The following is a 45,848-nucleotide window of genomic DNA, read 5'->3' as shown; positions in this document are numbered from 1 at the left end:
AACCCGGAAGCTAAGCCCTCCAGCGCCGATGGTACTGCACTCGGGAGGGTGTGGGAGAGTAGGACACCGCCGGACAACCTTTCCATTCAGGGCCACCCCGCACGGGGTGGCCCTGAATGCATTCCACCCCCGGAAACCACCAGGACCCCCGCAGACCCCAGCGCCGACAACGACGATCGCGAGGCAGGCAGGCCGGAGCCTCAGATCGCAAGAGAGGCGCGTCAGCTGAGGGTCGAGGCCCTGAACGGAACTGTCGGGAACCGAGAGCAGGCCGGCGGACTGGCCGAGGCGCACTGGCCGCTGGACGAGGCCGAAACGCCGCACCATTGACCCGGACTCGTCCGCACCGGCGAACGAGCTGCCGGGAACGCGGCCCGGGTAGCCGCGGGTCGGGGCCATCGAACCGAAGGAGAGGGTGGCTCGGCGTCAGTCGCGCGTCTGGACTCCTTCGCGGATCTTCCGCAACAGCTCGCCGGCCTCGTCCCGAAGGGGAGGGTGGCTCGGCGTCAGTCGCGCGTCTGGACTCCTTCGCGGATCTTCCGCAACAGCTCGCCGGCCTCGTCGACCGGGCGCCCGGGGAACATCGCCATCACCACGCTGCCGTGGTCGGCCCAGCCGCAGATGGCGAAGTCGCCGCCCTCGCCGCTGGTGCTGCCGCACTTCATCACGCCACCCAGCCGGCCCGCCGGCACCTCGCGCAGCCCGGTCACCCGGCCCGTCTCGTCGGCCATCAGGCCGAAGAGGCTGTCCAGGTCCCGCTCCGGCTGCCAGAGCAGGGTGGTGCCGCCGAAGATGAGCACCGACCGTCGCTCGTCGGCCGGGTCGCGGTAGACGGTGCCGAAGCTGCGGTCCAACTCGATGTCGGCGGCGAAGCCGCTGCGCAGGTAGTCGGCGGTGCTGCGGGCGCGCTCGCTGTCGTCCCGGGTCAGTCCGGCCACCCGGTCCGGCGAGGCCAGGTCGGTGTCCTTCTGCTGCGCCACCCGCCAGCCCGCCGTGCCCAGCGCGCCGGCGCCGGCCAGCCCGGCGACGAGCAGGGCCGCGAGCAGCACCCGCCGGCGGCGCGACCGGGGCGGCTGCTCGGCGGTCGCCTGCGGGTCCCGGTTGCTCAGCTGGATGGGCTCCTCGGTCAGGTCGACGGGCTCGGACCCGTCGTCGACCGGGCGCTCGGTGAGATGTGCGTCGGACATAGCCGACACCGTACGCGAAGCACCGGTGGCGCACGTCAGGTCCGCGGAAGCGCTCCGTAGACTTTCAGGGTGACCGAGAGACTGGATGCCCGACGCCCCGACGCCCCGACCCTGCCCGGCCAGTACCAGCCGGGTGAGGTAGAGCAGCGACGGTACGAGCAGTGGGTAGCCGCCGGGCACTTCCGGGCGTCGGCGGAGAGCGACAAGCCGCCCTTCACCATCGTCATCCCGCCGCCGAACGTCACCGGCTCGCTGCACATGGGCCACGCGTTCGAGCACACCCTGATGGACGCCCTCACCCGGCGCAAGCGCATGCAGGGCTACGAGGCGCTCTGGCTGCCCGGGATGGACCACGCCGGCATCGCCACGCAGAACCTGGTGGAACGACAGCTCGCCACCGAGGGGCTGTCCCGGCACGACCTGGGCCGGGAGAAGTTCGTCGAGCGGGTCTGGCAGTGGAAGGCCGAGTCCGGCGGCGCCATCCTCGGCCAGATGCGCCGCCTCGGCGACGCCGTCGACTGGGACCGCGAGCGCTTCACCATGGACGAGGGCCTGTCCCGGGCCGTGCAGACCATGTTCAAGAAGCTCTTCGACGACGGGCTGATCTACCGGGCGAACCGGATCATCAACTGGTGCCCGCGTTGCCTCACCGCCCTCTCCGACATCGAGGTGGAGCACACCGACGACGAGGGCGAGCTGATCTCGATCCGCTACAGCGACGAGGTCGTGGTGGCCACCACCCGGGCGGAGACGATGCTCGGCGACACCGCGGTCGCGGTGCACCCGGAGGACGAGCGGTACCGGCACCTGATCGGCACCGAGGTGGCGCTGCCGCTCACCGACCGGCGGATCCCGATCGTCGCGGACGAGCACGTCGACCCGAGCTTCGGCACCGGCATGGTCAAGGTGACCCCGGCGCACGACCCGAACGACTTCGAGATCGGCCAGCGGCACGACCTGCCGGCCCTGACGATCATGGACGAGCGGGGCATCATCACCGCGCCCGGCCCGTTCGAGGGGCTGGACCGGTACGAGGCCCGCCCGGCGATCGTCGCCGCGCTGCGCGAGCAGGGCCTGATCGTCGCCGAGAAGCGGCCGTACCTGCACGCGGTGGGGCACTGCTCGCGGTGCAAGACCACGGTGGAGCCGCGGCTGTCCCTGCAGTGGTTCGTGAACACCGCACCGCTCGCCCAGGCCGCCGGTGACGCGGTCCGCGACGGCCGGGTGAAGATCGAGCCGGCCGAGCTGGCCAAGCGCTACTTCGCCTGGGTCGACAACATGCACGACTGGTGCATCTCCCGCCAGCTCTGGTGGGGACACCGCATCCCGGTCTGGTACGGCCCGGACGGCGAGATCGTCTGCGTCGGCCCGGACGAGGAGCCGCCCACCGGCGAGGGCTGGCGGCAGGACGAGGACGTCCTGGACACCTGGTTCTCCAGCGGCCTGTGGCCGTTCTCCACGCTGGGCTGGCCGGAGCGCACGCCGGACCTGGCGAAGTTCTACCCGACCAGCGTGCTGGTCACCGGCTACGACATCCTCTTCTTCTGGGTCGCCCGGATGATGATGTTCGGCCTGTACGCGATGGACGGCATGCAGCCGTTCGACGTGGTGGCCCTGCACGGCATGGTCCGGGACGAGCACGGCAAGAAGATGTCGAAGTCGTTCGGCAACGTGGTCGACCCGCTGGACTGGATCGACCGGTTCGGCGCCGACGCCACCCGGTTCACCCTGGCCCGGGGCGCCAACCCCGGGCAGGACGTGCCGGTCAGCGAGGAGTGGTGCCAGGGCTCCCGCAACTTCTGCAACAAGCTCTGGAACGCCACCCGGTTCGCGCTGATGAACGGCGCGCACACCGGTGGCCCGCTGCCGCCCGCCGAGCGGCTCTCCACCGTCGACCGGTGGATCCTCTCCCGGCTGGCGCACGTCACCGCCGAGGTGGACGAGCAGTTCGAGGCGTACGAGTTCGCGAAGGTCTGCGATCTGCTGTACCACTTCGCCTGGGACGACGTCTGCGACTGGTACGTCGAGCTGAGCAAGCCGGTGCTGGCCGAGGGCGGCCCGGCCGCCGAGGCCACCCGCCGGGTGCTCGGGCACGTGCTGGACCAGCTGCTGCGGCTGCTGCACCCGGTCATCCCGTTCGTCACCGAGGAGCTGTGGCTGGCCCTGACCGGCGGCGAGACGGTGATGACCGCCGCCTGGCCGACCGCCGACCGGGCGCTGCTCGACGACGCCGCGGAGGCCGAGGTCGGCACGCTGCAGCGGGTGGTCACCGAGGTCCGCCGGTTCCGCTCCGACCAGGGCCTGCGCCCCACCCAGCGGGTCGCCGCCCGGCTCGACGGCCTGACCGGCGCCGGGATCGCGGCGCACGAGCCGCTGATCCGGTCGCTGGCCCGGCTGGACGCGCCCGGTGACGACTTCCAGGCCAGCGCCACGCTCGCCATGCCCGGCCCGGTCAACGTCGCCCTCGACACCCGGGGCTCCATCGACGTGGCCGCCGAGCGGGCCCGGCTGACCAAGGACCGCGCGGCGGCCGAGAAGGAGTCCGCGCAGGCCCGGGCCAAGCTGGACAATCCGGCGTTCGTCGGAAAGGCGCCGGAGCCGGTGGTCGCCAAGATCCGTGACCGGCTCGCGGTGGCCGAGGCCGACCTGGCCCGGATCGACGCGGCCCTGGAGGCGCTTCCCTCGTGACCGATCGCAACTCCTTCGCCGAGGTCGAGGCCGACCTCGCCGGCCGCGGCTTCACCCGGATGGTTTTCGAGCTGGACCGGATCGAGTCCCTGCTCGATCTGCTCGGCTCCCCGCAGCGGGCGTATCCGGCGATCCACCTGACCGGGACCAACGGCAAGACCTCCACGGCCCGCATGATCGACTCGCTGTTGCGGGCGTTCGGGCTGCACACCGGCCGCTACACCAGCCCGCACCTGGAGACCGTCCGGGAGCGGATCAGCCTGGACGGCGAGCCGGTGAGCGAGGAGCGGTTCACCGCGACGTACCGGGAGGTCGAGCCGCTCGCCCGGCTGGTGGACGAGCGCTCGGCCGAGCCGCTGACCTACTTCGACATGACCACCGCGCTGGCGTTCGCCACCTTCGCCGACGCGCCGGTCGACGTCGCGGTGGTCGAGGTGGGGCTCGGCGGCGCCGAGGACTCGACCAACGTGATCCAGGCCGGGGTCGCGGTGATCACGCCGATCGGGCTGGACCACACCGAGTGGCTCGGCGACACGGTCGAGGACATCGCGCTGCACAAGGCCGGCATCATCCACAAGGGCGCGACGGTCATCTCGGCGGCCCAGGAGGAGGAGGCGGCCCGCCCGATCCTGGAGCGCTGCGCCGAGGTCGGGGCGACCATCGCCCGCGAGGGGTCGGAGTTCGGCGTGCTCCGGCGCGCGGTCGCCGTCGGCGGCCAGGTGCTCACCCTGCAGGGCCTCGGCGGTGTCTACGAGGAGGTCTTCGTCCCGCTGCACGGCGCCCACCAGGCGCAGAACGCGGCGGTGGCGCTCGCCGCCGTCGAGGCGTTCCTCGGCGCCGGCGCGCGGCGGCAGCTGGACGTGGAGACGGTCCGCGAGGGATTCGCGACGGCCAGCTCGCCGGGGCGGCTGGAGCGGGTCCGCAGCGCGCCGACGATCCTGCTGGACGGTGCGCACAACCCGCAGGGGATGGCCGCCACGGTCACCGCGTTGCAGGAGGAGTTCGCGTTCAGCAAGCTGGTCGCGGTGCTCGGCGTGCTCGCCGACAAGGATGCGGCCAGCCTGCTTGAGCTGCTGGAACCGGTGGTCGACCAGCTGGTGGTCACCCGGAACAGCTCGCCCCGGGCGATGCCGGCCCGGGAACTCGCCGCGCTGGCCGCCGAGGTGTTCGGCCCGGACCGGGTCGAGGTGGCCGAGGAGATGCCGGACGCGATCGAGGCGGCGGTGGCGCTGGCCGAGGAGGACGTGCCGGGCGAGTTGAGCGGCGTCGGCGTGCTGATCACGGGTTCGGTGGTGACCGTGGCCGACGCCCGCCGGCTGCTTAAGCGATGAACGGCCCGGAACGGCCAGGGGCCGGCCGCGGTGCGGGTGACCACCGGGACGCGGTCGGCGCCGAGCCTCCCACCGGAACGGCGCCCCCGCGTCCGGCGGCGGAGGTGCCGTCAGCCGGCCGACCCGCGGCGGGCCGGCCGGCTGCGCCCGGCGAGCAGCCGGGTGCGGGAGTTGCGGGCGAGGAGCCGGATGCATCCGGCGAGCAGCCCGGCGCGGGCGCTGCGGGCGGGCAGCCGGGTGCATCCGGCGGGCAGCCCGGCGCGGGTGCCGTGGGCGGGCAGCCGGGCGTGGGCGCCGCGGGCGGGCAGCCGCGGCGGTCCGGGTTGCGGAACCCGGAGCGGGCGGTACGGGGGCTGGGTGCCGGCACGCTGAGCCTGGAGGCACTGGTGCTGCTGCTGGCCATCCAGCCGATCCGGGTGGTCGGCGGCGACCTCGGCGGCCCGGCGATCGCGGTGGTGGTGGCGCTGGCGGTGGCGGCGGTGGTGCTGGCCGGCATGATGCGTCGGCGGTGGGCCTGGCCCGCGGGCACGGTCCTGCAGGGGCTGCTGATGCTGGCCGGCCTGCTGCACTGGTCGCTGCTCGTGCTGGGCGTCATCTTCGCCCTGGTCTGGGCCTACGCCCTGCACGTCCGCCGGGTCATCCTCGGCTGACCGGGCGCCCGGGGTCACCGGGCCGGGCCGACTTCAGGCCTCCGCGCGTTCCCGCCACTGGGTCAGCGCGATGCCGTGACCGTCCGGGTCGCGGAACGCGGCCGCCCACACCTCCAGCTTGGTGCCCCGGTTCACCACGCGGGGGGCGTAGGTGAACCGGACGCCGGAGTCGCGCAGCCGGTCGTACGCGGCCTGGATGTCGTCGACCTCGAGGTTGACGTGCACCACCCGCCGGTTCACGGCCGCCGCCTCGGTGTTCTCCCGCAGCACCAGCCGGGTCGCGCCGGAGGCGAGCACGGCGTTGCCGGCGCCCCGGTCGACCTCGCTGAAACCGAGCACGTCCCGGTAGAAGGCCAGCGAGCGGGACAGCTCGGTGACCAACAGGGTGAGCCCCACGCCGCTGATCGGGGCGGCCGGGTCGGCGGCGGCGTCGAAGCCGAAGATCGCCTCGTCCAGTTCCTCCGGGCTGACCGTCTCCTCGCGGAGCCGGGGCGGCGGCAGCGGATCGTCCAGCGGCAGGTCGATCGGGTCCAGCGCCGGCTCCGCCGGCGGGGGGTCGAACCGCTCCTCGGCGGGCGGGCGCGGGGCCGGGGTGGCCCGGCGGGGCAGGGTGCCGCTCTCCGTCGGCTGCTCCACCAGGGTGCCCTCCAGCACCACCGGCCCGCCGGGGCGCTGGTGCATCCGCACCGGCTCGCGCTCGTCGGCGGGTGGGCCGAACTCCTCGACCAGTGGCTCCGGCGTGGGTGGGTCGCGCGGGTCGTCGCGGAAGTCGTCCTCGGGCGCCCGGTCGGCCCACGGCGGGGCCTCCTGCTGGATCAGCACCTCCTCCACCGGCTCGGCGCCGGCGTACTCGGGCGGGAGGTCGGCGGTGGCCGCGGCCGTCTCGGTGTGGGTGGGCACCTCGTCCCAGAGGACCCGGACGTGCCGCTGGTCGTCCAGCGCCACCCGGATCGGCAGGGCCTGGCCGAGCGAGGGCCACTTGGCCACCGGCACCCGCGGCTCGATGATCTTCTTGGAGCGGGGCGGCAGCCCGGGAGCGTCGATCACCAGTTGCAGCTCGCACCGGCCGAAGGCGTACTGGGTGGGTGGCTCGGAGGCGCTGTGCACGTGCCCGACCCCGACCACCCAGGTACGCCCGCCGCCGCGCACCGTGGCCAGCGCGATGGCCAGCACCAGCAGGGCCACCCCGAGCGCCACGATCGCCCAGCTGGTCATGCCCAGGCCGAAGAGGATCACGAATGTGGCCACGGTGCCGAGCACCGCCGCGATCAGCTTGCGTACCGGCGCGATGGGCCGGTTCCCGCCATTCGCCACAGTGGACCTCCCGGGGGTCAAGGGCCAGGCTAGGCCGGATCGGCGGCCCGGGGAAAGACCGGCCGCCGCGCCGGCGCCGGGACCGGGTCGCTAGGCTGACCGTACCCAGCATGACCGCCTTGCGCGCACAGGAGGAACCCAGCGTGTCCAGCACCAGCCCGGATGAGCGCACCCTCGTACTGATCAAGCCCGACGCGGTGCGCCGCGGGCTGGTCGGCGAGGTCATCTCCCGCTTCGAGCGCAAGGGGCTGCGGATCGACGCGATGGTGACCCGGACGATGGACGCCGCGCTGGCCGACGAGCACTACGCCGAGCACGTCGACAAGCCCTTCTACCCGCCGCTGAAGGACTTCATGACCGGCGGCCCGCTGGTCGCCCTGGTGCTCTCCGGCGACCAGGTCATCGACGTGGTGCGCGGGCTGGTCGGCGCGACCGACGGGCGCAAGGCGGCCGCCGGCACCATCCGGGGCGACCTCTCCCTCTCCAACCGGGAGAACCTGGTGCACGCCTCCGACTCGCCCGACAGCGCCAAGCGGGAGATCGCGCTCTGGTTCCCCGAGCTGGGCTGACGAGGTCCCCGAACCGGGCCGACGGGGTCGCGCTCCGCGCTGACGAGGCCAGCCGGGACGGGCTGACGACGGCCGCCAGGCAGGGTCGACGACCGCCGCCGGGGCGGCGGCGCTCCGGGCTCAGTCGCCGGCGGCCTGTCCGCCCACCGGGCCGGGTCGGCGGCCGGCCAGCGCGGTACGGGTCCGGGGGCCGTCCTCCGCGTCGTGCCGGCCGCCGAGCAGGCGGTGGGCGAGGCCGGGCGGCATCGGCCGGTGCGCCGCGAGCGCACCGGCCGACTGTTCCGCCTCCGCCGCGGTCAGACGTCCGCGGGCGGCTGGGTCCGGGTGGTCACCGCGATCCGGTTCCACACGTTGATGGTGGCGATCGCCATCACCAGGTCGGCCAGCTCCTTCTCCGACCACACCTTCGCGGCGGCGTCCCAGACGTCGTCGGGCACCCCGTGCTCGCCCAGCCGGGTGACCGCGTCGGTGAGCGCGAGCGCGGTGCGCTCCCGCTCGGTGAAGAAGGGCGCCTCCCGCCAGGCCGCCACCGCGAACAGCCGGCGGCTCGACTCGCCCGCGCCGAGCGCGTCCCGGCTGTGCATGTCGACGCAGAACGCGCAGCCGTTGAGCATCGAGGCCCGGAGCTTGACCAGTTCCAGCACGGTGTGCTCGACGTTGGCCCGGACGTACTTCTCCAGCCCCAGCACAGCGTGGTACGCCTCCGGCGCCACCTCGGCCGCGTTGATCCGCTGCATGACGAACCTCCCTGATCGGTGGTGTGACACCGGTACGACGGGGCGGCGGGGTGCTGACGTGACGGTCCCGGCCTGTGACGCCGCTCATGCCCGGCGCCGGGCGCCGGCCGGCGACGATCCGCCCGGGATCGTGTGGCGGGGTCCCGCGGAAAGTCGGCGGCGGGTCCCGGCGGGGGTCGAGTATCCTTGGCGACCGTAAGGCGATGACCCGGCCATCACCGGCGAGCCTCCGGAAGAACAGCCGGGTGACCGGCCCAGTAGAACCGGACGGGTCCGGCCCGTCACAGCCGGCCAACGAGCGGGCGGTCGATCCTGGCCGCCAAGCGGGGTGGTACCGCGGGCCACCCGGGGCGCCGGCACGGCGCACCGGAACGGCTCGTCCTCGCAGACCCACACGACCGTGAGCTGCTGAGGAGAGCGACCCCCGATGGCCTATCCGTTGCACGACCCGACCGCCGGCGGCGTGCCGGCGAGCCCGGACCTGCCCGCGGTCGAGCGCCGGGTGCTGGAGCACTGGACGGCCGACAAGACCTTCGAGGCGTCGGTGGAGGCCCGTCCGGCCGGGGAGAACGGCAAGAACGAGTACGTCTTCTACGACGGCCCGCCGTTCGCCAACGGCCTGCCGCACTACGGGCACCTCTTCACCGGCTACGTCAAGGACGTGGTGCCGCGCTACCAGACCATGCGCGGCAAGCACGTCGAGCGGCGCTTCGGCTGGGACTGCCACGGCCTGCCCGCCGAGGTGGTGGCCGAGAAGCAGCTCGGTATCACCAGCAAGGCGGAGATCCTCGACCTCGGCGTGGCCCGGTTCAACGAGGCCTGCCGCACCTCGGTGCTGGAGTTCACCCAGGACTGGGAGCGGTACGTCACCCGGCAGGCCCGCTGGGTCGACTTCGCCAACGACTACAAGACCCTCGACCTGGACTACATGGAAAGCGTCATGTGGGCCTTCAAGACCCTGCACGACAAGGGCCTGGTCTACGAGGGCTTCCGGGTGCTCGCGTACTGCTGGCGCTGCGAGACGCCGCTGTCGAACACCGAGACCCGGATGGACGACGTCTACCGGGACCGGCACGACCCGACGCTGTCGGTCTGGTTCGAGCTGACCCCGGACGAGAACGCCCCCGAGCTGGTGCGCGGGCCGGTGCGGCTCGGCGTCTGGACGACCACGCCGTGGACCCTGCCATCCAACCTGGCGCTCGCCGTCGGCCCCGACATCGAGTACGCGGTGCTGGAGCGCGACGGCCGGCGCCACGTGGTCGGCGCGGCCCGGCTGGCCGCGTACGACAAGGAGCTGGAGGGTTACGCGCGGGTCGGCACGGTGCGCGGTGCCGACCTGGTCGGACGCCGCTACACCCCGCTCTACGACTTCCTGGTCGAGCAGGCCGGCCCGAACGCCTACCAGGTGCTCGGCGCGGACTTCGTCACCACCGAGGACGGCACCGGGATCGTCCACCTCGCCCCGGCCTTCGGTGAGGACGACCAGAACGTCTGCAACGCCGCCGGCATCCCCACCGTCGTCACCGTGGACGACCACACCCGGTTCACCGCGCTCGTCCCGCCCTACGAGGGCGAGCAGGTCTTCGACGTCAACAAGCCGGTGATCCGGGAGCTCAAGGAGCGGGGGGTGGTGCTCAAGCAGGACACCTACACCCACTCCTACCCGCACTGCTGGCGCTGCGACACCCCGCTGGTCTACAAGGCGGTGTCGTCGTGGTTCGTCGCGGTGACCGCGTTCAAGGACCGGATGGTCGAGCTGAACCAGCAGATCAACTGGACACCGGGGCACATCAAGGACGGCTCGTTCGGCAAGTGGCTGGCCAACGCCCGGGACTGGTCGATCAGCCGGAACCGGTTCTGGGGCTCGCCGATCCCGGTGTGGAAGTCCGACGACCCGAACTACCCGCGGGTGGACGTGTACGGCTCGCTCGCCGACATCGAGCGGGACTTCGGCGTACGGCTGACCGACCTGCACCGGCCGGCGGTGGACGAGCTGGTCCGCCCCAACCCGGACGACCCGACGGGCAGGTCGATGATGCGCCGGGTGCCGGAGGTGCTGGACTGCTGGTTCGAGTCCGGCTCGATGCCGTTCGCCCAGGTGCACTACCCGTTCGAGAACGCCGACTGGTTCGAGCACCACTACCCGGGCGACTTCATCGTGGAGTACATCGGGCAGACCCGCGGCTGGTTCTACACGATGCACGTGCTGGCCACCGCGCTGTTCGACCGGCCGGCGTTCCGCAACTGCCTCAGCCACGGCATCCTGCTCGGCTCGGACGGGCGCAAGATGTCCAAGAGCCTGCGCAACTACCCGGACGTCTACCACGTCTTCGACGCGTACGGCTCGGACGCGATGCGCTGGATGCTGATGTCCTCGCCGGTGCTGCGCGGCGGCGACATGGCGGTCACCGAGGCGGGCATCCGGGACGCGGTGCGCCAGGTGCTGCTGCCGCTCTGGAACGTCTGGTACTTCTTCTCGCTCTACGCCAACGCGGACGGGTACCAGGCGCGGCGTCGGACCGACAGCACCCACCTGCTCGACCGGTACGTGCTGGCCAAGACCCGCGAGCTGGTCGACACGGTCCAGGCGCAGCTGGACGCGTACGACATCTCCGGCGCCTGCGCCACCGTGCGGTCCTTCCTGGACGCGCTGACCAACTGGTACGTCCGGCGCTCCCGGGACCGGTTCTGGTCCGGCGACCGGAACGCGTTCGACACCCTGTGGACGGTGCTGGAGACGCTCTGCCGGGTGGTGGCGCCGCTGGCGCCGCTGACCGCCGAGGAGATCTGGCGCGGCCTCACCGGTGAGCGGTCGGTGCACCTGACCGACTGGCCGGACGCCACCGGGTTCCCGGCCGACCACGAGCTGGTGGCGGCGATGGACGACACCCGCGCGGTCGCCTCGGCGGCGCTGTCGCTGCGCAAGGCGAAGGGGTTGCGGGTCCGGCTGCCGCTGTCCCGGCTCACCGTCGCCTCCCCGGCGGCGGAGCAGCTGCGCCCATTCGCCGACCTGGTCGCCGACGAGGTCAACGTCAAGGCGGTGGAGTTCACCGACGAGGTGTCCGCGTACTGCCAGCAGGTGCTGACCGTGGTGCCCCGGGCGCTCGGGCCGCGGGTCGGCAAGCAGGTGCAGCAGGTCATCAAGGCGGTCAAGGCGGGGGAGTGGGAGCTGGTCGACGGCGCCCCGGTCGCCGCCGGGGTCACCCTGGCCGAGGGCGAGTACGAGCTGCGCCTGGTCGCCGCCGACGCCGAGCACTCGGCGCCGCTGCCCGGCGGTGAGGGCGTGGTCGTGCTGGACACCGAGGTCACCCCGGAGCTGGCCGCCGAAGGGCTGGCCCGGGACGTGGTGCGGGTGGTGCAGCAGGCCCGCCGGGACGCCGACCTGGACGTCTCGGACCGGATCGTGGTGGCGCTGTCGGCCACCGAGGAGGTCCGCGCGGCGGTGGCCGGGTTCGCGGACTTCGTCGCCCGGGAGGTGCTGGCCGACTCGGTCGACTTCCTCGACGGCGTCGAGGGGTTCACCGGGGAGGTCGGCGAGGGCGATCGAGTGACGGTCGCGGTTCGCCGGGTATGAGATTCGGGTGAGGTGACAGGGGCCCCTTCCGCCGCGTTCGCGCGGCGGAAGGGCCTCTCCCGCCCGTCGCCACGCTCCCGGACCAGCCGCCGGACCGCCCACCACCCGCGCGGATCGTCCGGGTGGCGTCCGCTAACGTGACAGCGCCCGCCCAGCCCGACCGCCGGAGGATCCGTGCCCCTGCTCTACACCATCGGCAAGCTCACCGTGGCGCCCGCGCTCCGGTTGGCCTGGCGTCCCCGCGTCGAAGGGCTGGAGCACATTCCACCGACCGGTGGTGCGATCTTCGCCGCCAACCACCTCTCGGTCGCCGACGAGCTGCTGCTCGGCACGGTGGTGCCGCGGCACCTGGCGTTCTGGGCCAAGTCGGACTACTTCAAGGGCACCGGCCTGCGGGGCCGGTTCAGCAAGGCGGTGCTCACCGGCCTCGGCGCGATCCCGGTCGAGCGGGCCGGCGGGCGGGCGGCGCTGTCGGCGTTCGACGCGGCGATCCCCGCTCTCAAGGGCGGTGACCTGGTGGTCGTCTATCCGGAGGGGACCCGGTCGCCGGACGGCCGGCTCTACCGCGGGCGCACCGGGGTGGCCCGGCTGGCGGTCGCCGCGCAGGTGCCGGTGATCCCGGTCGGCACCATCGGCACCGAGAAGGTCCAGCCGATCGGCGCCCGGATGCCCCGGCTGCTCCCGGCGGACATCACCATCCGGTTCGGCAAGCCGCTGGACTTCACCGGCCGGCCGGACGACCGGACCTCGCTGCGGGCGATGACCGACGAGGTGATGAGCGAGATCCAGAAGCTCACCGGCCAGGAGTACGTGCCCCGGTACGCCCCGCCGCGGGCCCACCCGGCCACCTCCGGGGACAGCCCGGCCTGACCCCCGGCCACCCCGGGTCGTCGCCGAGCCGATCGGCTCAGTTCTGCTCCGCCGTCACGATCTGCTGGCGCAGCGTGTCGAGCAGCCGGGCGCTGTCGTCGACGGAGAGCCGGGTGAACACCGCGGTGGCGATGCTGCCGTGGTCGGCCGAGGTGCACACCACCACGTCCGTGCCGCCGTCCCGGCCGGCCGCGCAGCGCCCGTGCCGGCCGCGCACCCCGGTCTCGACCACCTGCACCTCACCGAGCTGGTACTGCTCGGTGAGCCGGGCGAGCTCCTCCTCGGCGTCCGCCTCCGGGGTGAGCCGGAAGCCGGTGCCGCCGAAGACGGTGACCCGCTTGCCGTCCCCGGTGGCGTAGACGCCGGCGAAGGTCTCCTCGGCCAGCCAGTGCGCCCTGCGTACCTCGCTCTCCAACTGCTTGGCGGTCGCCGCGGCCCGGTTGTCGTCGCGCAGCCGCAGGTCGGCCACCTCGGCCGGCAGCGTGGCGTGTGCCGGGTACTGCGTCGCCATCGGCATGCCGTAGTAGGCCGGGCAGCCGCAGCAGCAGGCCAGGGTGAGCAGCAGCAGCCAGGGCCAGCGGCGGCGCTTGCGCACGGCGACCGGGACGTACCCCTTGGGGGCCTGCCAGCCGGGCGGCGGCGCCACCGGCGGCGGGGCCTTCCCGCGTCGTTGCCGGGGCGGCCGGACCGGGGCCGCCGGTGGCGGGGCCACCGGGGCCGGCGGCCGGGCGACCGGCGCGGGTGGCGGCCCCGGCCGGGCGGCCGGCGGTGGGGACACCGGGGCGGACGGCGGCGCGGCGACCGGGAAGGCGGGTGGCGGCGCGGGCGGCCCGGAGTACGGCCGGGTCGGCGGCGGCGCCGGGTAGGGCAGCGTGGGTGGCAGGGCCGGGAGCTCGGCCGAGGGCAGTTCCCAGCCGCCGGTGTCCGCGTGCGCCCAGGGGTCGACCGGGACCCGGTGCTCCGGCGGCTCGGGCGGGGCCGGCGGCACCGGGGTGGGCTCGGCCGACTCGCCCCAGGCCCGGCGACGCGGCGGCGGGGGCGGGACCGGCGCGGAGCCGCTCCACCGGGGCGCGGCCTCCGGCTCGTCGGCGGGCAGCCGCCGGGTGCCCTGCGGGCCCACCTCCGGTGCCGGTGCCGGGGTGGCGGCGTCGGCCGCCTGGTCGCCGGGCAGCCGGCGGGTGCCCTGCGGGCCGTCGTCGGCCGCCGGCGCGTCGGTGTCCCGCGGGTCCGCGTCCGCGGCGTCGGCGGGTGGCGTGCCGGGGTCGTGCGCCCCGTGGTCCGCGGGCTCGTCGGCCGGTGGCGCGCCCGCCTCCGGGTCGCGGCCGGACCGGTCGGTGGGCAGCTCGCGGGTGCCCTCCGGGCCCGTGCGGGGCCCGTCGGCCGGCGGTACGGGGGAGAGGGTCGGCTCCTCGCTGACCGCCGGACCCCGGTCCGGGTGCTGGTCCGGGGTGCTCCCGTCGGCCGGCCGGTCGGCTCCCGGCTGCGGCTGCGGCATCGCGGCAATCTCCTCTCGCGCCGGTCCGAGGTTAGTACCGCTCCGCCACCACCGGGGAGCCGCCCACCGCCGGTGGCCGGCGTCCCACGTACGGCGCGGCCACCGCGCGCTGGCGCCTCCCGCCCACTCGACGGTGGCGTGCGCGCCGCCCCCGCCGCCGGGACGCGTACCCTTGGGCATCATGAGCGTCCCGTCCACCACCGCGCGCCCCGCCGCGGGCGAATCCGTCTGGCCCCGGCTGGAGCCGCTGCTGCCCCAGGTGACCAAGCCCATCCAGTACGTGGGTGGCGAGCTGGGCGCGGTGGTCAAGGACTGGGCCGCGGCGACCGTGCGCTGGGCGCTGATGTACCCCGACGCCTACGAGGTCGGCCTGCCCAACCAGGGCGTGCAGATCCTCTACGAGGTGCTCAACGAGCAGCCCGACGTCCTCGCCGAGCGCACCTACGCGGTCTGGCCGGACCTGGAGCAGCTGATGCGCGCCAACGGCGTGCCGCAGTTCACGGTCGACGCGCACCGCTCGGTGCGCGACTTCGACGTGTTCGGCGTCTCGTTCTCCACCGAGCTGGGCTACACCAACCTGCTCACCGCGATCGACCTGGCCGGCATCCCGCTGCTCGCCGCGGACCGCACCGACGCCGACCCGGTGATCGTGGCCGGCGGGCACGCCGCGTTCAACCCGGAGCCGATCGCCGACTTCGTCGACGCCGCCGTGCTCGGCGACGGCGAGGAGGCGGTGCTGGAGATCACCGGGATCGTCCGGGAGTGGAAGGCCGAGGGCTCCCCGGGCGGGCGGGACGAGCTGCTGCTGCGGCTGGCCCGCACCGAGAGCGTCTACGTGCCGCGCTTCTACGACGTCGACTACCTGCCCGACGGCCGGATCCAGCGGGTGGTGCCGAACCGGGCGGACGTGCCGTTCCGGGTGCACAAGCGCACGACGATGGACCTGGACGCCTGGCCGTACCCGAAGAAGCCGCTGGTGCCGCTCGCCGAGACCGTGCACGAGCGGTACGCGGTGGAGATCTTCCGGGGCTGCACCCGCGGCTGCCGGTTCTGCCAGGCCGGGATGATCACCCGGCCGGTCCGCGAGCGGTCCATCACCACCGTGGGGCAGATGGTGCAGCAGGGGCTGGAGTTCTCCGGCTTCCACGAGGTGGGCCTGCTGTCGCTGTCGTCGGCCGACCACTCGGAGATCGGCGACATGTGCTCCGGTCTGGCCCAGCAGTACGAGGGCACCAACGTCTCGCTGTCGCTGCCGTCCACCCGGGTGGACGCGTTCAACATCGACCTGGCCCAGGAGCTGTCCCGCAACGGGCGGCGCACCGGCCTGACCTTCGCCCCGGAGGGCGGGTCGGAGCGGATCCGCAAGGTCATCAACAAGATGGTGTCGAAGGAAGACCTGATCCGGACGGTCGTCACCGCGTACACCAACGGCTGGCGGCAGGTGAAGCTCTACTTCATGTGCGGCCTGCCCACCGAGACCGACGAGGACGTCCTCGAGATCGCGGACATGGCCCACGAGGTGATCCGGGCCGGTCGGGCCGCCACCGGCTCCAAGGACATCCGCTGCACGGTCTCCATCGGCGGTTTCGTGCCGAAGCCGCACACCCCGTTCCAGTGGGCGGCGATGGAGCGGCCGGAGGTCATCGACGGCCGGCTCAAGCTGCTCAAGCAGGCGATCAACGCGGACCGTTCGTTGGGCCGGGCGATCGGCTTCCGCTACCACGACGGCGAGCCGTCGCTGATCGAGGGCCTGCTCAGCCGCGGTGACCGCCGGGTCGGCGCGGTGATCCGCAGGGTGTGGGAGAACGGCGGCCGGTTCGACGGCTGGAGCGAGCACTTCTCCTACCAGCGCTGGGTGGACGCGGCCGCCGAGGTGCTGCCCGCGTACGGGGTGGACCTCGACTGGTACACCACCCGGGAGCGCGACGAGCTGGAGGTCCTGCCCTGGGACCACCTGGACTCGGGGCTGGACAAGGACTGGCTCTGGCAGGACTGGCAGGACGCGATGAGCGAGTACGAGCAGGACGACTGCCGGTGGACCCCGTGCTTCGACTGCGGCGTCTGCCCGGCGATGGACACCGAGATCCAGATCGGCCCGACCGGAAAGAAGCTCCTTCCGTTGACCCCGATCAACGGCCTGAAGCTCCCCACCCCCGCCCAGCCCTGACCGGTCCCCCGGGCCCCCTTGGTTGATCATGCAGTTGTCGTCATCGCCACCGCGTGTCGCCGACGGCAACTCATGATCAACGAGCACTGACCGAACGAGGAGCACGACGATCAGTAAGAGACCACAGCCGGAGGGCGGGCAGGCGCCGGTCGTCCAGCGCGTCCGGATCCGGTACGCCAAGCGCGGGCCGTTGCGGTTCACCTCGCACCGGGACTTCGCCCGGGCGTTCGAGCGGGCGCTGCGCCGGGCCGGGGTGCCCGTCGCCTTCTCCCAGGGCTTCACCCCGCACCCCAAGATCTCGTACGCCAGCGCGGCGCCGACCGGCGTCGCGAGCGAGGCCGAGTACCTCGAGATCGGGCTGCGGGAGCAGGTCGACCCGGCGGAGCTGCGGGCCGCACTGGACGCCGCGCTCTCGCCCGGCCTCGACGTGCTGGACGCGGTGGTGGCCGACGGCGGCAGTCTGGCCGACCGGATCGAGGCGTCGCACTGGCGGATCGAGCTGCCCGAGGTCGACCCGGGCGTGCTTTCGGCCGCGGTGTCCGCCTTCACCGCCGCCGACGAGGTGCTGGTGGAGCGGATGACCAAGCAGGGCCGGCGCACCTTCGACGCCCGGGCCGCGGTCATCTCCATCGATGTCGTCGCGCCGACGGAGACGCCTTCCGGGGCGGTGGCCGTACCGTGTGCGATACTCGAACTGGTCGTCCGGCAGGTCACCCCCTCCGTACGACCCGATGACGTCCTTTCCGGCCTCCGCGTGGTGGCCGACCTGGAGCCGCCGGTACCGCCGAGGGTGATCCGGCTGGCTCAGGGCACGCTGACCGCGCAGGGTGCGATCGCGGATCCGTTGGAAGCGGACCGCGACGGGGCAACCATCGGCGGGCACTGACCGACGGTCAGCGCTCAGGCAGGCAGACTTCGCCGGTCGCACAGCTCGCGCGCCCGGCGGAAACACCTTTGCGGCAACCCTGCGTGGCAGCGCTCACCCGCGCCCGGGGTAGCCAGAACTGGAGAACGTCCATGCTCGAGAACGAGCCCGAGGGCGGCGAACGGACCGGCGCACAGCCGGCCGGCGAGACCGCTGACAGCAGCACCGTCGACGGCGGCGCCGTCGGAAGCGCGCCCCTGGGAGGCGCCGAGGGCGAGGCCCCGGCCGCGCCGACCCGGCGCCGCACCACCCGCAAGCGGGCGACCCCGCTGAACCAGCCCGAGCAGATCGAGGCGCCGGTCGAGGCGTCCACCGCGCCCGCGCCGGGCAGCGGGGAGGCCCCCGAGGCGGAGGTGCTCGCCCCGGTCTCCGGCGACCTCGACGCCGCACCGAAGACCCCGCGCCGCCGGCGCAAGGCCACCACCGCGAAGGCCGCCGAGGAACCGCCGGTCGTGGCCGAGGCGGCGGCGGAGACGTCCGCCGAGGTCGTGCCGCCGGTCAAGGCCACCCGTACCCGGCGGCGCAAGGCCGCCCCCGCCGCGGCCGAGCCGGCCGCGGAGACGGCGGAGGAGGGCACCGGCCCGAGCGCCGCGCCGCCCGCCGAGCCCGAGGCGGTCGCCGAGACGACCCCGCCGGCCGCCGCCGGCCCGGAGACCGAGCCGGCGGCCGGCACCGACTTCGGCGCCGCCGCGCCGGTGGCCGGCAGCGGGGCGGAGAGCCGCTCCGGCGAGGTCCCGCCGGGCGTGGCGGTCAGCCCGTCCGCCGAGGAGGCGGCCGAGCCGGCCGTCGTCGAGCCGGAGCCGCGCACCCGCCGCCGGCGGGCCGCGCTCTCCGCGCCCACCGTGCTCTTCATGCCCCCGCAGCCGGAGGAACTGCCGGTCGCCCGGGTCGTCCCGGCCGCGCTGGTCGAGGAGCCCGTCGAGGAGGCGGTCGAGCCGTCCCGCCGGCGCCGGCGGGGCCGCCGCGAGGTCGAGCCGGTCGAGGCGGTGGAGGCCGAGGAGGAGCCGACCGAGGAGGCCGAGGAGGCCGCCGAGGACGAGGACGAGGAGAGCGCCGCTGCCCGCCGACGTCGCCGCCGGGGTCGCCGCGGCCGGGGCCGCGGCAAGGGCGGCGTCGAGGACGTCGAGGACGAGGAAGCCGAGGAGGCCATCCAGGCCGAGGCCGAGGAGGCCGAGGCGGAGGAGGCCGAGGAGGAGGAGGCCGAGGGCGGCGAGGGGTTGACCCCCCGCCGGCGCCGCCGGCGGAGCCGGGGCGCCGGGGAGGCCGAGGGCGCCGTCGAGGACGGCGTGCCGACCGTGGTCAAGATCCGCGAGCCCCGCCGGACCGTGGACGAGGTGCAGGGCGTCTCCGGCTCGACCCGGCTGGAGGCCAAGCGGCAGCGCCGCCGGGACGGCCGCGAGCAGCGCCGGACCCGCCCGCCGATCCTGAGCGAGTCGGAGTTCCTGGCCCGCCGGGAGGCCGTCGACCGGGTGATGGCGGTGCGCCAGCGCGGTGACCGTACCCAGATCGCCGTGCTCGAGGACGGCGTGCTGGTCGAGCACTACGTCACCCGCAACTCCGCCGGCACCATGGCCGGCAACGTCTACCTGGGCAAGGTGCAGAACGTCCTGCCCAGCATGGAGGCGGCGTTCGTCGACATCGGCCGCGGCCGCAACGCGGTGCTGTACGCCGGCGAGGTCAACTGGGACAGCACCGGCCTGGAGGGGCGGGCCCGCTCGATCGAGCAGGCGCTGAAGTCCGGCGACTCGGTGCTGGTGCAGGTCACCAAGGACCCGATCGGGCACAAGGGCGCCCGGCTGACCAGCCACATCGCGCTCTCCGGCCGGCACCTGGTCTACGTGCCGAACGGCAACGCCTCGGGGATCAGCCGGAAGCTGCCGGACAACGAGCGCAAGCGGCTGCGGGACGTGCTGAAGAAGCTGGTTCCGGACGGCGCGGGCGTGATCGTGCGGACCGCTGCCGAGGGCGCCAGCGAGGACGAGCTGGCCCGCGACGTCAAGCGGCTGCAGGCGCAGTGGGAGGACATCCAGGACAAGGCGGCCGAGGGCGGCGCCCCGGTGCTGCTCTACGAGGAGCCGGACCTGGTCATCCGGGTGGTCCGGGACCTGTTCAACGAGGACTTCCGCGAACTGGTCATCGAGGGCGACGGGGCCTACGACATGGTCGAGTCGTACCTGTCGCACGTCTCGCCGGACCTGGTCGCCCGGCTGCGCCGGCACGTCGGCACCGCCGACGTGTTCGCCGAGTACCGGATCGACGAGCAGATCCTCAAGGGTCTCGACCGCAAGGTCTTCCTGCCCTCCGGCGGTCACCTGGTGATCGACCGGACCGAGGCGATGACCGTGGTCGACGTGAACACCGGCAAGTACACCGGCGCGGGCGGCAACCTGGAGGAGACGGTCACCCGGAACAACCTGGAGGCCGCGGAGGAGATCGTCCGCCAGCTCCGGCTGCGCGACATCGGCGGCATCGTGGTGATCGACTTCATCGACATGGTGCTGGAGTCGAACCGGGAGCTGGTGTTGCGCCGGCTGACCGAGTGCCTGGGCCGGGACCGTACCAAGCACCAGGTCACCGAGATCACCTCGCTGGGCCTGGTGCAGATGACCCGCAAGCGGATCGGCGCGGGCCTGCTCGAGGCGTTCAGCGAGACCTGCGAGTGCTGCAAGGGTCGGGGCGTGATCATCCACCCCGAGCCGGTGCCCGAGAAGGCGCGCACCGGTGGGGCGGGGGAGAAGGTCAAGGCGGTCGCCTCGGCCGTCACCGCTCCGGCCGAGGCCACGGCCGGGGCGTCCCGGCGGCGGGCGCGCAAGAGCGCGCCGGCCGAGCGGACCGTGGTCGAGGTGACCGACACGGACACCGACACCACCACGGCCGACGCCGACTACCACGACACCATGGGCTACGACCTGTCCCGCTACGAGTCGGACACCGCCGCCGCGCCGGAGGTCGCCGACAGCCAGCAGGGCGAGTCGGCCCGGCTGGCCGCGCCGGACGACCCGGACGCGCTCGCCGAGGCGGACGCCGACGAGGCGGAGGGCGGCACCGGACGGCGCCGGTCGCGCCGTGGCGGCGCCCGGCGGCGGACCCGGCCGTGACCGGCTGACCAGCCCCGGGTTTGACAGGGCCCCTTCCCCGGCAAAGTCCGGTGGGAGGGGCTCTGCCGTCCCGGCCGGCCGGGACGGGACCGGTCCGCCCCGGGCCAGGAGGAGAAGGATGCGCCGTCTGCTCGCCGCCACCGCGACCGCCACCGTCCTGCTCGTCGCGGCGGGCTGTGCCGCCGACCGGCCGGAGGCCGCCGGCCCGGCCGCTCCGGCCGTCACCAGCGGCACCGGGACGGCCGGGGCGCGCCCGACGGCGGGCGGGCCGGCCGGCGGCGACGCCGCCGCCGAGGTGTGCGCCGCCGCCCGGCAGGCCGGCGGGGCCGCGGTCACCACGTACGTCGAGGAGGTGGGCAGGATGCTCGCCGCGGTCGGCGCCAACGACACGACGGCGGCGGGAGCCGCTCGCCGGCGGGCCGAGGCCGCGCTCGCCGGCTGGCGGGCCGCCCTGTGGCAGCAGTCCGAGCGGGCCGAGGACCCCCAGCTCAAGACCCTCCTGACCGAGCTGGCGGGCGAGGTCGAGGCGATGGGCACCGACCTCGACGCGATCGACGAGACCGAGCTCGACCGGCTCCAGCAGCGCCTCGACGAACTCTGCGGCCGGTGACCCGCCGGCCCGGTTTGGGCGTCGGCCCCGCCATGGCGTACGCTTGCCTGCGGCGCACTTTGGTGTGCCGAGTTCCCGCGTGCCCGGGCCGCCGTGCCACTGCTACCCGGCGAGCCGCCGCGGGGACTACCGCCAGCAGCCTCAACGACAGGGAGTCCGCCTCCGATGTACGCGATCGTCAAGACCGGCGGCAAGCAGTACAAGGTCGCCGAGGGCGACGTGATCGAGGTCGAGAAGCTCGCCGGTGACCCCGGCGACGCGGTGAAGCTCACCGCGGTGCTCCTCGTCGACGGTGACGACCTGGTGACCGACGCGGCGAAGCTTGCCGAGGTCTCGGTGTCCGGCGAGATCGCCGCGCACACCAAGGGCCCGAAGATCCGGATCCACAAGTTCAAGAACAAGACCGGCTACCACAAGCGCCAGGGTCACCGCCAGCCGCTGACCCAGGTCAAGGTGACCGGCATCTCCAGCGGGAAGTAGGTCGTCCTCAGATGGCTCACAAAAAGGGTGCGTCCAGCTCGCGTAACGGTCGTGACTCCGCGGCCCAGCGGCTCGGCGTGAAGCGCTTCGGTGGTCAGGTCGTCAGCGCCGGCGAGATCCTCGTCCGGCAGCGTGGCACCAAGTTCCACCCCGGTGACCTGGTCGGCCGCGGCGGCGACGACACGCTCTTCGCGCTGGCCGCCGGTGCGGTCCAGTTCGGCACCAAGCGCGGTCGCAAGACCGTCAGCATCGTTCCGGCACAGCAGTAGTTTTCCGCGAAGCGGGCCGTGGACCTGGTGTCCCGGCCCGCTTCGCTTTTTCTCGTGCGGGGCCGTACCTCGCTGGAAGGATTGACGCCGTGGCGACGTTCGTTGACCGGGTCGTCCTGCACCTGCAGGCCGGCGATGGCGGGCACGGTTGTGCCTCGATCCACCGGGAGAAGTTCAAGCCGTTCGGCGGCCCCGACGGCGGCAACGGCGGGCACGGCGGCAGCGTGTCGCTCGTGGTCGACCCGCAGGTGACCACGCTGCTCGACTTCCACTTCCGCCCGCACGTCAAGGCCCCGAACGGCAAGGGCGGCGCGGGCTCGAACCGGGACGGCGCCAACGGCACCGACCTGGTGCTCAAGGTGCCCAACGGCACCGTGGTGCAGGCCCTCGACGGCACCGTGCTGGCCGACATGGTCGGCGCCGGCACCACCTTCGAGGTGGCCCGGGGCGGGCGCGGCGGGCGCGGGAACGCGGCGCTGGCCAACGCCCGACGCAAGGCGCCCGGCTTCGCCGAGCTGGGCGAGCCCGGCGAGCAGCTCGACGTGGTGCTGGAGCTCAAGAGCGTCGCCGACGTCGGTCTGGTGGGTTTCCCGTCGGCCGGCAAGTCGTCGCTGATCTCGGTGATCTCCGCCGCCAAGCCGAAGATCGCCGACTACCCGTTCACCACCCTGGTGCCCAACCTCGGCGTGGTCCGGGTCGACAACCACACCTTCACCGTCGCCGACGTCCCCGGCCTGATCCCGGGCGCGGCCACCGGCAAGGGGCTCGGGCTGGAGTTCCTCCGGCACATCGAGCGCTGCTCGGTGCTGGTGCACGTGATCGACACCGCCACCCTGGAGCCCGGCCGCGATCCGGTCGCCGACATCGACACCATCGAGGCCGAGCTGGCCGAGTACGGCGGGCTGGCCGACCGGCCCCGGCTGGTCGCGCTGAACAAGGTCGACGTGCCGGACGGCCGGGACCTCGCCGAGATCGTCCGCCCCGACCTGGAGGCGCGCGGCCTGCGGGTGTTCGAGGTCTCCGCGGCCACCCGGGAGGGGCTCAAGGAGTTCACGTACGCGCTGGCGGAGCTGGTGGAGCAGGCGCGCCAGGCGGCGCCGCCGGCCGAGCCGACCCGGATCGTGATCCGTCCGACCGCGGTGGACGACGCCGGCTTCACCATCGAGGCGGCGCCCGACGGCGCCTGGGTGGTCCGCGGCGTACGGCCGGAGCGGTGGGTGCGGCAGACGAACTTCGACAACGACGAGGCGGTCGGCTACCTCGCCGACCGGCTGGCCCGGCTGGGCGTCGAGGAGAAGCTCGGGAAGGCCGGCGCCGAGGCGGGCGACCTGGTCCGGATCGGCGACCGGGAGTTCGACTGGCAGCCCACCCTCTACGCGGGCGTCGACTTCGTCCCGGGCAGCCGGGGCACCGACGTCCGGCTGGAGGAGAAGTCGGCCCGGGCCTCGGCGGCCGAGCGGCTGGCGGCCCGCAAGGCCCGCCGGCAGCGGCCGGCCGACGAGGTCGTGGCCGGCGAGGTGACCTCCGGCGAGGTCGACGTCTCCGAGACCGCCCCGGACCGGGCCGGGGAGATCGACGCCGAATAGCTCGTTGCGCTCCGTGACCAGGTCGGCTGCCGGAAACCTGGCCGAAATCCGGGCATCGTAACGTGGCGTGATGCTGATCGAGTCACGCCCCGCCACCGATCCGGAGATCGCCGCCCTGGTCACGGCCCAGCAGCGCGAGTTGCGCGAGGCCGACGGCGGGCTGGACGGGCAGGTCACCGTGACCCACGACGACATCCGCTACCTGGCGGTGGTGGTCGGCGGGCGCGCGGTGGCCTGCGGCGGGATCCAGGCGCTGGACGCCGGCACCGGCGAGGTCAAGCGGATGTACGTCCTGCCGGCGTACCGGGGGCGGGGGATCGCCCGGCAGTTGCTCGCGGCGCTGGAGGAACTGGCCTTCCGGCAGGGGCACGAGACGGTCTGCCTGGAGACCGGGACGTACCTCCCGGCGGCCATCGGGCTCTACACCTCCTGCGGCTACGAGCCGATCCCGGTCTACGGCGAGTACGTCGACAACCCGTACAGCGTGTGCTTCGCGAAGCGGCTGCCGGTGCGGGCCTGACGCCCGGTCAGTCGCCGGTGTGCGCGTGCTCGACGGTGACCGGCTTCGACTCCGGCGAGGCGTGCTGGCGCAGGAAGATGCTCAGCACGATCAGCGTGCCGACGGCGAGGAACTCGCTCTGCCAGTTCTGCATCGACTGGAACCAGAAGTCGCTGGTGCCGAGGAACTCCCAGACGCCGATCGGCGGGGCGCCGCTCTGCAACGCCTGCTGGTGGTTGTACTCGGCGGTGCCGGCGAGCAGGTGGCCGAGGAACGAGCCGGCGAAGATCAGCAGTAGCGCCAGGGAGAGGCTGTTGCGGTACACCACCAGCGGCAGCCCGCCGGCGCGTACCGGCCAGGGGGAGTCCGGGCTGGCCCGCCGTTCGTCGTCCTCGGGCCGGTCGGTCTGCTCCAGCGGCTTCGACTCCGCCGAGCCCCGCTGCACCAGGTACGCGGTGAGCAGGACGTATCCGCCCATCTGGAGGAACTCCGACTCCCAGTTCTCGAAGACGGCCTCGCCGAAGTGCCCGGTGCCCAGGTAGGCCCACCAGCTGAGCTGGGGGGCGCCGAACTCGGCCAGCTCCTCGTTGTGGGTCTGCCAGCCGAACACGCTCTGCAGCACCAGGAAGACCAGGAACGCGCCGAACATCGACACGCTCAGGGCGTTGTTCCGCAGCCAGCGGGGCATCATCGCCTCCTCGTCGGAGATCCGGTGACTCTCCGTTGCCCCACCGGATCACCTGGCAAACTCCGCCCGCGGGCGGGTCACACCGCCGGCGCGCCGGTCAGGGGCGGTCGCACGGGGTGTCCAGCCGGCCGCCGGTGCCGACCTGGTTGGAGAGCAGCAGGCCGAAGGCGAGCATGCCGAAGCCGAGCGCCAGGTGCAGCCAGTTGGCGGCGTCGTTGACCGGGATGACGTTCGCCACGCTCTCCCGGTCGATGGCGAAGCCGTAGAGCCAGAGCCCGAGGTAGAGCGCGCCGCCGCCGGCCAGGAAGACCCGCGCCCCGGCCACCCGGCGGGCCATCACCAGGCCGACCAGGCCGAAGCCCAGGTGCAGGAGGTTGTGCAGGATCGACACCTGGACCACGCCGAGCAGCTTGGCCTCCGAGTGGTGCCCGGCGAAGGTCATCCCGTCGTAGCCGGTGGTGATGCCGGGGACGAAGCCGAGCACTCCGAGCAGGACGAAGAGCCCGGCCGCGGCCGCGGCGGCGAGTTGGACGCGGGGCTTCGGCCCGGCGGTCGCGCCACCGCGTGCGTCACGCGCCATCGATGTCACCTCCGTGGATCCGCGGAATCTCCGCGGCGCCGGTTCGCGAGAAGCGCTCGTGACCGTCCGCACCGGCGACGTCACCCAACCCGACGATCCTCCATTTTGTAACCCTGCGCGGTCAGCTCCGCAGAGAAATGGCGAATCAGGTATGGACCCGGCGACGGAGGGTAGGTGAATGTCCGCGTCGGCCGGACGGCCGGCGCGTTCCCCCAGCACACCGCGACGACTTTCCGAGCGGAAGGGACATCATGACTTACGATCTGTCATCCACGTCTGCCACCTACGGGCAGGAGTCGACCAACGGCGGCGTCCGCGAGCAGGCCCGCCAGGTCGGGTCGGAGGCCGCGCAGGCCGGCGGGGCGGTCGCGCAGACCGCCAAGGAGCAGGGCAGGGAGGTCGGCCGCGAGACGGCCCGCCAGGCGCGCAACCTCTACGGCGAGGCCCGCACCCAGCTCGCCAGCCAGACCAGCGAGCAGCAGCGCCGCGCGGCCGGCGGGCTCCGGTCGCTGGCCGACGAGATGCGCTCGATGGCCGAGCAGGGCGGGCAGGCCGGCCCGGTGAGCGAACTCGCCCGCCAGGCCGCCGACCGGGTGCACGGGGTGGCCGGCTGGCTGGAGGCGCGCGAGCCCGGCGACATCCTCACCGAGGTGCGCGACTACGCCCGCCGCAACCCGGGCACCTTCCTGGTCGGCGCGGCCGTGCTCGGCGTGCTCGCCGGCCGGCTGACCAAGAACCTCTCCGCCGACCAGAGCGGCGCCCACCGGGCGTACGGCTCGGACGCCGGCTACGACCCGGACCGGACCGCGGTCATCCCGACCACGCCGGCTCCGCGCGCGGTGCCGGACGCCGTGCCGCCGGGCGGCTACCTCGACCCGACGCCGGGCGCCTACCCGGACTCCGGGACCACCACCAGCTACGCCGACCCGGTCGGCGGCACCGGTCAGCCGCTGCCGCCGGTGAACCAGACCGACCCGCTGCCGGGCGTGCCGTCGAGCGGGACCACCCGTCCGTGAGCCGAGTCATCCGAAGGGAGGCGGCGGCATGAGCATGCCGACGCAGGATTCCGGGCCGAACTCCGGACACGCGGGCACCCCGCACACCGCGGACGAGGTCAGGGGCAGCTCGATCGGTGAGCTGATGCGCCAGGTCACCGCCGACCTGTCCACCCTGATGCGCCAGGAGGTGGAGCTGGCCAAGGCGGAGATCCGCCAGGAGGGCAGGAAGGCGGGCAAGGCCGCCGGGTTCTTCGGCGGCGCCGGCTTCGGCGGCTACATGGTGGCCCTGTTCCTCTCGCTGGCTCTGTGGGCCGGGCTGTCCAACGTGATGGACGCCGGTTGGGCGGCGCTGATCGTGGCCGTCGTCTGGGGCGTGATCGCCGCCGTCCTCTACTCCATGGCGAAGAAGAACGCGGAGCGGATCCGCGGCCTCAAGCAGACCAACGACAGCGTGCAGCGGATCCCCGACGCGCTCAAGCCCCACCCGCAGGAGGTCACCCGATGAGCACCGATCCCGCCCAGATCCGCCGGGAGATCGAGGCCACCCGCAACAACCTGAGTTCCGATGTGGACGCGCTGGCGTACAAGGTCAGCCCGAGCCGCATCGTCGACGACCGTAAGCAGCGGGCCCGTACCGCGCTGCAGAATGTGAGGGACAAGGTGATGGGAACCGCTTCGGACCTGGGCCACGGCACCGGCCACGCCGCCCACTCGGTGGGCGACCGCGCCTCCTCGGCGGCGCACACGGTCGGCGACAAGGCGCAGTCGGCCGCGTCGACGGTCGGTGACGCCGCCCAGCGGGCGCCGCAGGTGATCCGGGAGAAGTCCGAGGGCAACCCGCTGGCCGCCGGCCTGATCGCGTTCGGCGTCGGCTGGCTGGCCTCCTCGCTGATCCCGGCCACCCGTCGGGAGCAGCAGGTGGCGACGCAGGTCAAGGAGAAGGCCGGCGAGCACACCGGCGCGGTCAAGGAGAAGCTGACCGAGGTGGCCGGCGAGCTGAAGGAGGAGCTGCGCGAGCCGGCGCAGCAGGCCACCGAGTCGGTGAAGTCCACCGCGCAGGACGCCGTGCACGCCGTCAAGGACGACACGAAGTCCGCCGCTCAGGACGTCAAGGACCAGACGCAACAGTCCCGCGACCAGGTGCGCTACTGACCCCGTTCCCCCGTGCACCCCAGCTCGCGGCCACTCCCCGGCACACCCCCGGACAGTGGCCGCGAGCTGCCGTCTCCGCCCCGCCCCGTCGCCCACTCCCGCGATCTTGCACTTCGGGCCCGCGACCTGCGGCATGTCCTGTCGATCCACCCCGGCGGACAGTGCAAGATCGCGGTCAGCGCAGGCGGCGGCGCAGGGCGCGTTCCGAGTGGGCGGCGCGGCGGACCCGGGTGCCGGCGTAGGGGACGCCCCCGAAGAGCACCCGCCGGCCGACCGCCAGCCAGGCGCACACCCCCCGCTCGAGCAGCCACAGCGGCGCCATCAGGGCGGTGGCGGGCGGGAAGACGGCGGCGCCGCCGGCCCGCCGCCGGCCCACCTCGGCCAGCGCCACGGTGGTCGCCGCCGCGCCGAGCAGCAGCCCCGGCCGCCGGGCCGCGACCGCCGCCGCCAGCGCCGGCAGGACCGCGAGCGAGGTGACCAGCCGCACCGGCTGGGCCAGGTCGTCGTACGCCTGGCGGACCCGCTGGCCGCGGAAGTGCGCGGTGTCCGGCGGCAGTCGCCGGACGTAGAGCCCGGCCGGGGCCGCCTCGGTGCCCCCGTACGCGTGCACGGTGCGGATCAGCTCCAGGTTCTCGAAGAGCACGTCCGGGTCGTAGCCGCCCATGGCGAGGAAGGTGCTCCGGCGCACCGCGAGGGTGCCCGGGTAGTCGGCACCGAGCGCCCGGTTCAGCAGCGTCCGCCCGGTGTCCCAGTACGCGTGCCAGGGCAGCGGGTCGAAGTAGTTCTGCGGCCGGACCAGGTCCACCCGGTGCAGCAGCCGGTGCACCGCGCGCAGCCCGGTCTCGTCGTAGCGGACGTCGTCGTCGGCGATCACCACGTGCTCGTGCCGGGCCGCCCGGACGCCGGTGAGCACCCCGGTGACCTTGCCGTTGACGCCGCGCAGCGCGGGATCGGGGGGCAGGTGCCGGACCAGCCCGCGCCAGGTGCGCGCGTGCCGGGCGAAGACCGCCGGGGCCGACCCGTCGACCACGGTCACCTCGACCCGGGTGGCGAGCCAGCGCAGATATCCGGTCAGCTCGGCCAGGCCGGCGTCGTCGGCCCAGCGCAGCGGCAGCACGTACGACAACGGCAGCCGGCGCGACCGGTCGTCGGCCGGGACGTCGCCGCCGACCGACCCGGCCGGCCCGGTTCTGGGGTCGTCGTGGCCGCCGACGGAGCCGGCCGGCGCGGGCCCGGACCGGTCGGCGGCGCCGGTGGCCGATCCGGCCGGAGCGAGGGCGGCCCGGCGGGCCTGGTCGTCACCGGTGGCCCCGCCGGCCGGGCGGGTCGGGGCGCTCACGCCGCCTCCGGCCGTCGCCAGACCGAGACGTGCTCCCGGCTGTCGTCGGTGAACGGTCGGCCCGACCAGTCCGCCCAGCGGTGCTCCCGGGCCATCCCGGCCAGCTCGGCCATCAGGTCCAGCTCGGCCGGCCAGGCGTAGCGGTGGTTGGCCGGCAGCAGCCGGACGCCGGCGTCGGTGAGCCGGATCTTCGTGGTGGTCATCCGCTGCTCGGCCGGGTGCAGCACGGCCGCCTCCAGCAGCACCTCGTCCTCGGCGACCCGGACCGGCCGCAGCGCCGACCCGGCCCGGAACGCGCCGGGGTCGGGCACCCACGCCTCGACCACGAACCTGCCGCCGGGGCGCAGGTGGGCGGCGGCGTTGCGGAAGCAGGCCACCTGCGCGGCCTGGTCCGGCAGCGCGAAGACGGTGTTGAACGCGAGCACCACCACGGCGAACTCGCCGGGCACCCGGGTCTGCGCGAAGTCACCCACCGCCACCTCGATCTTGTCGCCGCCCGGCTTGTCGCGCAGCCCGGCCACCATCTCCGGCGACCCCTCGATGCCGGCGACGGTCAGGCCCCGCTCCACCAGCGGCAGTGCCAGCCGGCCGGTGCCGATGCCGAACTCGCAGACCGGGCCGCCGTCGGCCAGCGCCGCCAGCCGGTCCACGGCCGCGTCCGGGTTCAGATGGGCGTACGCCTCGTCGTAGACGTCGGCGATGTGCCGGCCGTAGGCACTGGCGTCGAAGGGCAACGGGGCCTCCCGGGCGAGCTGTGGGTGCCCAGCAGGTGCCCGGATATCGGCGGATCAAACCGGTCTGCCGTTTCGCCGGGCCGGCGCCGGGTAGCGCAACGGGCACGGGCGGTCCAACCCCGAGACGCCCGGTGGAGGAGACGTGATGACCAGCAACGCAACGAGGTGGGCGCTGCTCGCCGCCGGGGCGCTGACCGCCGTCGGCGCCGGCCGGGTGGTGGCCCGGCGCCGCCGTCGCCACCAGCCGGAGCGGCAGGACGGCTGGTACGTGGTGCGGCGCGGGGTCACCGTGGACCGGCCGGTGGAGGCGGTGCTCGGCTTCTGGACCGACCGGGAGCGGCTGGACCGCGCGCTGGCGGAGTGGGCGACGCTGGAGCGGCTCGCCGAGAACCGCTGGCGGTGCGTGGCGCGCGATCCGGCCGGTGGCGGGACCGGGTGGTGCGCCGAGATCAGCGTCGCCGGCCCCGGACGGCTGAGCTGGCGGGTGACCGACGGGCCGGAGCAGCAGGGCACGGTCGAGCTGGTGCCCGCGCCGCAGGACCGGGGCACCGAGATCCGGGCCGAGCTGCGCTACCGCTCCGGGCCGCTGCGGCGGGCGTTCGGCCTGGCCGCCGGCGACGAACCGGACCTGGCCCTGCGGGACACCCTTCGCCGGGTGAAGTCACTGATCGAGGCCGGGCAGGTGATCGACACCCGGCGCGACCCGTCCGGCCGTGACCCGGCGCAGGAGCGGGCGACCGACAAGGTGCGCGAGAAGTTGGCGACGGGAGGCCGGGCGTGAGGGCGCTGTGCTGGGAGGGGGTCGGCAAGCTGGCGGTGCGCGACGTGCCCGAGCCGCGGATCCGCGCCGAGGGGGACATCGTCGTCAAGGTCCGGGCCAGCAGCGTCTGCGGCTCGGACCTGCACCTGATCAACGGCTATCTGCCGGCCACCCGCGAGGGGGACGTGCTCGGCCACGAGTTCATGGGCGAGGTGGTGGAGACCGGGCCGGGGGTGCGGCGGCTGACGGTCGGCGACCGGGTGGTGGTCGCTTCGGTGGTGGCCTGCGGCGGCTGCTGGTACTGCCGGACCGAGCAGTACTCGCTCTGCGACAACTCCAACCCGCAGCCGGTCTTCACCGAGAAGCTCTGGGGGCACTCGCCGGCCGGCATCCTCGGCTACTCGCACGCCGCCGGCGGCTACACCGGCTCGCACGCCGAGTACGTCCGGGTGCCCTTCGGGGACGTCGGGGCGTTCAAGGTCCCGGACGGGGTGCCGGACGACTCGGTGGTGTTCGCCTCCGACGCGATGCCCACCGGCTGGATGGCCGCCGACTTCTGCGGGCTGACCGGCGGCGAGGTGGTCGCGGTCTGGGGTGCCGGCGGGGTGGGGCAGATGGCCGCTCGTGCCGCCCAACTGCTCGGCGCCGGGCGGGTGATCGTCATCGACCGGCTGCCGGAGCGGCTGGCCACCGCGGCCGGCCGGCTCGGGGTGGAGACCATCGACTACACCGAGACCGACGTGCTGGAGGCGCTGCGGGAGATGACCGCCGGACGCGGGCCGGACGCCTGCATCGAGGCGGTCGGCATGGAGAGCCACGACGTCGGTCCGGCGTACGCGTACGACAAGGCCAAGCAGACCGTACGCCTGCAGACCGACCGGCCCACCTCGGTCCGGCAGGCGATCATGGCCTGCCGCAAGGGCGGCACGGTGAGCATCGTCGGCGTCTACGGCGGCCTGGTCGACAAGTTCCCGCTCGGCGCGGCGATGAACAAGGCGCTGGTGCTGCGGATGGGGCAGATGCACGCCCAGCGCTACATCCCGATGCTGCTGGACCGGCTCGCCGCCGGCGAGATCGACCCCGGTTACCTGGCCACCCACCCGATGTCGCTGGAGCAGGGCGTCCGTGGCTACGAGGTGTTCGAGCAGAAGCAGGAGGGCTGCCTGCGCACCGTCCTGCACCCGGCCTGACCGGCCAGCCCCGCAGGGGCCGGCCGCGCCGGCCTCTCCGGGCGGCTGCGCCTCGGCGGTCCGTCAGGCGGTGCGGCGCACGTTGGCGATCAGGAAGCCGCTGGGCGGCAGCGCCGGCATCCGGCGCAGGCTCACCGCCAGCTTCTGCGGGGGCACGTCGTACCGCATGGCGGTGGTCAGGTTGGTCACCGCCCGCTTCATCAGCTCGATCGTGATCCACTCGCCGGCGCAGCGATGCCCGGCCAGGTGCTCGCCGCCGCCCTGCGGGATCAGGCCGAACGGGTCGTCGCGCCAGTTGGCGAAGCGCTCCGGGCGGAACTGCTCCGGCTGCGGCCAGAGCGTGCGGTCGTGGTTGGTGCCGTACAGGTCCAGCACGACCCGCCGGCCACGCGGGAATTGGTAGCCCTGCCAGTCGAAGGAGCGCCGGACCCGGGCCGCGGTCATCGGGAAGAACGGGTAGTAGCGGCGGACCTCCTGCACGAAGCACTCGGCGGCCTCGTCGCTGTCCCGGACCCGTTGCCGCCAGGCCGGGTGGTCGTGCAGGGCCAGCGCGACGAAGACGACGAAGCGGTCCACGGCGACCGTGGGCCGCAGGATGTTGAGCAGCTCCACCGCGGCGATCCGGCGGGGCAGCAGCCGCCCCCGCTCGTCCCGGTGCTCGGCGATCACCCGCAGCGCGCTCCCCTCCGGCGCCGGCACCGTGCCGGCCCGGGCCCGCTCGACGAGGCCGCCGGCCCAGCGTTCGCCCCGGCGGCGGCCCAGCAGCCCCCGCCAGTGCCGCGGGCCGACCGCGGCCGGTGCGTCGATCATCGCGTGCAGTTCGTCGGTGCGCCGGGTCACCTCCGCGTCGGCCAGCGGCACCCCGGCCCAGGCGCAGACGGTCCGGGTGAGCATCCGGCCCAGCTCCTCGTAGAGCACGACCGGCCCGGACCGTTCCCAGACCGGGATCCGGGCCCGCCACTCGTCGTCGAAGAGCTGGCCGATGTGCCGGACCGCGGTCGGCGTCATGATCGACAGCAACATCGCCTTCCGGTCCCGGTGCGCCGCGCCGTCGAGCCCCTGCACGCCGCCGCGCCCGGTGAGCGTCCGCTGGGCCCGCAGCGGCAGGGCGTCGGCGCGGACGAAACGCTCGTTGTCGTAGAAGAGCACCGCGGCCGGCCGGCCGCGCAGGCAGATGGTCCGCTTTCCGAGCAGCCGGGTCTGGAAGATGTCGGTGCCGTACCGGTCGCACCGGGCGCCCACGAACCGGTAGCCGTCGCGCAAAAACGCGAGGGTGCTCTCCGGGCTGCGGTCTGCCGGAATGGTCGGCATCGGGCCTCCTGACGCTGCCGTGGCGCGGCCGTGGCCGGCCCGCCGATCTGCTCGGCCGGCTGTTTCTACCCAGGTCAGGGGCGCTGAATCCCGAGCCGGCGGCGCGGTGGCGGGGGAGGGGCCAGCGAGCCGCCCTCCGGCTGGCCCCTCCCAGGGCCGCCCGAATCTGCTTCGCTGGGGTCGACCGTGACCGCCGGGAGACCGGCGGTCACCACCGGCAGCAGCCCGGCCGGCGCCGCCCGGCGGGCCGGGGCCGGGACGGGCCGGCGCGGATGGTCGACCACGGGGGAGGACGGATGCGGGACAGCAGGTCGCCGTACTGGCGGCAACGGCGGTCGGGCGAGCGGCTCGGCGGCGGTCGGGACCTTGGCGCGGCGCCGCTGGTCGCGCCGGCCCGGCGGGTGGCCCGGCCGGCCCGGTTCTTCACCGTGCACCTCGGCTTCACCGCCGCCGGCCCGGCCGACGCCCGCGAGCTGGCGGTCGGCTACGCCGAGGCGTTGAGCCTGCTCCGGCCCGAGGTGGCGCTCGGTGCGGCCGCGCTGTCGCCCGCCGACGCCTGGCACCGGGCCGAGCGGCTGTTCTGCGGGGCGCTCGGCCCGGACGGCGAACGCTGCGCGGACGTGGCCGACCACCCCGGTTTCCACCACGCGGCGGGCCCCGGCGGGCTCGGCTGGGGCGACGGGTGAGGCGGCCCGCGTCCCGGTCAGTCCAGGTCGAACTCGCCGTCCTGGGCGCCGGCGACGAAGGCGTCCCACTCGGCCTGGGTGAAGACCAGCACCGGCCCGTCCGGCTCGGCGGAGTTGCGCATGCCGATCAGGTCGTCGACGAAGGCGACCTCGACGGCGCTCTCGGAGGTGTCGCCCTCGGCCCGCTGCCAGACCGCCCGAGAGAGGTCGAAGTCGCCCTTGGGGTGCGAAGCCATGGTCCATTCCTCCAGTGCCACGGGTCACGGGGAGACACGTCCGGTTCCCCATCCGGCAGGATAAGCGGATGCCGAGCCTGACCCGTGTAGAGGCGACCGCGCGTGGCGCGGCGATTACCGTCGAGTCCTACCAGGTGGACCTCGACCTCACCGGCGGTGCGGAGCGGTTCCGCTCCCACGTCACCATCCGGTTCCGGGCGAGCACCGGGGCCGCGACGTTCGCCGAGGTCAAACCCGCGACACTGCTGGCGGTACGCCTCAACGACCGCGACCTGGACCCGGCCACGCTGGACGACAACCGGCTGCCGCTGACCGGGCTGGCCGAGCTCAACACGCTGACCGTCGAGGCCGAGATGGCCTACACCAACACCGGCGAGGGGATGCACCGGTTCGTCGACCCCGCCGACGGCGAGACCTACCTCTACGCCATGTCCTTCCTGGACGATGTGCAGCGCATCTTCGCCGCCTTCGATCAGCCCGACCTGAAGGCCCCGGTCACCCTCGCGGTGACCGCGCCGGAACACTGGACGGTCGCCGCCAACGGCCAGCTCGCGGCCACTCCGCGCCCCGGGCGCTGGGAGTTCGCCCCGACCGCGCCGCTGGCCACGTACTTCGTCTCGCTCGTCGCCGGGCCCTGGCACGTGCGGCGCGACGAGCACGACGGAATCCCGCTGGCCATCTACTGCCGCCGCTCGCTGGCCGAGCACCTGGACGCCGACGCCGACGAGATCTTCACCGTCACCAGGCAGTGCCTGGACCGGTTCCACCAGCTCTTCGCCGAGCGCTACCCGTTCGGCAAGTACGACCAGGCGTTCGTGCCGGAGTTCAACGCCGGCGCGATGGAGAACCCGGGCCTGGTCACCTTCCGCGACGACTACGTCTTCCGGTCCGCGGTCACCGACACGCAGCGCGAGTTGCGCGCCACCACGATCGCGCACGAGATGGCGCACATGTGGTTCGGCGACCTGGTCACCATGCGCTGGTGGGACGACCTGTGGCTGAACGAGTCCTTCGCCGAATACCTCGGCACCCGGGTCACCGCCGAGGCGACCCGCTTCGACCAGGCCTGGACGACCTTCGCGATGCGCCGCAAGGCCTGGGGCTACGCCGCCGACCAGCGGCCCTCCACCCACCCGGTGGCGCCGGAGGAGGTGCGCGACGCGGCCCAGGGGTTGCTCAACTTCGACGGCATCTCGTACGCCAAGGGCGCCAGCGTGCTGCGGCAGCTGGTGGCCTGGCTCGGCGACGACGCCTTCCTCGCCGGCCTGAACGCGCACTTCGCCAAGCACCGGTTCGGCAACGCCACCCTGGCCGACCTGCTCGCCGGTCTCTCCGCCGCCAGCGGGCGCGACCTGGCCGGCTGGGCCGAGCGCTGGCTGCGCCGGGCGCAGGTCAACACGCTCCGCGCCGAGGTCGCGGTCGACGCCGACGGCCGCTACACCGAGGTGGCGGTGGTGCAGACCGCCCCCGAGACGCACCCGGTGCTGCGTCCGCACCGCATCGGCGTGGCCCGATACTCGGCGGACGGCACCGTCGACCGGGTCGAGGTGGACCTCGACCCGGACACCGACGGCGGCCGGACGGTGCTCGCCGGGCTGACCGGCGCGCCGGCGGCCCAGCTGCTGCTGCCGAACGACGGCGACCTGACCTTCGCGAAGGTCCGCCTCGACCCGGCCTCGGCGGACGCCGTGCCGCTGGTGCTGCCCGGCCTGGCCGATCCGCTGGCCCGGGCGCTGCTCTGGCGCGAGGCGCTGGACGCCGCCATCGACGGGGAGCGGCCGGTCACCGGGCTGGTCGAGCTGATCGCCGCCGCGCTGCCGGCCGAGACCGAGGTGATCATCGCCGAGGACGTGCTCACGCTGAGCCGCTCGCTGATCGACCGCTACCTCGACCCGGCGGCCCGGGCGGCCGCGCTGACCCTCGTCGCGGGCGCCTGCCGGCAGTTGCTCGACGGCGCCCCGGCCGGGCAGTCGTTGCAGCTGGCCGCCGCCCGGGGCTGGCTCGCCGCGACCACCGACGCCGACCTGCTCACCGGCTGGCTGGCCGGGCGGGACGTGCCGGCCGGGCTGGCCGTCGACGCGGAGCTGCGCTGGGCGGTGCTGCACCGGCTGGTGGTGCTCGGCGCGGCCGGCGAGGCGGAGATCGCCGCGGAGGCGGCCGCCGACCCGAGCGCCGCCGGGGCCGAGCGGGCCGCCCGCTGCCGCGGCGCGCTGCCCGAGCCGGCGGCGAAGCGCGCGGCCTGGGAGATCATCGTGTCGAACGCCGAGCTGTCCAACCGGCTGGTCGAGGCGACCGCGGAGGGCTTCTGGCAGCCCGAGCAGGCCGAGCTGACCGCCGGGTACGTCGACCGGTACTTCGCCGACATGCCGGCCGCCGCGCGGCTGCGTACGCCCTGGACGGCCGACCGCGTGGCCGGCCTGGCCTTCCCCCGCTACGCCGTGGCGCAGCCCACCCGGGAGGCGGCCGCGGCGCTGCTGGCCCGCGACGACCTCACGCCGGGGCTGCGCCGGGTGGTGACCGACGCCGACGACGACCTGCGCCGGGCACTGATCGCCCGCACCGCGGTCGCCGCCGCCGCGGCCTGACCCACCACCGGGGCCGCGTCCGCCCGGGCCGACCGCACCGGACGGCGCGGCCCGGCGGCGGAACCGGCCGTTCCGTGGGGTGGCACCCCGACCTGGTGTGCCACCCCACGGGACGGGTCAGCGGGACGCCAGCTCCGAGGCCACCGGGGCGTCCCAGTCGATGACGTAACGCTGTTCGGGGCCGACCGTCTTCTCCGGGTTCATCGCGGTCTTCACCAGCAACGGCATCAGCAGCGGCATCATCGCGCGGGCCACCGCACCCGGCGCCTTGGCCTGGTTGATCCGGGCCGCCCGGGCGGCGACCCGCTCCACCCGGGCACGGCGCAGCCGCTCGAAGGCGGCGAACGCCGAACCGACGTCGGGCAGGTCACGCAGGCAGCGGGCGAGCTGCACGGCGCTCTCGACGGCCAGCGACGCGCCCTGGCCGGAGCTGTTCGACGGCGCGTGCGCCGAGTCGCCGACCAGCACCATGCGCCCGCGGTGCCAGCGCGGCACCGGCGGCATGATGTGCAGCGAACCCACCGCATGGAGGCCGTCGGCGTCGCTGGTCCGCATCAGCTCGCCGCCCGGGTCGTCGTCGGCGTAGGCGGCGCGCAGCGCGCGTAGCCACTCGGCCGGGGGCACCGCGCGGGCCTCGACCAGGCTCATCGGCCGCTGCTGCGGCAGGTTGACGCCCCAGCGGGTGCCACCGCCCGGCTCCGGCCAGTAGAGGTAGTAGCCGCGCCGGCCGAAGGCGAAGGTCATGGTGCCGGGTTCGGCGTCCACCTCGTGCCGGGCCACCGCCTCGAAGCCGAGCAGGCCGGTGAACCGCGGGCCGGGCGCGTCCGGGTCGATGAGGGTGCGCACGGTGGACCGGACGCCGTCGGCGCCGACGAGGATGTCGGCCGTGGCGGTGCTGCCGTCGGCGAACGTCGCGGTCACGCCGTCCCCGGTCTCCCGTGCCCCGACCAGGCGCTTGCCGTGCTCGATCGGTACGCCCTCGGCGCGGGCACGCTCGTGCAGCACGCGGTGGAGTTCGTTGCGGTTCACCACCCGCAGCGGCGGGGCGCCGGCCAGGCCGGGCAGCTCGATGCGCTTGCGGCCGACGGCCATCGCCGTCCGGTGGATCGGGTTGGCGATCGCGGTCACCGCGTCGTCCGCGCCGACGACGCGCAGGGCGGCGACGCCGTTGGGGGCGAGCGCGAGGGTGCCGCCGATGCCGTCGGTGGTGCCCGGGTACGCCTCGTGGACGGTGGCGGCGATGCCCGCGCGGCGCAGCGCCAGCGCGGTGACCGGGCCGGCGATGCCGCCGCCGATGACGAGGGCTGTCCTCACTCGTGTCATGGAAGGTCCTCTCCAGGGGTTCGTCGGTGTGCGTGCGCGAACCGTCCTGGGCAGGAGCCCGGTTATCCTCGTGGTTGCCGCTTCGGGCCGGGCACCTTCCCAGGTGTGGTTCGAGGTAAGGGCCCCGGTGCGGTGTTGGCGCACCGCGCCGGGGCCGTCCGTCACTCGGTGGGGCGGCTCCTCTCCGCGAGGTCGGTCAGCTCCGCCGGCAGCTCGCCGGTCTCGTGGAACGCCCGCCACTGGTCGAGCCCGGGCAGGCCGCCCGAGGCGAGCTCGGCCAGCAGGCCGCGGATCCAGGCCGCCTCCGCCTCCCGGATCGCCAGGTCGTATTCCGACTCGACCAGAAACAGCCGGGGCACGTGCCGCAGGTGCTCGTCGAGCGCGGCCCGGCCGGCCCGGATGGTGCCGTCGAGCAGGTCGAGCCGCTGCCGTAGCAGCGCCGCGGCCTCGTCGGGGTGCAACGCGGCGAGCACGGACAGGCCGGCGCGGAACCGGGACTGCTCCGGCACCGGGGTGGAGACCAGCTCGCGGGCCCAGTCGACCAGCTCCGCCCGGCCGGCGTCGGTGATCCGGTAGACGGTGCGCTCGGGGCGGCGGCCCTCCCGGACGCTCTCCACGGCCGCGATCAGCCCGTGCCGGTCCATGTTGCGGATGACCGTGTAGAACGACCCCCACTTGATCTCCATGTCCTGGTCCTTGCCCCAGGCCCGCAGTGTGGTGGCGATCTCGTAGGGGTGCAGCGGCCGCTGGACGAGGGCGGAGAGGACGGCCAGCGCCAGCAGGTTCCCGACCTTGCGCCGCTTGGGCATCGCCACCTCCCGGTCGCTGCTCGCTCACGATTACTCGTAGGCGAGTATACGTCTGCCGGGGCGACGATGCGAGCCCCGTCGCCGCATTAGGATCACGGGGTGGAGGAAGACATCCGGCGGATCGGGATCATGGGTGGCACCTTCGATCCCATCCACCACGGGCACCTCGTCGCGGCCAGCGAGGTGGCGGACCGGTTCGGGCTCGACGAGGTGGTCTTCGTACCGACCGGCCAGCCGTGGCAGAAGGCGGACGAGCCGGTCAGCCCCGCCGAGGACCGCTACCTCATGACGGTGATCGCCACCGCCTCCAACCCCCGCTTCCAGGTCAGCCGGGTCGACATCGACCGCGGCGGCCCCACCTACACCGTCGACACGCTGCGCGACCTGCACGCCGAGTACGGCCCGAAGGTGCAGCTCTACTTCATCACCGGGGCCGACGCGCTAGCGAAGATCCTCAGCTGGAAGGACCTCGACGAGATCTTCGAACTGGCCCACTTCATCGGGGTGACCCGGCCGGGGTTCGAACTCTCCGACGCGCACCTGCCGGCCGACACGGTCAGCCTGATCCAGGTGCCGGCGATGGCCATCTCGTCCACCGACTGCCGGGACCGGGTGGCCCGGGGTGAGCCGGTCTGGTACCTGGTGCCCGACGGTGTGGTGCAGTACATCGCCAAGCGGCGCCTCTATCAGCAGTGATTCCGCCCGGTATCAGGGGGATCGTGCGGGTAATCGACCAGAACTGACAAGTCGGGATTCCACCGTGTGTGAGACGCTTGGAGGATCGCACGGTTGATCGAAGGAGAACGGTGACAGTTTCCGAACGCGCTCACGAGCTGGCGATCGCCGCCGCGCAGGCCGCCGCCGACAAGAAGGCGCAGGACATCGTCATCATCGACGTGGGCGACCAGCTGGCCATCACCGACGCGTTCCTGCTCGCCGCGGCCCCGAACGAGCGTCAGGTGCTGGCCATCGTCGATGCCATCGAGGAGCGCCTGCTCCAGCTGCCCGAGAAGGCCAAGCCGGTGCGGCGCGAGGGCGAGCGCGGCGGGCGCTGGGTGCTGCTCGACTACGTCGACATCGTGGTGCACGTCCAGCACACCGAGGAGCGCGAGTTCTACGCCCTCGACCGGCTCTGGAAGGACTGCCCGACGATCCCGTTCGTCGACCGGGACCTGGTCGACGCCGAGTCCGGCACCGCCGCGGCGGAATGACCCGCCTGATCATCTGGCGGCACGGCAACACCGACTGGAACGCCGCCGGCCGGGTCCAGGGGCAGACCGACGTACCCCTCAACGACCTCGGCCACGAGCAGGCCCGGGCCGCCGCGCCACTGCTCGCCGCGCTGCGCCCGGACGCCATCCTGGCCAGCGACCTGCGCCGGGCGGCGGACACCGCCGCCGCGCTGGCCGCGGTCACCGGGCTGCCGGTGCACACCGACGCGCGGCTGCGCGAGCGGCACTTCGGGCAGTGGCAGGGGCTCGCCCTGGCCGAGGCGGCCCGCCGCTACCCGAGCGAGTACGCCCGCTGGCGGGCCGGCGACCCGGACCCGGGCGCCGGTATCGAGACCCTCGACGACCTCGGCAAGCGGGTCGGCGGGGCGCTGCAGGAGGCCGCCGACGCGGTGGCCGGCGGGACCGTGGTGGTCGCCACCCACGGCGGCGGGGCCCGGCAGGGCTGCGGCCAGATGCTCGGCTGGGACCGTCAGGTCCTGCGCACCATCGGGTCGCTGCAGAACTGCCACTGGACCGAGCTGCGCCACGACGAGGTGCGGGGCTGGCACCTGCGGGCCCACAACGTCGGGCTGATCGGCGCACCGGCTCCGGCCGACGCGGTCTGAGGGCACGCCCTCGGCACACCGGGGCGGCATCGGCTAGCGTGCCGGGCATGCCCGTCGCGGTCGTCACCGACTCCACCGCCTACCTGCCCCCCGAGCTGCTGTCCGCCCACCGGCCGACCGTGGTGCCGCTGACCGTGGTGCTCAACGGCGCGGAGGGCCTGGAAGGCATCGAGACGTTTCCGGCCGACGCGACCCGGGCGCTCGGTGGCCGGCGGGTGTCGGTGAGCACCTCCCGTCCCGCCCCGGAGCAGTTCGTCCGGACGTACCGCCGGCTGCTCGACGCCGGCGCGGACGGCGTCGTCTCGGTGCACATCTCCGCCGAGCTCTCCGGCACGGTGGAGGCGGCCCGGCTGGCGGCCGCGGAGTTCGGCGACCGGGTGGCCGTGGTGGACAGCCGATCCTGCGGCATGGGCCTGGGCTTCCCGGTCGTCGCGGCCGCCACGGCCGCCGACCGGGGCGCGGACCTGCCGGCCGTACGCGACGCCGCGCTGGCCACCGTCGGCCGCACCACCATCTGGTTCTACGTCGACACGCTGGAGTTCCTCCGCCGGGGCGGCCGGATCGGGGCCGCCGAGGCGCTGCTCGGCACCGCGCTGTCGGTCAAGCCGATCATGCACATGCCGGACGGCGCGATCGTGCTCAGGGACAAGGTGCGCACCGCGAGCCGGGGCGTGGCCCGGCTGGTCGACCTCGCCGTCGAGGTGGCCGGCGACGCCGAGGTGGACCTCGCCGTGCACCACCTCGCCGCCCCGCAGCGGGCGGAGTCGCTGCTGGCGGCGTTGCGCGAGCGGCTCGGCGACCGGCTGCACGACGCGTACGTCTCGGAGGCCGGCGCGGTGGTCGCCGCGCACGCCGGCCCGGGCCTGGCCTGCGTGGTGGTGCACCGCCGGCCGGCACCCGACGCCGGCTGAGCGGCGGCGGCCGGCGCGCGTGGTCGCGGGCGGCCGGTTCGGACGGTGAGTTTCGGGTCGACCTGGCAGGGTTGTGCCTGGCGCGGCGGCGCCGGGCGGACCGGGCCGGCTCGGGTCGTGGGTGCCTGGACGATCGGGCGTCCAGGTCGACCTGGACCACGTCGGCGCGACGGGTGTCGGGGACGTCCTGGCAGGCTCGGCCTTGGCCCCGGCCCTGGCTCCGGCCCCGTCCGGGCCGGGCCGGGCGGGTCGACGTCGAGTGCCCTGTCGAGCTGCCCGCATGGACGGGGCGGCGGGGTCCGCCCGTCCGGTCGGCGCGGCGGCCTGGACCGCGGCGCGATCCCGGTGGTCTGATCTTGCGTCATATCGACCATTTCCGTCGTCGGCGGGGGAGAGGAGCGGCGATGTCCTTCGTGGTGACCGGCGGTGGCCGGGGAGTGGGCCGGGCCGTCGCGGAGCGGCTGGCCGCCACCGGCGACAGCGTGGTGGTGATCGAGCACGACCGCGACGCGCTCGCCTGGCTGGGCCGGGTGGCGACCCAGGACCGGCTGGTCGCCGTGACCGGTGACGCCGGCGACGAGGAGGTCGTCACGCGCGCCGCCGACCTGGCCGAACGCGCCGGGCCGCTGACCGGGTGGGTCAACAACGCGGCGGTGTTCCGGGACGCCTCGGTGCACTCCGCGCCCGCGGCCGAGGTGTTCGACCTGATCGGGCTCAACCTGCGGCCGGCGGTGGTCGGCGCGACCACCGCGGTCCGCCGGTTCCTCGCCGCCGGCACCGCCGGCGCGATCGTCAACGTCTCCTCCCACCAGGCCCGCCGTCCGGTGCGCGGTTGCCTGCCGTACGCGACCGCCAAGGCGGCCGTCGAGGGGCTGACCCGGGCGCTGGCCGTCGAGTACGGGCCACGGGGAATCCGGACCAACGCGGTCGCGCTCGGCTCGATCGCCACCGAGCGGCACGCCGCCTTCCTGGCCGAGCGGGAGCCGGCCGAGGCGGAGTGGATCGACGCGGAGCTGACCCGGCTGCACCCGGTCGGGCGGATCGGCCGGGTCGAGGAGGTGGCGGAGGCGGTCGCGTACCTGCTGTCGCCGGCGGCGGGCTTCGTGAACGGGGTGACCCTGCCGGTCGACGGCGGGCGTTCGGTGCTCGGCCTCGACCCAGAGGCGTGCTGAGGGATCAGTCCTGGCCGCTAGCGATTCCGCTCGGCCACCCACAAGCCGCGACCCTGCAGACCGACCACGAGACCACGGTCTTGCAGGATGATGATCGCTCGCTGCACGGTCGTCACGCTGACCTGGTAGAGGTCCGCAAGCTCCTTGTAGGTCGGCAGTCGGTCGCCGGGTGCGTACTCGCCGCTCTTGATCCGAGCGGTGAGGTCTTCGGCGACTTCCCGGTAGCCGCCCGTCGGTATGGGCATGTCGAGGTTCCTTCGTTCGGCACCTCCATCGGACCACGCCGGTTACCCACCTTCAAGACCAACATTGCCTTAGGTACTAAAGGTCTCTAAGCTGCCGAAGTGTGGCGAGGTCCTTCGTTCGGCAAACGCGGGTGCGCCACGCAACCACCCTGGGGAGCACGACGCACGGACTCTGCCCCCAGGGTGGCCCAATCGAGATCACCCGGGGAAGGTGCTGCGCATGACCGCCCACAGGCGACATGAGCCGAAACGCTCGATGTGGCGTCCATGGCGGGTCCGGTGTTCGTGTGGATGGCCGTACTTCTCGTCGTGCCCGAACCTGCACCCGATATCGGTTACCCGGACGCCCCGGAACGAGCGGACACCGGGCGTCTACTACTCGGCCTCCGCGGCTGGGCGCTTCCAGCGGTTCGGGGGCAGCCGTGTCGATGGATGAACCGGTGACGCTGGCCGAGCTGGTCTGGGCCGCCAACCGGACGATGGACATGCACTGGACCCGCTCGCCGAACCCCTGGCAGCCCGCGGGCTGCTGGCAGTGCACGGAGGACGGGTGCCCGCAGCTCGAATGGGCCCAGACCGTCCTGGCCGACGTGCGTGACCAGCTGCTCGGATGACCTGCCGAGGCACTGCCGCAGCACGCCTCGCCCGATCGGGCTAGCACATCTCCGCATGATCAGGGCGTTGTCCACAGAGGCGATACCTGTCCACAGCCGGGCGCGCACGGGCGTTCGGAGCCGGCCGGGGCTGCCTAACCTCGCGCCGTGTCCAACGACGAGGAGACGGTGGTCCGGCAGCGCCTGCGGCGCCTGCTGCCCGGCGTGGTGCCGGCCGGCGACGCGGAGCTGCCGGTTCCTCCCGGGCCGCCGGCCGCTGCCACCCCGGCCCCCGGGACCGGTCCGCCGCCGACTGCCACCACCGTTGTCGCCTCCGAGCCGGCCACGGTCGGCCTGGACGGCGGTGACCTTCCGCCTACCCGGCTGCCCGGCCCGGGCGTGTTCGACCCCGGGCGGCGGGGCGTGCGGGTGCTGGCCGTCGTCGCCGTGCTGGTGGTGCTCGGCGCCGGCCTCTGGGCCTGGCGGTCCCGCCCGCGGGCCGAGCCGGTCGCGCCGGTGGCGACCGCCCCGCCGGCTGGGCCGCTCAGCACGTCATTCGCCGATCCGGCGGCGTCGCCGCCGGGCGAGCTGGTGGTGGCCGTGGCGGGCAAGGTACGCCGGCCGGGGCTGGTGCGGGTGCCGGCCGGCGCCCGGGTGGCCGATGTTGTCCAGGCGGCCGGCGGGGCGCTGCCCGGTGTGGACGTGGCGCTGCTCAACCCGGCCCGCAAGGTCACCGACGGCGAGCTGATCCTGGTCGGCGTACCGACACCGGCGAACGTGCCGGGCGCGGCCGGGGCGCCGGCCGGCGGTCCTGGCGCGGCCCCCGGCGCGGGTGGCCGGGTCAATCTCAACACCGCGACGCTGGCGCAGCTCGACGCCCTGCCGGGAGTCGGCCCGGTGCTCGCCCAGCGGATCCTCGACCATCGCGAACAGCACGGCGGTTTCCGGTCCGTCGGCGACCTGCGCCAGGTGGACGGCATCGGCGACGCCCGGTACGAGCAGCTCAAGGACCTGGTGACGGTGTGAGCGCCCGACAGCCGCCCGCTCGCGCCACCGGGGCCGGGCGATCCGGCACACCCGCCGTCGCACCCCGCTCGGCCCGGGCGGCGGGTCCGCCCCGGACGGAGGGGCCGGACCTGCGGCTGGCCGGGCTGGCGGTGGCCGCCTGGCTCGCCGCGCTGGCCGGGCTGCACCTCGCCGCCGCGACCACGCTCCTGGTCGCCGCCGTGGCGGCCGGGCTGGCCGCGCTCGGTGCCCTGCGCCTGCTCGGCATCCTCGGTCGGCCGTCCGCCCCGGCCCAGCGGTACGGCTGGATCGCCGTCGCCGTCCTGCTCGGCGTGGTGTGCGGTGCCAGTGCCACCGCCGCCCGGCTGGCCGTCCGGGACGCCGGGCCGGTCCGCGCCCTGGTCGAGGAGCGGGCCCGGGTCAGCGCGGAGCTGGTCGTCCGCGACGATCCCCGGCCGATCCGTGGCGGTGCCGGCCGCCCGGCGATGCTGCTGGTGGCGGCCGAGCTGGTCCAGCTCACCGGCCCGGACGGGCGACGGGTGGCCGCCCCGGTACGGGTGCTCGTCCTGGCCGGCGACCCGGGATGGCGGGGGTTGCTGCCCGGACAGCGGCTGACCGCCGAGGGGCGGCTGGCCGCGCCGCGCGGTGGGGACCTCACCGCCGCGGTGCTCGCCGCGACCGGACCGCCGGCGCGGCACGGGCCGGCGCCGTCGTCCCAGCGGGCCGCCGGCCAGCTCCGGGCCGGCCTGCAACGGGCCTGCGAGCCGCTGCCGGACGAGCAGGGCGGCCTGCTGCCCGGCCTGGTGGTCGGGGACACCAGTCGGCTGCCCGCCACCGTGGAGGAGGACTTCCTGGCCACCGGCATGACCCACCTGAACGCGGTCTCCGGCTCCAACGTGGCCATCGTCGTCGGAGCGGTGCTGCTGCTCGCCCGCTGGGCGCGGGCCGGGCCGTGGCTGGCCGCGGGGCTGTGCGCCGTGGCGCTGGTGGGCTTCGTCATCCTGGTCCGCCCGTCGCCGAGCGTGGTGCGGGCGGCCACCATGGGCGCGATCGGGCTGGTCGCGCTGGCCGCCGGCCGGCCCCGGGCCGCGCTGCCGGCCCTGGCCGCCGCGGTGACGGCGCTGGTGCTGCTCGACCCGGAGCTGGCCGGCGACGCCGGCTTCGCGCTCTCCGTGCTGGCCACCGGGGGCCTGCTGCTGCTCGCCCCGCGGTGGCGCGACGGGCTGCGCCGCCGCGGGGTGCCGCCGGGGCTGGCCGAGGCGCTGGCGGTGCCGGCCGCCGCGCAGCTCGCCTGCGCCCCGGTGGTCGCCGGGATCTCCGGCACGGTGAGCCTGGTCGCGGTGCCGGCCAACCTGCTGGCGGTCCCGGCGATCGCCCCGGCCACCGTGCTCGGCGTCCTCGCGGCGGCGGTGTCGCCGGTCTGGCCGGCCGGGGCCGAGTTCGCCGCCTGGCTGGCCAGCTGGCCGGCCTGGTGGCTGGTCACCGTCGCCCGGTACGGGGCGCAACTGCCCGCCGGCACGGTGCCCTGGCCCGGCGGTGTGCCGGGGGCGCTGTTGCTGGCGGGCCTGACCGGGGCGCTGCTGGTGGCGACCCGCCGGCCGCCGGTGCGCCGGCTGGTGGCGGTGGTCGGCGTCGCGGTCGTGCT

The 45,848-nt window shown here is 74.3% G+C and carries 43 protein-coding genes and 1 rRNA gene (1 of these 44 only partly in view); 30 read left to right on the top strand and 14 right to left on the bottom strand.

The features are described from left to right. A 5S ribosomal RNA gene (rrf, locus tag AC1WTP_RS24555) occupies positions 1 to 75 on the top strand; the annotation flags it as partial. A gap of 431 nt (positions 76 to 506) precedes the next feature. Here the strand turns inward: rrf and AC1WTP_RS24550 are convergent. Beyond that, complete coding sequence (locus AC1WTP_RS24550; protein ID WP_447138414.1) at positions 507 to 1,187, bottom strand: hypothetical protein; 681 nt, start codon at positions 1,185 to 1,187, stop codon at positions 507 to 509. Positions 1,188 to 1,256: 69 nt separating this feature from the next. Here AC1WTP_RS24550 and AC1WTP_RS24545 point away from each other — a divergent pair, with 69 nt between their 5' ends. The 3 genes from AC1WTP_RS24545 to AC1WTP_RS24535 all read left to right on the top strand — a co-directional run bounded on the left by AC1WTP_RS24545 (position 1,257) and on the right by AC1WTP_RS24535 (position 5,856). Further along, entirely contained in the window at positions 1,257 to 3,875 is a 2,619-nt protein-coding gene (locus tag AC1WTP_RS24545; protein ID WP_481651614.1) for a valine--tRNA ligase, read from the top strand. Positions 3,876 to 3,934: 59 nt separating this feature from the next. After that, a complete protein-coding gene (locus AC1WTP_RS24540) occupies positions 3,935 to 5,206 on the top strand; it encodes a bifunctional folylpolyglutamate synthase/dihydrofolate synthase (RefSeq protein ID WP_481651624.1) in 1,272 nt (423 codons plus the stop codon). A gap of 269 nt (positions 5,207 to 5,475) precedes the next feature. Continuing rightward, positions 5,476 to 5,856, top strand: a complete 381-nt coding sequence (locus tag AC1WTP_RS24535; protein WP_481651613.1) for a DUF4233 domain-containing protein — start codon at positions 5,476 to 5,478, stop codon at positions 5,854 to 5,856. A gap of 33 nt (positions 5,857 to 5,889) precedes the next feature. Here AC1WTP_RS24535 and AC1WTP_RS24530 read toward each other — a convergent pair whose 3' ends face one another. Further along, entirely contained in the window at positions 5,890 to 7,170 is a 1,281-nt protein-coding gene (locus AC1WTP_RS24530; protein ID WP_481651612.1) for a VOC family protein, read from the bottom strand. A 143-nt stretch (positions 7,171 to 7,313) separates the two neighbouring features. On the opposite strand from AC1WTP_RS24530, the gene ndk reads away from it, so the two are divergent. Continuing rightward, positions 7,314 to 7,739 (top strand): nucleoside-diphosphate kinase, encoded by a 426-nt coding sequence (ndk, locus tag AC1WTP_RS24525; protein WP_481651611.1) that lies wholly within the window; start codon positions 7,314 to 7,316, stop codon positions 7,737 to 7,739. Between the two features lie 120 nt (positions 7,740 to 7,859). Here the strand turns inward: ndk and AC1WTP_RS24520 are convergent, their stop codons facing one another. Together AC1WTP_RS24520 and AC1WTP_RS24515 are read right to left on the bottom strand one after the other, a co-directional pair. Further along, entirely contained in the window at positions 7,860 to 7,985 is a 126-nt protein-coding gene (locus tag AC1WTP_RS24520; RefSeq protein ID WP_481651610.1) for a hypothetical protein, read from the bottom strand. Positions 7,986 to 8,035: 50 nt separating this feature from the next. Beyond that, positions 8,036 to 8,476 carry a carboxymuconolactone decarboxylase family protein gene (locus AC1WTP_RS24515; protein WP_481651609.1) on the bottom strand — a complete coding sequence of 147 codons (441 nt, stop codon included), beginning with the start codon at positions 8,474 to 8,476 and terminating at the stop codon, positions 8,036 to 8,038. Positions 8,477 to 8,903: 427 nt separating this feature from the next. On the opposite strand from AC1WTP_RS24515, the gene ileS reads away from it, so the two are divergent. Both ileS and AC1WTP_RS24505 read left to right on the top strand, forming a co-directional pair. Beyond that, positions 8,904 to 12,050, top strand: a complete 3,147-nt coding sequence (gene ileS / locus AC1WTP_RS24510) for an isoleucine--tRNA ligase (protein WP_481651608.1) — start codon at positions 8,904 to 8,906, stop codon at positions 12,048 to 12,050. 174 nt (positions 12,051 to 12,224) lie between these two features. Further along, on the top strand, positions 12,225 to 12,920 hold the full coding sequence (locus tag AC1WTP_RS24505; protein ID WP_447138424.1) for a lysophospholipid acyltransferase family protein: 696 nt from the start codon (positions 12,225 to 12,227) through the stop codon (positions 12,918 to 12,920). A gap of 37 nt (positions 12,921 to 12,957) precedes the next feature. On the opposite strand, the gene AC1WTP_RS24500 is transcribed toward AC1WTP_RS24505, so the two are convergent. Further along, complete coding sequence (locus AC1WTP_RS24500) at positions 12,958 to 14,415, bottom strand: hypothetical protein (RefSeq protein ID WP_481651607.1); 1,458 nt, start codon at positions 14,413 to 14,415, stop codon at positions 12,958 to 12,960. A gap of 181 nt (positions 14,416 to 14,596) precedes the next feature. Here AC1WTP_RS24500 and AC1WTP_RS24495 point away from each other — a divergent pair, with 181 nt between their 5' ends. The 8 genes from AC1WTP_RS24495 to AC1WTP_RS24460 all read left to right on the top strand — a co-directional run bounded on the left by AC1WTP_RS24495 (position 14,597) and on the right by AC1WTP_RS24460 (position 24,070). Continuing rightward, positions 14,597 to 16,582 carry a TIGR03960 family B12-binding radical SAM protein gene (locus tag AC1WTP_RS24495; protein ID WP_481651606.1) on the top strand — a complete coding sequence of 662 codons (1,986 nt, stop codon included), beginning with the start codon at positions 14,597 to 14,599 and terminating at the stop codon, positions 16,580 to 16,582. A gap of 166 nt (positions 16,583 to 16,748) precedes the next feature. Beyond that, positions 16,749 to 17,468, top strand: coding sequence for a TIGR03936 family radical SAM-associated protein (locus AC1WTP_RS24490; RefSeq protein ID WP_481651623.1), 720 nt, complete (start codon positions 16,749 to 16,751; stop codon positions 17,466 to 17,468). A 131-nt stretch (positions 17,469 to 17,599) separates the two neighbouring features. Next, positions 17,600 to 20,605, top strand: coding sequence for an Rne/Rng family ribonuclease (locus AC1WTP_RS24485; protein WP_481651605.1), 3,006 nt, complete (start codon positions 17,600 to 17,602; stop codon positions 20,603 to 20,605). A 118-nt stretch (positions 20,606 to 20,723) separates the two neighbouring features. Then, positions 20,724 to 21,215, top strand: a complete 492-nt coding sequence (locus tag AC1WTP_RS24480; RefSeq protein ID WP_481651604.1) for a hypothetical protein — start codon at positions 20,724 to 20,726, stop codon at positions 21,213 to 21,215. A gap of 165 nt (positions 21,216 to 21,380) precedes the next feature. Further along, positions 21,381 to 21,695, top strand: coding sequence for a 50S ribosomal protein L21 (gene rplU / locus AC1WTP_RS24475; protein WP_447138429.1), 315 nt, complete (start codon positions 21,381 to 21,383; stop codon positions 21,693 to 21,695). A gap of 11 nt (positions 21,696 to 21,706) precedes the next feature. Then, a complete protein-coding gene (rpmA, locus tag AC1WTP_RS24470; RefSeq protein WP_481651603.1) occupies positions 21,707 to 21,964 on the top strand; it encodes a 50S ribosomal protein L27 in 258 nt (85 codons plus the stop codon). A gap of 89 nt (positions 21,965 to 22,053) precedes the next feature. After that, positions 22,054 to 23,550, top strand: a complete 1,497-nt coding sequence (obgE, locus tag AC1WTP_RS24465; protein WP_481651602.1) for a GTPase ObgE — start codon at positions 22,054 to 22,056, stop codon at positions 23,548 to 23,550. Positions 23,551 to 23,620: 70 nt separating this feature from the next. Further along, positions 23,621 to 24,070 carry a GNAT family N-acetyltransferase gene (locus tag AC1WTP_RS24460; RefSeq protein ID WP_481651601.1) on the top strand — a complete coding sequence of 150 codons (450 nt, stop codon included), beginning with the start codon at positions 23,621 to 23,623 and terminating at the stop codon, positions 24,068 to 24,070. Between the two features lie 7 nt (positions 24,071 to 24,077). Here AC1WTP_RS24460 and AC1WTP_RS24455 read toward each other — a convergent pair whose 3' ends face one another. Together AC1WTP_RS24455 and AC1WTP_RS24450 are read right to left on the bottom strand one after the other, a co-directional pair. Next, a complete protein-coding gene (locus AC1WTP_RS24455; protein ID WP_481651600.1) occupies positions 24,078 to 24,737 on the bottom strand; it encodes a DUF6766 family protein in 660 nt (219 codons plus the stop codon). Positions 24,738 to 24,834: 97 nt separating this feature from the next. Beyond that, entirely contained in the window at positions 24,835 to 25,317 is a 483-nt protein-coding gene (locus AC1WTP_RS24450; RefSeq protein WP_481651599.1) for a DUF4383 domain-containing protein, read from the bottom strand. Positions 25,318 to 25,568: 251 nt separating this feature from the next. Between AC1WTP_RS24450 and AC1WTP_RS24445 the strand changes: the two genes are divergently transcribed. Genes AC1WTP_RS24445 through AC1WTP_RS24435 form a run of 3 tightly spaced genes read left to right on the top strand, consistent with a single transcriptional unit; the run spans position 25,569 to position 27,467 of the window. Then, entirely contained in the window at positions 25,569 to 26,333 is a 765-nt protein-coding gene (locus AC1WTP_RS24445; RefSeq protein ID WP_481651598.1) for a hypothetical protein, read from the top strand. Positions 26,334 to 26,361: 28 nt separating this feature from the next. Then, a complete protein-coding gene (locus AC1WTP_RS24440; RefSeq protein WP_481651597.1) occupies positions 26,362 to 26,820 on the top strand; it encodes a phage holin family protein in 459 nt (152 codons plus the stop codon). Beyond that, entirely contained in the window at positions 26,817 to 27,467 is a 651-nt protein-coding gene (locus tag AC1WTP_RS24435) for a DUF3618 domain-containing protein (protein WP_481651596.1), read from the top strand. The genes AC1WTP_RS24440 and AC1WTP_RS24435 overlap by 4 nt, the downstream gene beginning before the upstream one ends. A 175-nt stretch (positions 27,468 to 27,642) precedes the next feature. Here AC1WTP_RS24435 and AC1WTP_RS24430 read toward each other — a convergent pair whose 3' ends face one another. Beyond that, a complete protein-coding gene (locus tag AC1WTP_RS24430) occupies positions 27,643 to 28,806 on the bottom strand; it encodes a glycosyltransferase family 2 protein (RefSeq protein ID WP_481651595.1) in 1,164 nt (387 codons plus the stop codon). Then, on the bottom strand, positions 28,803 to 29,540 hold the full coding sequence (locus tag AC1WTP_RS24425) for a class I SAM-dependent DNA methyltransferase (protein ID WP_481651594.1): 738 nt from the start codon (positions 29,538 to 29,540) through the stop codon (positions 28,803 to 28,805). Before AC1WTP_RS24425 ends, AC1WTP_RS24430 begins: the two co-directional genes overlap by 4 nt. A 145-nt stretch (positions 29,541 to 29,685) precedes the next feature. On the opposite strand from AC1WTP_RS24425, the gene AC1WTP_RS24420 reads away from it, so the two are divergent. Beyond that, positions 29,686 to 30,321, top strand: a complete 636-nt coding sequence (locus AC1WTP_RS24420; protein WP_481651593.1) for an SRPBCC family protein — start codon at positions 29,686 to 29,688, stop codon at positions 30,319 to 30,321. Further along, positions 30,318 to 31,490: a zinc-dependent alcohol dehydrogenase gene (locus tag AC1WTP_RS24415; protein WP_481651592.1), complete on the top strand. Its 1,173-nt coding sequence runs from the start codon at positions 30,318 to 30,320 to the stop codon at positions 31,488 to 31,490. The genes AC1WTP_RS24420 and AC1WTP_RS24415 overlap by 4 nt, the downstream gene beginning before the upstream one ends. A gap of 63 nt (positions 31,491 to 31,553) precedes the next feature. Here AC1WTP_RS24415 and AC1WTP_RS24410 read toward each other — a convergent pair whose 3' ends face one another. After that, a complete protein-coding gene (locus tag AC1WTP_RS24410; protein WP_481651591.1) occupies positions 31,554 to 32,801 on the bottom strand; it encodes a cytochrome P450 in 1,248 nt (415 codons plus the stop codon). A 296-nt stretch (positions 32,802 to 33,097) separates the two neighbouring features. On the opposite strand from AC1WTP_RS24410, the gene AC1WTP_RS24405 reads away from it, so the two are divergent. Then, complete coding sequence (locus tag AC1WTP_RS24405) at positions 33,098 to 33,487, top strand: hypothetical protein (RefSeq protein ID WP_481651590.1); 390 nt, start codon at positions 33,098 to 33,100, stop codon at positions 33,485 to 33,487. A 17-nt stretch (positions 33,488 to 33,504) separates the two neighbouring features. On the opposite strand, the gene AC1WTP_RS24400 is transcribed toward AC1WTP_RS24405, so the two are convergent. Then, positions 33,505 to 33,723, bottom strand: a complete 219-nt coding sequence (locus tag AC1WTP_RS24400) for a DUF397 domain-containing protein (RefSeq protein ID WP_088992395.1) — start codon at positions 33,721 to 33,723, stop codon at positions 33,505 to 33,507. Between the two features lie 68 nt (positions 33,724 to 33,791). Between AC1WTP_RS24400 and pepN the strand changes: the two genes are divergently transcribed. Then, positions 33,792 to 36,308: an aminopeptidase N gene (pepN, locus tag AC1WTP_RS24395; RefSeq protein ID WP_481651589.1), complete on the top strand. Its 2,517-nt coding sequence runs from the start codon at positions 33,792 to 33,794 to the stop codon at positions 36,306 to 36,308. Between the two features lie 117 nt (positions 36,309 to 36,425). On the opposite strand, the gene AC1WTP_RS24390 is transcribed toward pepN, so the two are convergent. Continuing rightward, the gene (locus AC1WTP_RS24390; protein WP_481651588.1) at positions 36,426 to 37,631 is read right to left on the bottom strand and encodes an FAD-dependent monooxygenase; all 1,206 of its coding nucleotides are present in this window, start codon (positions 37,629 to 37,631) and stop codon (positions 36,426 to 36,428) included. 161 nt (positions 37,632 to 37,792) lie between these two features. Next, positions 37,793 to 38,440 (bottom strand): PadR family transcriptional regulator, encoded by a 648-nt coding sequence (locus AC1WTP_RS24385; RefSeq protein ID WP_481651587.1) that lies wholly within the window; start codon positions 38,438 to 38,440, stop codon positions 37,793 to 37,795. 99 nt (positions 38,441 to 38,539) lie between these two features. Between AC1WTP_RS24385 and nadD the strand changes: the two genes are divergently transcribed. From nadD to AC1WTP_RS24360, 5 genes are all read left to right on the top strand, one after another. Next, positions 38,540 to 39,136 carry a nicotinate-nucleotide adenylyltransferase gene (gene nadD, locus AC1WTP_RS24380; RefSeq protein ID WP_481651586.1) on the top strand — a complete coding sequence of 199 codons (597 nt, stop codon included), beginning with the start codon at positions 38,540 to 38,542 and terminating at the stop codon, positions 39,134 to 39,136. A gap of 110 nt (positions 39,137 to 39,246) precedes the next feature. Further along, positions 39,247 to 39,651, top strand: coding sequence for a ribosome silencing factor (gene rsfS / locus AC1WTP_RS24375; protein ID WP_167179231.1), 405 nt, complete (start codon positions 39,247 to 39,249; stop codon positions 39,649 to 39,651). Next, positions 39,648 to 40,277 carry a histidine phosphatase family protein gene (locus tag AC1WTP_RS24370; RefSeq protein ID WP_481651585.1) on the top strand — a complete coding sequence of 210 codons (630 nt, stop codon included), beginning with the start codon at positions 39,648 to 39,650 and terminating at the stop codon, positions 40,275 to 40,277. The genes rsfS and AC1WTP_RS24370 overlap by 4 nt, the downstream gene beginning before the upstream one ends. A 47-nt stretch (positions 40,278 to 40,324) precedes the next feature. After that, a complete protein-coding gene (locus AC1WTP_RS24365; protein WP_481651584.1) occupies positions 40,325 to 41,188 on the top strand; it encodes a DegV family protein in 864 nt (287 codons plus the stop codon). Positions 41,189 to 41,592: 404 nt separating this feature from the next. Continuing rightward, complete coding sequence (locus AC1WTP_RS24360; protein ID WP_481651583.1) at positions 41,593 to 42,360, top strand: SDR family NAD(P)-dependent oxidoreductase; 768 nt, start codon at positions 41,593 to 41,595, stop codon at positions 42,358 to 42,360. 17 nt (positions 42,361 to 42,377) lie between these two features. On the opposite strand, the gene AC1WTP_RS24355 is transcribed toward AC1WTP_RS24360, so the two are convergent. Continuing rightward, positions 42,378 to 42,605 (bottom strand): GntR family transcriptional regulator, encoded by a 228-nt coding sequence (locus AC1WTP_RS24355; RefSeq protein WP_481651582.1) that lies wholly within the window; start codon positions 42,603 to 42,605, stop codon positions 42,378 to 42,380. Between the two features lie 428 nt (positions 42,606 to 43,033). On the opposite strand from AC1WTP_RS24355, the gene AC1WTP_RS24350 reads away from it, so the two are divergent. The 3 genes from AC1WTP_RS24350 to AC1WTP_RS24340 all read left to right on the top strand — a co-directional run. Then, positions 43,034 to 43,219, top strand: coding sequence for a hypothetical protein (locus AC1WTP_RS24350; protein ID WP_481651581.1), 186 nt, complete (start codon positions 43,034 to 43,036; stop codon positions 43,217 to 43,219). Between the two features lie 147 nt (positions 43,220 to 43,366). Then, positions 43,367 to 44,224 (top strand): ComEA family DNA-binding protein, encoded by an 858-nt coding sequence (locus tag AC1WTP_RS24345; RefSeq protein ID WP_481651580.1) that lies wholly within the window; start codon positions 43,367 to 43,369, stop codon positions 44,222 to 44,224. A gap of 110 nt (positions 44,225 to 44,334) precedes the next feature. Then, positions 44,335 to 45,848: the 5' portion of a ComEC/Rec2 family competence protein gene (locus AC1WTP_RS24340; protein WP_481651622.1), read on the top strand. 829 nt of this gene lie beyond the right edge of the window; only the first 1,514 of its 2,343 coding nucleotides appear in the window; its start codon is at positions 44,335 to 44,337; its stop codon lies off the right edge, out of view.

The sequence above is a fragment of the Micromonospora sp. R311 genome (assembly GCF_056780015.1).
The sequence above is the reverse complement of the archived record's forward strand: the minus strand, read 5'-3'. Positions and strand labels throughout refer to the sequence as shown.

Bases quoted from the DNA above. Each gene is read 5' to 3' on its own strand.
- AC1WTP_RS24550 (WP_447138414.1), bottom strand. From the start codon at position 1,187: ATGTCCGACGCACATCTCACCGAGCGCCCGGTCGACGACGGGTCCGAG.
- AC1WTP_RS24540 (WP_481651624.1), top strand. From the start codon at position 3,935: ATGGTTTTCGAGCTGGACCGGATCGAGTCCCTGCTCGATCTGCTCGGC.
- AC1WTP_RS24520 (WP_481651610.1), bottom strand. From the start codon at position 7,985: ATGCCGCCCGGCCTCGCCCACCGCCTGCTCGGCGGCCGGCACGACGCG.
- AC1WTP_RS24515 (WP_481651609.1), bottom strand. From the start codon at position 8,476: ATGCAGCGGATCAACGCGGCCGAGGTGGCGCCGGAGGCGTACCACGCT.
- ileS (WP_481651608.1), top strand. From the start codon at position 8,904: ATGGCCTATCCGTTGCACGACCCGACCGCCGGCGGCGTGCCGGCGAGC.
- AC1WTP_RS24500 (WP_481651607.1), bottom strand. From the start codon at position 14,415: ATGCCGCAGCCGCAGCCGGGAGCCGACCGGCCGGCCGACGGGAGCACC.
- AC1WTP_RS24495 (WP_481651606.1), top strand. From the start codon at position 14,597: ATGAGCGTCCCGTCCACCACCGCGCGCCCCGCCGCGGGCGAATCCGTC.
- AC1WTP_RS24485 (WP_481651605.1), top strand. From the start codon at position 17,600: ATGCTCGAGAACGAGCCCGAGGGCGGCGAACGGACCGGCGCACAGCCG.
- AC1WTP_RS24480 (WP_481651604.1), top strand. From the start codon at position 20,724: ATGCGCCGTCTGCTCGCCGCCACCGCGACCGCCACCGTCCTGCTCGTC.
- rplU (WP_447138429.1), top strand. From the start codon at position 21,381: ATGTACGCGATCGTCAAGACCGGCGGCAAGCAGTACAAGGTCGCCGAG.
- rpmA (WP_481651603.1), top strand. From the start codon at position 21,707: ATGGCTCACAAAAAGGGTGCGTCCAGCTCGCGTAACGGTCGTGACTCC.
- AC1WTP_RS24460 (WP_481651601.1), top strand. From the start codon at position 23,621: ATGCTGATCGAGTCACGCCCCGCCACCGATCCGGAGATCGCCGCCCTG.
- AC1WTP_RS24455 (WP_481651600.1), bottom strand. From the start codon at position 24,737: ATGCCCCGCTGGCTGCGGAACAACGCCCTGAGCGTGTCGATGTTCGGC.
- AC1WTP_RS24450 (WP_481651599.1), bottom strand. From the start codon at position 25,317: ATGGCGCGTGACGCACGCGGTGGCGCGACCGCCGGGCCGAAGCCCCGC.
- AC1WTP_RS24445 (WP_481651598.1), top strand. From the start codon at position 25,569: ATGACTTACGATCTGTCATCCACGTCTGCCACCTACGGGCAGGAGTCG.
- AC1WTP_RS24440 (WP_481651597.1), top strand. From the start codon at position 26,362: ATGAGCATGCCGACGCAGGATTCCGGGCCGAACTCCGGACACGCGGGC.
- AC1WTP_RS24435 (WP_481651596.1), top strand. From the start codon at position 26,817: ATGAGCACCGATCCCGCCCAGATCCGCCGGGAGATCGAGGCCACCCGC.
- AC1WTP_RS24420 (WP_481651593.1), top strand. From the start codon at position 29,686: ATGACCAGCAACGCAACGAGGTGGGCGCTGCTCGCCGCCGGGGCGCTG.
- AC1WTP_RS24410 (WP_481651591.1), bottom strand. From the start codon at position 32,801: ATGCCGACCATTCCGGCAGACCGCAGCCCGGAGAGCACCCTCGCGTTT.
- AC1WTP_RS24405 (WP_481651590.1), top strand. From the start codon at position 33,098: ATGCGGGACAGCAGGTCGCCGTACTGGCGGCAACGGCGGTCGGGCGAG.
- AC1WTP_RS24400 (WP_088992395.1), bottom strand. From the start codon at position 33,723: ATGGCTTCGCACCCCAAGGGCGACTTCGACCTCTCTCGGGCGGTCTGG.
- pepN (WP_481651589.1), top strand. From the start codon at position 33,792: ATGCCGAGCCTGACCCGTGTAGAGGCGACCGCGCGTGGCGCGGCGATT.
- AC1WTP_RS24390 (WP_481651588.1), bottom strand. From the start codon at position 37,631: ATGACACGAGTGAGGACAGCCCTCGTCATCGGCGGCGGCATCGCCGGC.
- AC1WTP_RS24385 (WP_481651587.1), bottom strand. From the start codon at position 38,440: ATGCCCAAGCGGCGCAAGGTCGGGAACCTGCTGGCGCTGGCCGTCCTC.
- AC1WTP_RS24370 (WP_481651585.1), top strand. From the start codon at position 39,648: ATGACCCGCCTGATCATCTGGCGGCACGGCAACACCGACTGGAACGCC.
- AC1WTP_RS24365 (WP_481651584.1), top strand. From the start codon at position 40,325: ATGCCCGTCGCGGTCGTCACCGACTCCACCGCCTACCTGCCCCCCGAG.
- AC1WTP_RS24360 (WP_481651583.1), top strand. From the start codon at position 41,593: ATGTCCTTCGTGGTGACCGGCGGTGGCCGGGGAGTGGGCCGGGCCGTC.
- AC1WTP_RS24355 (WP_481651582.1), bottom strand. From the start codon at position 42,605: ATGCCCATACCGACGGGCGGCTACCGGGAAGTCGCCGAAGACCTCACC.
- AC1WTP_RS24350 (WP_481651581.1), top strand. From the start codon at position 43,034: ATGGATGAACCGGTGACGCTGGCCGAGCTGGTCTGGGCCGCCAACCGG.